This is a genomic window from Dyadobacter sp., assembly GCF_039919315.1.
Taxonomy (GTDB): domain Bacteria; phylum Bacteroidota; class Bacteroidia; order Cytophagales; family Spirosomataceae; genus Dyadobacter.
In genome coordinates, this window is record NZ_JBDSFX010000047.1 from 115,344 (window position 1) to 161,177 (window position 45,834).

The 45,834-nt window shown below is 46.8% G+C and carries 25 protein-coding genes (1 of these 25 cut by a window edge); 16 read left to right on the forward strand and 9 right to left on the reverse strand.

The window, feature by feature from the left end; translation table 11 throughout:
- Positions 1-509 carry the 5' portion of a DKNYY domain-containing protein gene (locus tag ABIO93_RS13025; protein ID WP_348068250.1) on the reverse strand. The gene continues 184 nt to the left of window position 1, outside the view, so only the first 509 of its 693 coding nucleotides appear in the window; it begins with the start codon at positions 507-509; the stop codon falls past the left edge of the window.
- A 320-nt stretch (positions 510-829) separates the two neighbouring features.
- Here ABIO93_RS13025 and ABIO93_RS13030 point away from each other — a divergent pair, with 320 nt between their 5' ends.
- The 3 genes from ABIO93_RS13030 to ABIO93_RS13040 are packed head-to-tail and all read left to right on the forward strand — an operon-like array spanning position 830 to position 5,638.
- Positions 830-4,417: a two-component regulator propeller domain-containing protein gene (locus ABIO93_RS13030; protein WP_348068252.1), complete on the forward strand. Its 3,588-nt coding sequence runs from the start codon at positions 830-832 to the stop codon at positions 4,415-4,417.
- 3 nt (positions 4,418-4,420) lie between these two features.
- Positions 4,421-5,170, forward strand: coding sequence for a LytTR family DNA-binding domain-containing protein (locus ABIO93_RS13035; protein WP_348068254.1), 750 nt, complete (start codon positions 4,421-4,423; stop codon positions 5,168-5,170).
- A 51-nt stretch (positions 5,171-5,221) separates the two neighbouring features.
- Positions 5,222-5,638, forward strand: coding sequence for a hypothetical protein (locus ABIO93_RS13040; protein ID WP_348068256.1), 417 nt, complete (start codon positions 5,222-5,224; stop codon positions 5,636-5,638).
- Here ABIO93_RS13040 and ABIO93_RS13045 read toward each other — a convergent pair.
- From ABIO93_RS13045 to ABIO93_RS13065, 5 genes are all read right to left on the reverse strand, one after another.
- Positions 5,607-6,581, reverse strand: a complete 975-nt coding sequence (locus tag ABIO93_RS13045; protein WP_348068258.1) for a ketopantoate reductase C-terminal domain-containing protein — start codon at positions 6,579-6,581, stop codon at positions 5,607-5,609. The genes ABIO93_RS13040 and ABIO93_RS13045 overlap by 32 nt on opposite strands.
- Before the next feature lie 134 nt (positions 6,582-6,715).
- A complete protein-coding gene (locus tag ABIO93_RS13050) occupies positions 6,716-7,534 on the reverse strand; it encodes an HAD hydrolase-like protein (protein ID WP_348068260.1) in 819 nt (272 codons plus the stop codon).
- A gap of 42 nt (positions 7,535-7,576) precedes the next feature.
- Positions 7,577-8,479 (reverse strand): hypothetical protein, encoded by a 903-nt coding sequence (locus ABIO93_RS13055; protein ID WP_348068262.1) that lies wholly within the window; start codon positions 8,477-8,479, stop codon positions 7,577-7,579.
- A gap of 215 nt (positions 8,480-8,694) precedes the next feature.
- Positions 8,695-9,747 carry a DKNYY domain-containing protein gene (locus ABIO93_RS13060; RefSeq protein ID WP_348068263.1) on the reverse strand — a complete coding sequence of 351 codons (1,053 nt, stop codon included), beginning with the start codon at positions 9,745-9,747 and terminating at the stop codon, positions 8,695-8,697.
- Positions 9,748-9,955: 208 nt separating this feature from the next.
- The gene (locus ABIO93_RS13065; protein ID WP_348068265.1) at positions 9,956-12,691 is read right to left on the reverse strand and encodes a sugar-binding domain-containing protein; all 2,736 of its coding nucleotides are present in this window, start codon (positions 12,689-12,691) and stop codon (positions 9,956-9,958) included.
- A gap of 209 nt (positions 12,692-12,900) precedes the next feature.
- Here ABIO93_RS13065 and ABIO93_RS13070 point away from each other — a divergent pair, with 209 nt between their 5' ends.
- Both ABIO93_RS13070 and ABIO93_RS13075 read left to right on the forward strand, forming a co-directional pair.
- A complete protein-coding gene (locus tag ABIO93_RS13070; protein WP_348068267.1) occupies positions 12,901-14,265 on the forward strand; it encodes a sugar porter family MFS transporter in 1,365 nt (454 codons plus the stop codon).
- Positions 14,266-14,281: 16 nt separating this feature from the next.
- Positions 14,282-17,602: a DUF5107 domain-containing protein gene (locus tag ABIO93_RS13075; RefSeq protein ID WP_348068269.1), complete on the forward strand. Its 3,321-nt coding sequence runs from the start codon at positions 14,282-14,284 to the stop codon at positions 17,600-17,602.
- Between the two features lie 13 nt (positions 17,603-17,615).
- Here ABIO93_RS13075 and ABIO93_RS13080 read toward each other — a convergent pair whose 3' ends face one another.
- Both ABIO93_RS13080 and ABIO93_RS13085 read right to left on the reverse strand, forming a co-directional pair.
- Entirely contained in the window at positions 17,616-20,063 is a 2,448-nt protein-coding gene (locus tag ABIO93_RS13080) for an alpha-L-rhamnosidase C-terminal domain-containing protein (protein ID WP_348068271.1), read from the reverse strand.
- A 43-nt stretch (positions 20,064-20,106) separates the two neighbouring features.
- Positions 20,107-21,768 carry a carboxylesterase family protein gene (locus ABIO93_RS13085; protein WP_348068273.1) on the reverse strand — a complete coding sequence of 554 codons (1,662 nt, stop codon included), beginning with the start codon at positions 21,766-21,768 and terminating at the stop codon, positions 20,107-20,109.
- A 151-nt stretch (positions 21,769-21,919) separates the two neighbouring features.
- Here ABIO93_RS13085 and ABIO93_RS13090 point away from each other — a divergent pair, with 151 nt between their 5' ends.
- Positions 21,920-22,828: a LysR family transcriptional regulator gene (locus ABIO93_RS13090; protein ID WP_348068275.1), complete on the forward strand. Its 909-nt coding sequence runs from the start codon at positions 21,920-21,922 to the stop codon at positions 22,826-22,828.
- 3 nt (positions 22,829-22,831) lie between these two features.
- Here ABIO93_RS13090 and ABIO93_RS13095 read toward each other — a convergent pair whose 3' ends face one another.
- Positions 22,832-25,114 (reverse strand): hypothetical protein, encoded by a 2,283-nt coding sequence (locus tag ABIO93_RS13095; protein WP_348068277.1) that lies wholly within the window; start codon positions 25,112-25,114, stop codon positions 22,832-22,834.
- Positions 25,115-25,264: 150 nt separating this feature from the next.
- Between ABIO93_RS13095 and ABIO93_RS13100 the strand changes: the two genes are divergently transcribed.
- The 10 genes from ABIO93_RS13100 to ABIO93_RS13145 all read left to right on the forward strand — a co-directional run bounded on the left by ABIO93_RS13100 (position 25,265) and on the right by ABIO93_RS13145 (position 45,671).
- The gene (locus ABIO93_RS13100; protein ID WP_348068279.1) at positions 25,265-27,457 is read left to right on the forward strand and encodes a hypothetical protein; all 2,193 of its coding nucleotides are present in this window, start codon (positions 25,265-25,267) and stop codon (positions 27,455-27,457) included.
- 49 nt (positions 27,458-27,506) lie between these two features.
- On the forward strand, positions 27,507-28,490 hold the full coding sequence (locus ABIO93_RS13105; protein WP_348068281.1) for a phytanoyl-CoA dioxygenase family protein: 984 nt from the start codon (positions 27,507-27,509) through the stop codon (positions 28,488-28,490).
- Positions 28,487-30,835: a GH92 family glycosyl hydrolase gene (locus ABIO93_RS13110; protein ID WP_348068283.1), complete on the forward strand. Its 2,349-nt coding sequence runs from the start codon at positions 28,487-28,489 to the stop codon at positions 30,833-30,835. The genes ABIO93_RS13105 and ABIO93_RS13110 overlap by 4 nt, the downstream gene beginning before the upstream one ends.
- A gap of 21 nt (positions 30,836-30,856) precedes the next feature.
- The gene (locus ABIO93_RS13115) at positions 30,857-33,178 is read left to right on the forward strand and encodes a PSD1 and planctomycete cytochrome C domain-containing protein (protein WP_348068285.1); all 2,322 of its coding nucleotides are present in this window, start codon (positions 30,857-30,859) and stop codon (positions 33,176-33,178) included.
- A gap of 160 nt (positions 33,179-33,338) precedes the next feature.
- The gene (locus ABIO93_RS13120; RefSeq protein ID WP_348068287.1) at positions 33,339-34,538 is read left to right on the forward strand and encodes a DUF4185 domain-containing protein; all 1,200 of its coding nucleotides are present in this window, start codon (positions 33,339-33,341) and stop codon (positions 34,536-34,538) included.
- Positions 34,539-34,544: 6 nt separating this feature from the next.
- The gene (locus ABIO93_RS13125; protein WP_348068289.1) at positions 34,545-36,296 is read left to right on the forward strand and encodes a class I mannose-6-phosphate isomerase; all 1,752 of its coding nucleotides are present in this window, start codon (positions 34,545-34,547) and stop codon (positions 36,294-36,296) included.
- Between the two features lie 29 nt (positions 36,297-36,325).
- Complete coding sequence (locus tag ABIO93_RS13130) at positions 36,326-38,989, forward strand: hypothetical protein (RefSeq protein ID WP_348068291.1); 2,664 nt, start codon at positions 36,326-36,328, stop codon at positions 38,987-38,989.
- 91 nt (positions 38,990-39,080) lie between these two features.
- Positions 39,081-39,812 carry a GntR family transcriptional regulator gene (locus tag ABIO93_RS13135; RefSeq protein ID WP_348068293.1) on the forward strand — a complete coding sequence of 244 codons (732 nt, stop codon included), beginning with the start codon at positions 39,081-39,083 and terminating at the stop codon, positions 39,810-39,812.
- Positions 39,813-40,633: 821 nt separating this feature from the next.
- Complete coding sequence (locus ABIO93_RS13140; RefSeq protein WP_348068295.1) at positions 40,634-43,792, forward strand: TonB-dependent receptor; 3,159 nt, start codon at positions 40,634-40,636, stop codon at positions 43,790-43,792.
- A 13-nt stretch (positions 43,793-43,805) separates the two neighbouring features.
- Positions 43,806-45,671, forward strand: a complete 1,866-nt coding sequence (locus ABIO93_RS13145; RefSeq protein ID WP_348068297.1) for a RagB/SusD family nutrient uptake outer membrane protein — start codon at positions 43,806-43,808, stop codon at positions 45,669-45,671.
- The last annotated feature ends 163 nt before the right edge of the window (positions 45,672-45,834 follow it).

Here is a 45,834-nt window from a genome sequence, read left to right on the forward strand (position 1 = left end):
TCTTGCAACTGGCAAATGAATTGAAAATGGGAGGCATCGCCAGAAATGATTTCCTCATTAAGAAATACGTTTTTACTGTCTTTGCTCAGGTACTCATCCAGGCATTTGAAATTTTTGACGTCTGTGGTAAGGATCTGGTATTTTTTGTAAACACTTTTTTTATCGCAGCCCAAATCATAGCCCAGGACTTTGAAACTGACAGGATCGGCACTTGGAACTGGTTTCCCTTTAAAATAGACCCTTTCGGAATCTCGTGCGTATAGTGAAGAGAGTTCCTGGTGCCCAAATCGTGCTGTCAGTACCTGAAAGGTTTTGGAACTGGCTTCACGGATCAGTTTTGGGGTTCCCAGATCGCCGCAGTAGTAAACCTCTTTGTGCCGGATAAAGTAGTTTTCATAGGAAATGGATGATATAGCGAGCTGGGATGGTGGGGCGAAAAGAAGGGGGAGAAAGCCAGAGACTAAAAAAAACAGCCCGACCAGGGGCAGTATGATCAGGACCGTTTTCATTGGAGATAAGTAATGTTTAGGATTACATTCAAGGGGTGACTTATTATTTTTCATGGCGTTCTACAAATCTTCAACCATAATGGCTTATCCGCCAAAAACATTGATGCAGTGGTAACTTTCAACTATTTAACGGCGTACAAGCAGAAGCAAAGGACGCCTGTTGCCAGTGGTGGAGAAAAATACGCTAGTGCCATACCGGTAAATCTCCATTCGCTACCGTTAAATAAGTGAGACGGCACAAGTGAAAATTTATTTGGTAATTGTTGATAAAAACCCTGCGATCCGTATAGCTGGTCAGTATCAGGTTTATTTCAATGTTTATGGCGTGCCGAAAAACGTATTTGTTGCTTTTTTTTGCCTGGCAGCTGGCCTGTCTTTCCAGGGTTGCCGACGCACAAACCGTCTTTCAGAATATAGGACGCCAGGATGGCCTGAGTGCCAAAAATGTGCGCTGTTTGTACAAAGATGCACAGGGAATGCTCTGGATTGGTACTGCCAATGGCTTGAACCGGTACGATGGCGCGGTGGTCAAACAATATCCGCAGGCCAGTAAGCAAAGAAGTAACGATGTAAACGCGATCCATGAATTTACCGGTCATGACACGCTGCTGCTTGGCCTGAGAGACGGAGTGCTACTCTTTGATAAAAGATCCGGGCATTTCTTGACCGATCCCAGATTTGCCCTGCTCTCCCGCAAAGCCGTGTTGAGTATCGAATCAGATAATCAAAACAGGATCTGGATCTTAACACAATCGAATATTTTCATTTTTGACAAAGGAAAGCTTTTGCCGGCATCGTCGGTTCTGCGGTTCCCTGCCGGTTTTGAAGCGAGCCAAAACGGTTTTTCGACGATGGTATGGGACACGACGCGCAACGGATTTTGGATTGCGGGAGATAGACCATCATTTGTGGACTGCAAAAAAGGGCAGGTGTATTTCAAAGGTTATAACCCATTGAAAATCCCGATTTTGGAAAGGGAATTGGTACAGGCTATTGCAGTGGACAAACGGGGCAATGTCTGGTACGGATGCGATTCTGATCCGTCGCTGAATTATTGGGACTTTCGTTCCGGGAAGACGGATACGTATCTCGAACTGGATGGTAAGGCCATCGGGGAAGGCTGCAATTACATTTTTGTAGACCATCAGGATCGTCTTTGGATCTCCACCTGGCTTTTTGCGGCATTTTTAAAAGAACCTGGAAAAGCTATAAAAAAATTGGAATATAGCCAGGACCAGGCCTATACTATTGCCTACGGACATTTTAGGGATGTCATCTCAGACCCGCAAGGCAATGTTTGGCTTGCTACTATCAACGGTGTCAGCAAAACCCTTTCACAGAGCCCCATTGAAGCAATTTATAAATTGCCAAGTTTTCCGTTTTTTCTGGAAACGGGCTTTTCGCACGCCAATTCGATCACAGTAGACGGCCAGGATATCGTCGCGTGCAAGGAAGATGGCATTGTCGTTTTTCATACTACCGACCGGTCGTTCCAGCGGTATATTACAACCAGCCGAAGCATGCGCGATAACCGGTTTGTGATGGCCGCAAAAGCGACAGACGGTTGGTGGTTCGCTGGCCACGACGGAATTTACACCCTTGCCGCGGGGGCATCTAAACTGAAAAGATTTGAACAAGCCAGAAGTGGCCTTGCCAACCGTTTGGCAAGTTTCGTTTTTACGGATCGCCAGGGAAATATCTGGTTCAAAATACTCGATGATGCGATTTACCGCTACGACATTACCAGGAAAATTTGTACCCGTTTCGACGGGAAAGACCCTGCTTATGGGTTGTTTGACTTTACCAACTCCTACGGTTTCCTGGCTCTGGAAAATAATGATGTAATGTTTGCCAACTCAACACAGGGGTTGTTGCGGTTCAGTGCATCTTCACAGCGATTTTCTGTTGTAGCCAGCCCTGCACTCAAAGGGCAGCAAGTTTACAAAATGATCGCTGACAAAGAAGGAGATATATGGGCTGCGGTGGGTACCGATGGCCTGGTGAAAATCGATCAGCAAGGCAAGCTGCTTGATAGCCTGAATTCCGGAATGGGTTTGCCCCATGACCAGGTATCTTCCATGGACATCGACGCCAAGGGTTTTGTATGGGCAGCAACGCGTGAGGGGCTGATCAGCTATGATCCGGTGGCTAAAAACCTTTCCAAGATCGATATTGACCTGGGTAAGACCCTGCAAGATTACTGGAACGACATTACCGTGGTAAAAGGTAAAGTCTATGCGGTGATGCTCGACCATGTCGTCGTGATCAATCCATTACGCTTTGCAGGTGTCCCGGTCACGAACCCACCGGCGATTACTTCGGTGAAGGTCTTTGGGCAGGAGAAGTTAAACCTCGCCCGGCAGGGCAGGCTCGAACTTAACCCTGACGAGGATTTTGTTACCATTCAATTTGGCTCACAGGGACATCGTGATATTCCCTCGCTCCAATACAGCTACCAGTTGGAAGGGATCGACGAGGATTGGGTGTATGTGGGAAGAAGTATTACTGCTACCTATACCAATTTGAAACCGGGGACTTACCGTTTCATGGTGCGTAGTACCGATGAAAATGACCGGTGGATGACTAAGGCCGCTGCATTAACCCTGCATGTACTGCCATTCTGGTGGCAGACCTGGTGGTTTATCGTCTGCTGCTGCTTATTGGTAGCCGGCGGGCTTTACTGGATCTGGCTGTTATACCTTAAAAGGAAGCAAAAAATGCTTCTGGACGAAACCCTCGATTATTTTGCCAATAGTGTTTATGGCGAAAATACGGTCAATGAGATCTGCTGGGACATTGCACGGAATTGTATTTCCAAACTTCATTTTGAAGACTGCGTGGTGTATTTGCTCGATAAAAAAACGGGTAAACTGCTACAAATGGCCGCATACGGCCCTAAAAGCCCCAAAGACTACGAAATTATCAATCCCATTGAATTACAGGTGGGAGAAGGCATCGTCGGGGCTGTGGCCGCCAGCGGGCTTCCATTACTGATCGGGGATACCCGCAAAGACTCCCGGTATATTGTCGACGACGAGCAGCGATCATCGGAGTTGGCAGTACCCATTATCCATGAAGGACAGGTAATCGGAGTGATTGACTCGGAGCACCCGGAAAAGCATTTTTATACGCCTGAGCACCTGAGGGTGGTCTCGATGATTGCGGCCATTAGCGCCAATAAAATTGCAGAAGCCATGGCGCGTGCGCAAAGCCAGCAGCAGGAAATTGTGCTGCTGCAAATCAATAAGATGTTAGCAGAGAGCCAGTTGATGGCATTGCGGGCGCAAATGAACCCGCATTTTGTCTTTAATTGCCTGAACAGTATCCAGGAATGTATCGTCCGGCAGAAATTTAATGAGGCAAGTACTTACCTCAATAAGTTCGCCAAACTCTTCCGCCTGGTGCTCAACAATTCCGGTAAGAGCCTGGTATCGGTAGAGGAAGAACACCAGGTGCTGGAACTTTACCTTCAACTGGAGCTGATGCGGTTTGAAGATAGTTTTTCCTACGAAATACAGATCGATCCTGCTCTATCGGACGACAATATTCTGCTCCCTTCCATGCTTTTGCAGCCCTATGTCGAGAATGCCATCTGGCACGGGCTGATGCATAAAAAAGGCCAGCGGCAGATGCGGGTGGGGTTTTCTAAGATCAGTGAGGAGGTTTTTGTCTGTGAAGTGGAAGATAATGGAATTGGAAGGGAGAGGTCCATGCAGTTCAAGGAGGAGTCCAGCAACACGAGTGGCCACGAATCCAAAGGCCTAAAGATTTGCCAGGACCGGATAGACCTTTTGGCCCGGCAGGGGAATCATGCAAGAATTGAAATCATTGATAATTATGGTCCGCAAGGGGAGCCTTCAGGCACATTGGTCAGGATCGAGCTTTCAACCTATTTAAATAATAACTAGACCATGATCAAGGCCCTTATTGTTGACGATGAGCCCAAGGCAAGGAGCGTTTTGGCTTTTTATCTTGAAAACAAAATTGAAGAAATTACACAAATCCGGGAGGCAGAATCCGTTGATCAGGCGTTGTTGATGCTGAAAACCTTTAAAGCAGACATTGTATTTTTGGACGTGCAGATGCCTGGGAAAAATGGTTTTGATCTGCTCCGTTCGCTGGACCGGCCCCAGTTTGAAGTTATTTTTACGACTGCTTATAACCAGTACGCCATTCAGGCAATCCGTTTCAGCGCATTGGACTACCTGCTCAAACCCGTGGATCCCGACGAGCTGCGGGCGTCCGTCAACAGGTATTTGAAAAAGCAGGGTAGCGAACAAAATGGGGTATTGTATAATAACCTGATCCAAAATATTGCCCACAAAAAAGCCAATGAATTCCGGCTGGCCATTCCCTACCAGGATGGAGTAGCATTTCTGTCGTTGAATGAGATCATCAGGTTGCAGGGAGAGGGCAATTACACCAATATATTCATCAAAGGCCAAAATGCTGTTTTATCGAGCAGGACCTTGAAATACTATGAAGAAATGCTCGATGAATTTGGTTTTATACGCACCCACAAGTCCCATTTGGTGAACCCTAAATTCGTCAGCAAATTAATGGCTGACCATGATGTGCTTGAATTGCTCGACGGGGCAAGGGTGGAAATATCCCGCCGCAAAAAAGAAGAAGTGATCCGTCAATTGCCTGTCAGAAATTAACCGGTTGGTAAACGAAATCAGCCGTAGGGTTATTTTCATGGTGAAGCCCCTATGAAAGCTTATGTTCTTTGTGTAAAAGAAAATGCTTTTATGAAGGTACTCGGCGTGGAGATAACGGATTTTGGCGAATGGCTGATTGTGGCCACCGTAGCTGCAGTGGTTGTAATATATATATTTAAAAAATGGCAATCGGGCAAATGCGCCGCTAGCCGTAGCGGTGCAAGGGAAGTTTTAGCAGAGGGGATCGTCATCAGTACAGGCCCCGCAGATGCTGCGTTGGAAGATGAAAGCCGGGTCAAGCTCTACATTCATGTTAAACCCAAGCAAGGAAGGAATTTTATCTCTGAACTGAACTTTGACGTGTCAACAACCCAGGATCCCCCCGTCACAGGTACCAAGGTATTGGTGAAATTCAATCCGGCCAACCGCAATCACCTTATTTTAATGTTAGATCATCAGGAACGTTAGCAGCTGTCAGGGAAAGTTCGGATTTGATTTTAGTCAGCTCGCCTAACAGCTTTGTGATTGGAACAGGCGTATTTTCTAAGAGGCTGGCCGCGTCTGCAATCGCAAAATTCAATGATCCTATTTCCGTTTGCCGTTTATTCAGAATGTCCTGATAGGTAGATATTCTCTGACCATTTGAAAATTTGCTAATCATCAGCACGTTTTGAATTACTTCTTCTTCCGTCAAATGGATACCATCATGCGCTGCGACGGCGAGACATTCACGAATCACTTTTTTCCCAATTTCCATCACGGAATCATCTCGCTGGAATATGCCGTTATCGGTTTCCAATAGGGGACATATCGAATTAAACACGCAGTTACTGATGACCTTTTTCCAAATGATCGGTTGTATATCCGGCTCAGCCCTGAAAGCGAAAATGGTGGTATTTATCTGTTGAACAACCCGTACCAGTATTTCCTGTGAGCCGTTGATAGACCCGATGGGCGAGACAGCAACGGGCTTAAATCTCACGCTATTTTTGCCAGTTGATTCGCTGGTTGTAAATAATACACAGCGGTAGAGGTTGTCAAAACCCAGATCAATAAAGCATTTTTCAATATGCAGGCCATTTTGAAGGAATACAATCGGAGCGGATTTAGCTTTCAGCTGTAATTTAAGAGCCAGCTGAGGGTTTCCAAATGATTTATTAGTCAGTAGAATGATGCCTTCCAGTTTCTCGTAGTTGCTCAAAGAGCTGATTGTGACATCGGCCTGCAATGTTTCGCCGCCTGTTTCTACCTGAATGTGTTCACGGGAAATGCCCGGTTCATCAACTGAGCCACGAATAATGGTCACATTCTTCCCATTTAAAGCCAGCGCAACCGCGAGCGCCTTCGCGATCACTCCATTACCGATAATGAATATATCGTTTTCAATGCCGACGTGCTTACTGGCTACCATTTTACAAGATTTAACAATGAAGATCAGATGCTATTCGCAAACATAGTGAGGCTTTCCTTTTGTATAAAGACACAGTTTCGAGCATTACGCTGGGTACAGTGTTCGGAAAGGTTTTTTTTGCTACAAGTGGCTGATTACTTAGCGCGTACCAGGGTGATAATTTCACCTGGATCTGAAATCAGGTAGTCAGGTGCTGCATCCATTACCGCTTCTTTTAAATCATAGCCCCAATCCACCCAGGCGATTTTGACCCCGGCTTTTTTGCATGCAACGATGTCCCGCACTTCGTCACCCACATATAAGATGTTGTCAGGCATTAGCTTGTATTTTCTAAGAAATCCCTTGATCAGTTTATGTTTTCCAAATAGGCTGGTACTGCAGTAAACCTTATCTAGTGAATGGATACCATTGTCCGTCAAAAATTCTGAAATATTGTTTTTGTCATTTGATGAAATAATCGCAGTTTCAAAACCTGAGGCGTCCAGGTCTGCTAATAACTCCTTCATTCCATCAAACAGCTTTACTTGCCGCAACTCTTTTTTATAAGTTGCTAAAAACTCCCCTGCAAGAAATGGAATGCGGTATATAGGTATCCGAAGATAACGGCACCGCTCATTGAAAGTCAGCATTCGCAGGTGTTGAAGCTTTTCTAGTTCAATGTGTCGGTAGTTGTATTTTTTGGCAATCTGATTGTAGACCGAAATAAAGACTGCTTGGGAGTCGGCTATGGTTCCATCGAAGTCGAAAATGACGCATTTGATCATAGTGGAAGGATTTGGAGCAAGAAACACAATATTGTGATCCAGCACGGAAAAAATCCGTCGGAATGTGACTATTTCATATTGAATCGACGAATAAGGCACTTGGGCAGAACCAAGCACATTGTTTTCAATGATAGCTTTGTTGAGTGATATAGCGCTACCCAGCCCCACGAAAACAGCAAAGGAGGACAATTTTTGGTTGCCCTCCTTTTTAGTGTGTGCCGCTATACTCGATTACATCCCAGTGAACAGGCCGGTGGTCACATAGTCGTAGTCGATGGTTTGCATTAATGCGCCTCCGGATATATTATACATTTGTCTGGAAACGGGATAGCCATCGGCATTAAGGGTGTAAGAGAAGTATCTACCACCCAGTGAGCCCTTTTCTGTAACGAGCTTTACCAGATATTTGGTAGGCTTTCCAAAAACCCGCAGGTAAGGATCAGGCATGTTGGCGAATTCGCAATTGATGGGATAATGGTCATCCAAAAGCGGTTGACCGGAAGATTGGGTGTAGATCAGGTTGGATTCCACTATCAACATCGGAGCCGAACCATTTCCTTTGCCCGAATCACCATACTGCGATACTTTGTTCAGTTTGCCGTCCGTATCGTAAAAGAAATCCGTGTAGTCATTTGCAGAATTTTTGTTTTTACGGGTCATCAACTGCCCTTTTGGCGAATATTGATAGATGTAACTGCTTTCTTTTGCAAGATTTGGAACGGGGCCGGATGTCACATATTCCTTATGCTGGGACTCGAAGCAATTTCCTGTGGCTGGTTGTAGCAAATAAGTTGTTTGTTCCTGCAACTTGTTATTTCCATATAATTTCGTCACCACTGTGTTGGCCGAATAAGTGTACGCGATATAGCTCGCGTAAGTACCGTGATAAGCAGGTCCGAAAGTGACTCTTTTCAATTTTCCATCGTCGTAATAGGATAAGGTAGAAGTCCCGCGTTTGGTCAGTTGGTAGAACTTAGGTTTTGTTGGCGACATTGCTTCCCGCATGTTCGGGGAGGAGACCATGGATGGTTCGTCCGGCGCTACCAGATTTTCCTGCTGGCATGATGTAAGTGCAATAGCGAAGAGCAGGATCCCACCGGCGCATTTGGCGAGGTATTTCATTGAATTTTTCATGGCAATAACTAAGCGATTTTTGTAAATAAAATGATGATTTGTTTCTGTCAAACCGGTGTCGTTGATACTGCTCCGATTGACGATACAAACGTAGGTGGGATTGAGACCTGCATCAATTTTTTCAGGTATACAAAAGATGGATCGCCTGCTGCCAGAAAGTGCACAAAATGTATACAAACTGGGTTTTTGGGCTAATTAGTGCCTTTATCGTGAATTTATGCGGACTGTTTGCTTGTTTTTACCTTTACACCTTCGTGAAACTGATGCCCGGCATCTTCGGAATCGGCGTTCCCGAAATCGTGGGGATAAACTTTAAAAGTGGCGGGATCGGCGCCTTTTACAATTTTGGTTTTGTAAAAGACATATTGACTATCGCTGCCGTAATTTTCTCCCAGCACTTTGAAAGTTGCTACATCCGCATCTTTCATTTTCTGGTCATCCATGAAAACCGCAGATTTGTCCCTGGCGTAGTTGAAATCATGTCCGTACATCCCATTTTCTTTGTAAACTACCCATGTCTCCGGATCAGCGGCCGCCACTTTCCTTTCCCGGAAAAAGACCGAGCTTTTATCTTTTGCATAGCCTTCGGGCAGTATTTCGAACGATTTACTGTCAGCGTCTTTCAATGTAAACCCGAGAAAGAACACGTGGTGATCATCTTTGGAGTAGCGATAATCGAGAATCTGGAACGAAGCTCTCTGGCAAGGCAGAATGCAGATATTGTGCTGCCTCTCACCGGTATACCCATAATAATAAATGTTGACAGCATCACGGGCAAAATTATCTTCCAAAAGCTCAAAAGTTTTCCCCTGACTGCCAGCAATCGGGAGCTGATTTAAATAGGCCGCTACATCATCTTTGCTAAAATGCGTATTGATACTCACCAATGACGACACCTGCTGTACCTGAAAAGCGATTCCCTGGAACCATGCCTGCGTGCTGTCTTTTGCATACCCGTTGCCCAGGCTGCTCAAAGTTGGAATATCCGCATTGTCGATCGTGAGGATCGTCTGTTTTTTGGTCAGATAGTAATTCTGGCCCTCCCGGTATTCATTACAGTAATAGGCCCTGTTTTTGTCCTTAGCGTAATGCTCGTCCAGTGCTTCAAATGTGGGCACATCGGCATAGCTGAACGCCCGGTCTTTGTAGTAGGCATGAGTTGCGTCTTTTGCAAATCTTCGGTTTAAAACCTGTAAGCTTTTATCAGTGACAACCTTACCATTGAATTTGATGTTCTTTTCTTCGCTATCCCAGCCAAATGCAGACATAATCAAAGACTTTACAATCCAAAAGAAGGTTTTAAGCAGCCATTTTATTATTTTGAATGTAGTAAGCATAATCGCGGAGGAATGTAAGTTCTCGTTTTCTAACGAATGCAAAGTTAGAAATGGAAGTGCTATGGATCCCAAAAAGCCACGTATACAAAAAGTACACCGTTCCCGCAGGCGCGGATATAAAAGCTGTCTAAGCGGTTATTTATTTGATCAAAGATGTTATCGCCGTGTTCGCAAGCTCTACGGATGGGTTGAAACTGGCCGAGCTCATATATTGGAGCAAGCTATGACGAAGTTGGCGGGCAACCGGGCGATTTCCTACATCATTGCTAATGTCGAAGCTGCACACGATAAGCTTACCCTGGCCTACATTTGCTTCAAAAATGCCTGCTAACTGGCGGTTGTTGGCGAAATTGTCTATGTATCTCACAATGGGTGATAAGCTGTTGTCCGGTAAAATCATCGCGGTGGATCTGGTGCAGAGGTCCCACCACTGCCAGTCGGAAAAAGAGTCGGTAGGAAAGTAACGCAGCGCCGGGTGTTTTGGATCGCAGAGGATTCCCATGGTGCCCGCCTGGCTGGGAAAGTGCACCGGGCTCCAGAACACGGGTACGAATTTGCCCTGGACACCTTTCAGTTGGTGATAGTCAGGATTGAAAAGGACTTTTTGACCCTGCGACAATGCTTTCAGTGCTTCGTCCACCGACTGCGTGATCATGACGTCAGCAGGTTCATTGGGTACATTGGCGGGATAAACCCATAAGTGCCAAGAATTTACAAATGCGGTGTTTTTCAAAGCTAATGTCAGCGTCAGGCGACTGGCGGACTTCACCGCATTTAACTTTACCTCAATCTTACCAAGATCCAATCCGTTACCAACGCCCACAGTCTGTGCAGGAAGTTTTCCTTTGGCGATTGGTTTGCCCTGCTCGTCGGCTAATGTCCATTCGGGCGTCACATTGGCCAATGGTCCTGCACTGAAATTGGCGATTTCAGCCGTAGCCCGAAAGGTTTCCAGGTTAGTAAATGTGGCCTTTTCAAAACGGAGCAGCGGGACCACAGGCGAGCAAAATTGTCTGAACTCGCTCGGGGACAATATTCCTTTACTTTCCCAAAAGGCATCAAGCAAACCAATGTCGGCGGTGCCCTGGCCGGGGAAATCGTGCAAGTCCAGCAGCTGGATCCCGCTGGCACCTTTCGTTCGCAAAATCCGCTCCATTTCCTCTTTATAGAGCAAAACAGCCAGTTTTCCGCTTGATTTCAGAAAGGAATCTGCCAGTGCCAGCATTCCCTTTTTGTCAAGATCATTTCGGATTGCAATCAGATTCAGAGGTGCTAGCACGCCGGTATACTTCTTAATTTCGGCGACATTTGGGTACATCGCGTACTGGCCTACCTCATGGGTAACGACGGGTACCGGCATGCCCGTCAGCGAACTGGTGTAGTCGCCTACAAAAGAAGGGGCTTGTTGATTAAAAATTCCCTGTCCCCGCACCCAGCCGAGTTTGGTTTGCTGCGTGACGAAAAAGTCGTCCGTAGGCTCTGGCCAAGCGCCGTGAGGCGGCTGGAAACTGTACGTGGTGGTGGTGTAAAGATGACGCGCGTCGGATTTTTTCAGCCCTGCCACCAGGTTATTCAAAAATTCAAAATTTCCTTCCAGCTCATTTCCCATTGACCAGAAACAAAAGGAAGGATGATTTCCATACTCACGACTAATCCGGTATGCTTCGTCGGTGATGAAACGGTTGGCTTTGGGATCTTCGCCGACCTGCAGGCTCCACATCGGAAGCTCTACCTGGAGATAAAAGCCCAGCGAATCTGCTACATCAAATGCGGCACCCGGCGGGCACCATGAATGAAAACGAATGTGGTTCAAACCGTAAAGTTTGGCAGTACTGAAAACTTTCAACCAACCAGCCTTATCGGTAGGCGGATGGCCGGTTAGTGGAAAAATAGCGCTTTCCAGGGTGCCACGAAGAAATATCCGGCGACCATTGATATGCAATTGACTGTTTTCTCCTGACAAAGCCCGAATTCCAAATGTGGTCTGGTATTTGCTGACATTGCCCTCGGCGGTGAGTGACGCATCCAATTGGTAAACTGCCGGCGAAAACTCGTCCCATTTCTGAAAGTTTTCTGAGAGGTCATACATGGTTTCAACAATTGCCCGACCGGTATCTATCCGCATGGTTTGATTTTTGGAGGGAATGCTCTTTCCATTGATCTGCGCTTTTAACAGAAAATTCCCATCCACAACGCGGCCGGATTTGTTACAAATCTCCATCCTAACCCTGACCGACCTCGTCGCCTGGTCCGGATCCGTGCGGACGTGGCGAATGCTGACGGGATCATAGGCAGTCAATTCTAATTTGCCAATCGCGCCATTCCATATCGTTTGCGTGCCATCCGTATAAGCGTGAGCCAAATTTTGATAGCTGATATCGTATTGTTTTTTATTATCAATGCGCACCAGAATGCTGTGATTGCCGGGAATCATCAACGCCTTGAGGTCGTAGCGGTGGGGTGCGGTTAAACTTTCCTGTTGCCCGTCCACTGCCTTTCCATCCACAAAAACACGGCTTTGCCATAGTACCCGTTCCAACATGAGCTCTATTTGCTTGCCTTGCCAGTTCTGCGGGATAGTAATGCTGCGCCGGTACCATGCCGTACCAATGAATTTATGACGTCTTGCCAGCTGATAAAGCGACTCGCGGGTGAGAGAAGGCGTGATCGCAAGTGAATCACCCAACCCTTGCTCGTCCGTAGTACCTGGCAAATGGATCTTATAAGGAAATGGACGACTGACCTGGCGATGTGAACCCGCATCATCGGCATCAAATGCCACTTCCCATTCGCCTGCCAGTGACAGGGTGGTTTGAGCGTAGGATAAAACTGGAAAAATAATTGCAAGTAATAGAAGAAGTAGGTTTCGCCTCATGGATTATTCAGTAATGGGCTGCAAAAATACCATTCACACGCGTACATTTACATAGCATATTTTATTGAAAAGCTGGATAAAATTCCTATTGTTAAGCAACCCTCTGAATTGGTGTGATCAGAAGATTATGCATTTTTTTAATGCTTTGATCCATTCTCCTGCGCATCTCTATTGTGCATTTTTGCAAACCCAAAAGTACTTTCCCGAATATGATAAAAATAGATGATGTGAGCCAGCAGACTGTTCGTTACAATGGCGGGTATATTGTAGGTATTTCTTTAATTTCCGCCTTGGGTGGCTATCTGTTTGGTTTCGACTTTGCAGTGATATCGGGTGCGCTGCCATTTTTAAGAAACGAGTTCCAGCTGGACGTTTGGTGGGAGGGTTTTCTGACAGGTTCACTGGCGCTTGGCTGCATGGCCGGTTGCCTGTTTGCCGGGAAGCTTGCCGACAGTTATGGCCGAAAGTATGGGCTGGTTGTAGCAGCATCCGTTTTTGCAGTTTCTTCTCTTGGTATGGCCTTCTCCAATAGTTTGCAGATTTTTGTTGCCATGCGGTTTGCGGCCGGTATAGGAGTGGGGATGGCATCCATGCTGAGCCCGATGTACATTGCAGAAATCTCTCCTGCGGAAATACGCGGGCGTAACGTGTCTATCAATCAGTTGACCATTGTGGTTGGTATCCTGGTCACTAATCTTGTCAACTATTTTCTGGCTGATGAAGGGCCTGAGGCGTGGCGGTGGATGTTTGGTCTTGGGACCGTACCGGCAGCGTTGTTTCTGATAGGCGTGATATGGCTTCCTGAAAGTCCCCGGTGGCTTATTACGGTAGGACAAACTGATAAAGCCCGCAAAATCCTGTCCAAGATCGGGAATGAGCATTTTGTAGCTGTTACACAGCATGCCATTGAGCATTCGTTGAAAAACGCACCCAAAGCGTCGTTTACTGACTTATTCCAAAAAGGGGTCAGGCCTGCGCTTATTGTGGGCATCACATTGGCCGTGTTTCAACAGCTTTGCGGGATCAATGTAGTCTTCAATTATACATCTACCATATTCGAATCCATTGGTGCAGATCTGGATCGCCAGCTTATGGAAACCGTCACGATAGGCATTGTGAACCTCATTTTTACCATTGTGGCCATGTGGCAGGTCGATAAGCTCGGCAGAAGGCCCCTTATGCTCATTGGCTCCCTGGGGCTTTCTGTGACTTACCTTGCCCTGGCCTTTGTACTTCAGAATGGCGCCGCTCCGTGGGTGGTATCGCTCCTGGTACTGGCCGCTATCGCTATGTATGCCACTTCGCTCGCCCCGGTGACGTGGGTACTGATCACCGAAATTTTTCCAAACAACATTCGGGGTATAGCTACTTCCGTGGCGACCGTCTCGCTGTGGGGCGCGTATTTTATCCTTGTTTTTACATTTCCGGTGCTTGCTAAGGTATTGGGCACCTATGGCCCATTCTATCTCTACGCAGCCATTTGCCTGTTAGGGTTTTTATTTATCAAAAAACGGGTTAGCGAGACGAAAGGGCGCACACTCGAAAATTTGGAAGAAAGTTACGTCAGACATTAATTAAAAGCATAATCGCATGGATCATGTTCAAATCTGGGAAGCAAAAGTGACTATCCCTACTTATGAAGTGGGCGAAAAGGAGCGGAATCCCATGTTTTTTGAAAAAAGGGTTTATCAGGGTAGTAGCGGCGTCGTTTATCCCAACCCCGTTATTGAAAAGATCTTTGATACCAGGATCGATAAAGAATATACCGGACTGTTTCTGGAAAATAAGTATTTGAAAATTATGATATTGCCTGAGATAGGAGGACGTGTGCAACTGGCATACGACAAACTCAGACAGCGGCATTTTGTGTATTACAATCAGGTGATCAAACCTGCATTGGTTGGTTTGACCGGTCCCTGGATCTCGGGCGGTATTGAGTTCAACTGGCCGCAGCATCACCGTCCTTCCACCTTCGAGCATGTCGATTACCGGATCGAGGAAAATGCGGATGGGAGTAAAACAGTTTGGGTAAACGAAATTGAAAAAATGTTCCATACCAAGGGAATGGCCGGTTTTACACTGTACCCGAACCGCGCCTATCTGGAAATTAAGGCACAGCTTTACAATCGTACCGCACTTCCTCAGACTTTCCTATGGTGGGCCAATCCTGCGGTAAAAGTCAATGATGATTATCAATCGGTGTTCCCTTCGGACGTTAATGCGGTTTTTGATCACGGTAAAAGAGATGTATCGACGTTCCCTATCGCGACCGGAACCTATTACAAAGTGGATTACTCGCCGGGTACGGATATAAGCCGCTACCGCAATATTCCCGTGCCTACCTCTTACATGGCCATTAATTCAGAATATGATTTTGTTGGTGGCTATGAGCATGATAGCAAAGGCGGGTTGCTCCATGTAGCCAATCACCACGTATCGCCCGGCAAGAAACAATGGACCTGGGGGCATGGTGATTTTGGTCAGGCGTGGGACCGTAACCTGACAGACGAGGATGGCCCGTACATTGAGCTCATGACCGGTATGTTCACTGATAATCAACCTGATTTTACCTGGCTGATGCCGAACGAAGAAAAATCTTTCACCCAATATTTTCTGCCCTACCACGCATTAGGAGTGGTCAAAAACGCGACCAAAGATGTGTTGCTCAATCTGGAAACGCTGGCTGGATCAGCGAAGATTCAGGTCCTGGTGACGTCCGTGCATCTTAACCTGACGATTGCTTTAAAACAGAAAGAAGCGCTTTTATTTGAAACAAATGTTGACATTGTACCCGAAAAAATCTTCGAACAACAAATTGTTTTGCCTGCGGACGCAAAAGCAGACGCACTGGCGCTGATCATTTGGGATAGTGCCGGCAAGGAAATAATCCGCTTCGATCCGTCATCCAACAGTGCCAATGACATTCCAACTCCTGCACTGGCACCTGCTGCCCCTGCGGATGTAGAGAACAATGAGCAGCTTTTTTTGATTGGTCAGCATTTGGAACAATACAGGCATGCCACATACAGCCCCGTTCCGTACTATGAAGAAGCATTGCACCGCGACCCGAAAGATATCCGTAACAACAATGCCCTGGGCACCTGGTACCTTCGCAGAGGGCAGTTTGACAAATCAGAAACGTATTTTCAAAAAGCAATTGAAACATCCACCGGGCGAAATCCCAATCCCTACGATGGAGAACCCTATTATAATTTGGGGCTAAGTCTGTTGTTTCAGGAAAAAACGGAAGATGCTTATCGGGCGTTTTATAAGGCTGCCTGGTCGTCGGCCTGGCAGGATGTGGCGTATTTAGCATTGGCACAAATTGATCTGAAACGTACAGATTACAATCTGGCCTTGGGGCATATCAACTACTCACTGGATCGCAATGCAAAAAGCAGCAAAGCTTATGTCATTAAATCATCGGTTTTAAGAGTGCTTGGCCGCTTTGAAGAAGCTGTCGCCGTGTGCAACGAAGCATTACGTCGGGACGGGTTTAATCTGGGAGCCTTTTATGAGCTGGCCAAAATCGAGCAGGCAAATAGTACCGGTGATGGTGACCTGTCTAAACTCCAAAAATTGGCACGGAGTGATGACCATAACTTCATCGAATATGCGCTGGATTACGTCTGGTGCGGCCTTTACGAGGAAGCATTGGATTTTTTAAAGCTCGCTGAACGGGCAGGCTCCGGCAACCCGATGGTATACTATCACATTGCCGATGTTTATCGACGCATGGGCAATGTGGCTGAAATGACAGCCTATCTGCATATAGCTGGCGGCCAAATAACCGACTACTGTTTTCCCAACAGACTGGAAGACATAGGAGCCTTGCGAACAGCGATAGCAAATAATCCATCCGACGGATTTGCATCATACTACCTGGGAAACCTGTTTTACGATAAGCGCCAGTATCAGGAAGCCATTCATTTGTGGGAACAGGCGATCAAGTTAAATCCTGATTTTCCAACTGCTTTGCGGAATTTGGGTATCGCTGTTTTTAACAAGTTACAGGATACGCAACGCGCCCTGGAATATTTCGAAAAAGCATACCAACTCAATCCTGATGATGCGCGTATATTGATGGAGGTTAATCAGCTTTACTTCCGGTTGAACAAGCCGGTGACAGAGCGATTGGCTTTTTTGCTAGAACACCAGGAAACCGCGGATAGGAGAGATGATCTGTTTCTTGAAATAGCTGCGCTTTGTAACCTGGTAGGACAGCATGGCCAAGCATTGGAATTAATCGAAAATCGAAAATTTCATCCCTGGGAAGGCGGGGAGGGGAAAGTCTCTGGACAATATGTACTGGCATTAATTGGTCTGTCGAGAGAAAACATTGCCAACGGTGACTTCCAGGAGGCCATTGAACAGCTTACGGCGGCTCAGGTATTTCCGCATAACCTGGGAGAAGGTAAACTGCCCGATGCACAGGAAAATGACATTTCTTACTGGCTTGGCTGCGCGTATGAAGGGTTGAATGTCATTGAAAAGGCAAATGAATGGTTTTTGAAGGCAACCAAAGGCAATAGCGAGCCCTCGGCAGCGATCTTTTATAATGATCAGCAGCCTGATAAAATTTTTTATCAGGGACTCGCCTGGAAAAAACTAAATGAGCACGAAAAGGCTGACCAGATCTTTCATAAGCTGGTCGCGTACGGGCAAATGCACATGAATGATGACGTGACACTGGATTATTTCGCAGTATCACTTCCCGATCTGCTGATCTTTGATTCGGACCTGAATATGCTCAACCGGATCCATTGCTTGTACGTGATAGCCCTCGGACTACTCGGATTGGAAGACTATCAAAAAGCAGAGGATTTTTTCAGGCAGCTATTGGCATTGGATTGTTCGCACGCAGGCACAAGACTTCACCTTGAAATTATCAAGAATCTGAGGATCGTGTGAGCAGTTAGCTAACTTACAATTTCAATGAATTTTTCCCGGCCCTTAATGCGAGTGATTTGTCTTTCCAGACGAAATTACCTGTTGTTTTGGCAGGTATTTCAATTTCAGCCTGCAACACGCCTTGGTTTACTTTATAGCTAACCGTGATCTTGCCATTGGGGTGGGGCATTTCACCGCTGATTTTATTAATGGTACCCAAATGTGGCGTGATCAGGATTTTGGAAAAACCTGCTGCTCCGCTGTTAATACCGAGAATAGTGCGGAAGAACTCAATATTTGGGCTTGATCCCCATGCGTGGCAATCCGAGCGTGAGGTGTTTACATCCGAGGTTTCTGCCCAGGTAGTGAGTCCTAATGCCATATTTTCACGCCATTTGTCGAGCCAGCTCAGATAATTATCTCCTAATCCCGCCTTGGTATAAGCCTGATGCAGGTAGAATTTAAAGTAAATGGAAGCGGGTGCCAATGTAGTATCGCTCATCATTTTATTGGCCAAGGGCTTTGCATTGGCTGGTGCTACAATTCCTGAAAGAATAGCCAGCGAATTGGCGTGCTGGGAATAAGTATTCTTTTCCTTCGTGTCAGCAAAAAGACCCCTGCCAGCGTCCCAGTATTTGCTCTGAATTGTTTTTTTGAGCTGTTCAGCGCGGGCTTTGTAGCGGCCTGCCAATTCTTTGAGTCCTAAATCATTTTCCAATTCAGCCGCAAGCTGGTAGGTCCAAAGCAGCTGCATATCCAGCACCGCTGATTCTCCATCCTGACCGATCGGTGCCATTCCGAAGTCCCAGCCTTTGCCCTGGCTCCAATCTGTGAAAACCCAGTACGGAACATTTTTCAATGAGCCGTCGGCCTGCTGATAGCGTTCAAAAAAAGAGATCACCTGCCTTGTACCGGGCAGCTTATTTTTGATAAAAATACGATCAGGGCGGTACATATAATAATCATGCAGCATGGCCACCCACCATAGCGAAAATGTCGGTATCTGCTGGTGCAGGTCGGTGGGGTAGCGGCTTAATGTAATGCCTTCGGCAATCCTTGAATGGTCCATTAAGGTGAGTGCATTGCGGACAAGCCGGTCGTCGCCAGCATTGTACATCGAAACCAGTGCTTGTATCCGGGCGTCGCCAATGTATTGCAATTGCTCGTAGTAGGGGCAGTCCATATAGGTTTCAAAGGCACAGAGCCGGGCTGTACGCCAACCGATGTCCAGCATTTTGGCCAATTCAGGATTTTGAGTTTGCAGCTTTGCCTTTTGGGTAAAAGGATAGCCCGTAAATGTGCCGTAAAGGTCATTAATGACCAGTGGATCTGCTTTTGTTTCAATAACGAGCTGAATGTAACGGTAGGTGCGCCAGCTCAGCGGGGTGTACTGCTGGTTAGCGGCGCCACTGGAACGCAGGCTGTCGGTACGGCCGATAAAGAGCTTGTCATCTATTTCATTACGATTGCCTTTGGCTAGCATTGGCAGCCTGGGGCTTTTTAATATTTCTTTTTTACCAACATACAGTCCTTCTGAGTAGCCCATTGATATGCCAGCCTCCTTCCCGCCGCTGAATTCCAGGGTAGGGTAGGCGTTCGTTAAAAAGCCCTGATCAACCAGGATCGTCGCCATTGAATTGGCAGGGATCGTCACATTGGTTTTGGTAGCGGGAAATGTATTGGGTACCTGCAAGCCTTCTGCCTTTCTCGTTGCCGAAAGTCGCTGCACATTCATTTCCATTTGCGGGATTTCAGATTGTACCAGCATCCATCCCGATGAATTTACAGCCGCGTCTTTGGTCAGTCCCGGCCCGATCAGGCGCGCCTTTACCCATTTGCTATCGTCATAATCTGCTTTTTCCCAGCCGCTCACGTGGGTATTCATATTCACGAGCTCAGCAGGTCCAGCCACATAGTAGCCCAGAGCGCGTACCGATTTGGGCTGATAGCTTTCATCCTTAATGGTTTTCCACGAATCATTGGTATTCAGGACTTCTTCCGCTGCCGTATTTCCCTGAAGAATAAAGCCAGTCAGATAGGAGATCTGTGATTCGGGTTTTACTCTGCCTTCATTCCAGACTAACGCCGAAATCAGATTGCTACCGGCCTGCAAATAAGGAGCAATGTCCACGGTTTCAAAATTCCAGAAATACAGGTCTCCCCGCGCCGGGCCCTGGGAAACGTGCTTGCCATTAACAAAGAGTTTGTAACGGTTGTCGCCGGAAACGTGGATGATAAATGAGGTCGGTTTTGCGGTCAGTTCGATCGACTTTCTGAATTTGAATACACCATAATCTTTCAAGGAAAGATCGGACGATGCCGTGAACCGGTTGATCGGAATGCCAGGGCCTGTGATCCATTGTGCTTTCCACGGTTTCTGCAAAAGCTCAGTGTTGAGCTGCTGTCCACCGGCCGTTTGTGGGAACAGGCAGATAGCTGTCAACAGGAAAGCCAGGGCAATGGCGTATATCTTCGATCGCATGGGAAGTTCAGGAAAATGATTTTTATAAAAAGCAGAATGCCGGCTACAATTTACCGATCGACCGCCACATGGCGAGCTCCCCGGAGAGCCTATCGTTGATGACCTCACATTTTTCAGCGATCCGCATCATTGGCCGGTCTTTCAGGTTGTAGGCTGGCCACGCAGGCACATCTTTGGCCGCAGGCTTGCCCGTACGGGCGAATGTGGTCCAAAGCTCAGCAAAATGATGAGAGGCCACGAAGCGCTCCGGCCGGTTGCCGCCGAAGAAACTTTCCTTTGGTGCAGAGCCGTCTCGCGGCGGAATTTCATTGTTGAATTTGAAAGAGATATCCATAGCATGCGGCGTGCCCATGGCATACTCCGTTCCCGGGATCTTTTTCTCCGACTTATACCCAAAATTGTACAGATAAACCGGCGCTCCATGCTGCTTTGCCTTCTTTTCAGCAATGTCAATCGACCCCAGACCCATCATGGTAATAGAAGAAACGGCTACGAAAATATCAGGTGCAGTAGCATTCGGACTGGCTTTTCGATAGGCTTCGATCACTTTTTGGGTATCCTCACCATATTGTGGTTGCAATTTCTTTTCCAAACCATCAAAATCTATTTTGAACGATTCAGTGTCTTTTCGCTCCCATGCAAAGAAGGTGTACTCATCCTCATTCCAGCCCACTAAGAGCGGCTTGTCCTTCGATATTTCGGGAGCGGTCGGGTCAAAAGGGTGATGTGGGAGCACAATCCCGTCCACTACCGGCCCGAAACCACCCAAACGGCCCTGCATGGTGGCGCGTTTGCTGTTTCTTTCCTGAAATGGTGGTACGAAGGGTAGTTTGCCTTGCATGACCAGCAGGTCGGAAGCTGGTACATCCAGTAACTTTTGCCAGTTATTTGGCGAAATATTCAGTTCTTTTAAAAGCATCGCCGTCGTTTCCGCGGCAGTTTCCTTAGAAAGCATTCGTACGCCGGGCCCACTTTCTATGGAAGCTTTATTGAAATACGGTGCGGCCTCTGGCATAGCATACAAGCAGGAAGTTTTCGCCCCACCACCAGACTCGCCAAAGATCATAACATTGCCAGGATCTCCGCCGAATTGCGCAATGTTCTCATGCACCCATTTCAAGCCTGCCGCAATGTCCAGCACACCCATATTTCCTGATCCGGCATACTCCTTACCCGCAATTTCATCCAGGTAGAGAAATCCCAGCAAGCCCAGCCTGTGATTGGTCTGGACGACTACCACATCGAAATTCCGGGCCAGGTTGCCACCATCTTGCCCGGCCGCTGCTCCCGAACCGCCCACGAAACCGCCTCCATGGCTATAAAACATGACCGGCCGCTTCTTGTTATCGTTCGCAGGTGTCCATACATTCAAGAACAGACAGTCCTCCGAAGGCGCAGGCTCACCGCGGCGAGGCGATTGTATGGCAGGTGCGCCGAATTCCAATGCGTCGCGAACACCAGTCCATTTTGCCAACGCTGCCGGACGACGGAATCTTCTGTCCCCGGAAATTCGGCCACCATAAGGAATGCCCTTGAAAATATTGACACCATCCCTGCGCGCGCCTTTTATTTTTCCGTGGGTGATTTCAGTTTCGACAAACTCGTCGGCCCTGCCAGGCTGTAAAAAACTGAATTGGGGAAGCGAAATGGCTGCTGTGGCCAGTGATAGTTTGGATAAAAAATCTCTACGGTGAATGGGTTCCATATGCAGATGAACAGGGCTGGGTTAGTTTCTATTTGCAGATCAATTCGTGCAACAATACAAAACAATGTGGGTAAAGTCTAATCGTAAATTCTTACCTGCTGATAAGTATTTCTTATCACCTGCCGCTCTTTTGTTCCAATAATAAAACATAATGGAACTTCGACAGCTAAAATACTTTGTGGGGGTAGCAGAGCATTTGCATTTTGGCCGGGCAGCAAAAACGTTATTTGTTTCCCAGCCTGCATTAAGCCAGCAGATCAAGCAGTTGGAGGACGAACTTGGCACCGAGTTGTTTATACGTTCGAAGCGTATTCAGTTGCATCAGGTAGTGCTGACGGAAGCGGGGAAGTCGTTCTTAGCCGACGCCAGACACATTTTACAATTGAGCGAAAATGCCATCTTTAATGTCAGACAAATCAGTGCAAAGCAGCAGGTTGTTACCTTGGGAGTTTTCAAACTCATCCTGCCAGAGCGTGTGATGGGCATGTTAGAACTTTTCTCTACCCATTTTCCCGCAGTAGAAGTCAATTTGGTAGAGCTTCCCAATCCGGTTCAGGTGCAGAAGCATGTTGCCGGGGACCAACTTGACCTGGGTATGACCGTATTTCCATTGACTTTTAAAGGATTGTCAGCTACTCAGTACGCCGAAGCCGACTATACCATTCTGATGAACCGCGACCACCCGCTTGCCGGGCAGGAAGCTGTGCGATTGGAACAGTTAAAACTTGACAAATGGATTGATCACGGACGTGAAACCGGACTTTATTTCGAACAGCTCGGGGAAGCCTGCCAGCAGGCCAACTTCAACCGGGAAAATAATATCATTCATTTTGTGCCTTCTTTTGATCTTCTCAAAAGTATGGTACGACTGGGAAAAGGCATTGCATTCATTCCTGCAACGCTCGATTTGTCGCAGGAACCTCATTTGATTTCCAAACCGATCATGAACCTCGATGGAAGTCCCTTTAAGCAGGTTGTGATCCAACACATGCTTATTCACAAATCCCGGCAGCCCATCGTAGAAGCAATGGCCAGAATGGTCAGGCTTGGTGACATTTGAAGCTTACCCATTCTGTCTTTTCAAAACACAGAATAGCCTTGCATTTTTACCGTCGGGATCTGTTTTGTAGAGCTGCCAGGTGTCCTTATTCAGTTCGTCTAAATGAAACTGGTTGACGGGGTCGGCGAGTTGCTTTTTCACCCACCTTGGGAATGCATTGGCAGCACGGGCATTTTCCCAGGTTCTGATCGCCTTGAAAATGTCGTATTTCTGTGGGCAGCTTTCAACGTCCTTTTGGTTCAGTTGGAGGCTGTAAGTTGTACCTATACCCACCGAAATGGCCTGTACATGCTCATATTGTGCGACGGTGGAGGTGGCTTTGATGGGGAAGTTTCCGCCCATTCCCGAAGGAAAGAAATTGGCATAGGTAACATTCCTCAAATCTTTTCCCTGGCTGGTAGTACTGCCCCATTCGCGTGTTTCAGCGTCGTACAGGTTCTTGCCACCACCCACATTCCACACGCTCTGGTAATGCCACGAACCTTCCGATAATGTCGAACCGGTGAACCGAATGTAGGGCACACCCAGTTCTTTGCCTTTTTCAAACATCTTGCGAAAAAAGCGCTTCACGGAATAGTAGCCATGACCATTGTTGAACAAAAACTCCTGGCCGTCGAAGTCATAGTAGGCCAGACCATTGATCTTACACACGGCCGCATAGTATTCGGCGATCTGGTCCTGCAGTTGCACGTTGGGGATCAGGCCATCGTAGCCGTAGTTGATCGTTACTTGTAATTTGTAAATCGTATCACGGGCGTTGTGGGCCGCTGTACGGGTGTTCCAATAGCCGCGTTTGACATTCAGGAGCCGGTAGGGTGCTTTGTCCGAAACTCCCAGATAATGAATGAGTTCCTTACCTATTTTAATCATATTAAGGTTAGCACAATGACCTTCCCAGCTGGCTATTTCGTCAAGGTATTTGGGGTCGTTGACGATGATGATCGTGTCCATAGGGCCGATACTCTTGACTAGCAGGCGTTTTTGCTGATAGCACAGACTGTCGCTCGGAAAGGGGCTTGCATCTTTGGTACCTGGTGCCAGTGCAGTCGTGATGGGCGTGCGGCCGATCATGATCCCGGACCCCGCCGCGATTTCGGAAAACTCCCGGTGCGATTTGTTTCCCGAGGCCATTTTCAAGGGTTTGTTTTCAAACTTCCTGCCATCTATGTATCCTTCATTTCCCCGGTCGGGCCTGATAAATCCCTGATCGTAGAGGCTGATCGCCTTGAAACCCAACTGATGGGTGTATGGCACAATGCTGTCGTACACGTTTCCACTGGTAATAGCATCCGGAACGAAAGCGGACGGGTCTTTGATCCATTTTCCGTTGATGGTCGGGTAGGGAAGGCCTTCTGATTTTACAATGTTCTGAACTACGTCCAACAGCGCAGTACTATCGGGACCTCCCCATAACGCAACCGAGGAGCCGCGATAGTCCACTCCCGGCAATGGCTGAATTTCCAGGTGGTTGGGCACATTGGCCGTCATGTTGGGTATCAGTGAAAAGAATGCCTTACGTTTGGGGCCCCTGTCCCTTGAATTGTAAGCAATGGATATCCTGCCCTGACCATCGATCAGGGCTGCATTACCGTACAAAATCCTGTAATAAGGCTCTTTATGTGCATAAAATGCGACATCACTAATGCCATCGCCTCCAATCGGGAACACCTGGCCTTCGTGCAGATGTGCAGGAAGCGGGAAGCGATTTTTATCAGGACTATGGATAATGTATTGAAACGGGGCAGCATCGGCAATCGTTTCCGATGTGCCACCCAGCGTATTGTCGTTGAGCGCGAGCATGCCGATGGCATAGTTAACCGCCTCGCTGGTATCGCGGGCCACACCGATGATTTCGCCAAAAAGGTTCGTGATATTGGTATGATATGCCCCCCATTGGACATTGTCGATATCTTTTCGCGGATTCAGCGATTGCAAGGTTAGTTTAAAGTACTTCTTCCGGGTTTCTAGCGATACGATGGCGACAGAGCCATTGGGGTAATGTAATGTGAAAGTATGTTTAGTCTTATCAAAAATGGCTTTCGTCGGCTGGTGGTATTGTTGTTTTTTACTGTCAAATAGAGATAGCAGCGGCGAGGGCTTGTCTGCGGGACTGAATTCGCGTTGCTGGCCCGTTTTAGTAATGTTCTTCATACTCGTGATCCAGCCCTTTTTGTCGATATGGATCTTGAAGTAATCGGTACTGAAATCATGCTGGGAAAAAGCACAATGGACAAAGAAAAGGGTAAAAATGTGAAGGGTAAGGATTTGGAATAGCCGATATCGCATTTCAGGAATTGGATTATTGATGCTTGCAAATATACTTATATGTTCATATGTTTGTACATATTAAATATAAATGAACTTTATTGAGTTTGTGTGATATGACCAATACCCATTAAACAAACCATTGACTATACTGAGATTTTACAAGGATTCATGAAACAAACCCATTTAGTTCTTCTTCTACTCCTGAGTTCTTTTGGAGGCTTTGGCCAAAGTTCAAAGGTAGCTGCGCCAGCGGTGTCCTCTTATCATAATATTTGGATGAAAGAACTGGTTTCCACGCCAAGTAATAACAAAGTAGATGCTCCCCTGATGGGTAATGGCGACGTAACCATGTGTGTCGGCTACAAAGGGGATGTTCTGCGATACTACCTCTCTAAAAATGATTTCTGGCAGCTGATTTCACCGGAAAGTGTGTTCCGCAAGGATGATGTATCAGGCCCCAGGCCGGTGGGTTCTGTCGACATTCAAATTGAAGGTTTCGGTCATGCCAGCTTAGCGGCTGACCAACAGCTTTTCGATGGCACTACAATAGCTTCTCTCACATCCAATGGTCGAAAAGTGGAAGTGAAATCATGGGTAGCAGCTACTGACAACCTTATTTTTCTTGAAGTACAAGCAATTGATAAAGCAGCTAAGGTAACGGTAAGCCTTGCAGCACCGGATAACAGGCAGGCGAAATTAACAAAGGGTTCGGAAGGGAATGCTCAGTGGCTTACCCGCGCATTTGCCGACAGCGTTGACATTGCCACCGAGGTAGCCGTTGCCATGCTCACAATTGACCATAACAGTAACACATTTACAGTAGAGGCGGGCAAAAAAGTTGTCGTCGCTATCACCGTCGCGAGCAGATTTAAACAGCCGGAGCCATTGAAATATGTATTGGCCCAAATTAAAAAGGTAAATAAAACGACTGCCGACAAGCAGCTGACAAAACATGAAGCGTGGTGGCAGGCTTATTGGGGGAAATCATCGGTTAGCATTGCGGACACAGTTTTAATGAAGGCGTACTACCAGGGGCTGTACACGATGGCAGCATGCAGCCGGGACCCCAAATTCCCTCCCGGGATTTTTGGGTGGGTCACCAATGACGATCCGAACTGGGCCGGAGATTATCATTTGAACTATAACTTTCAGGCACCGTTTTATTCGCTTTATTCTGCCAACCGTTTGGAGCAGGGTATGCCTCATGACGCACCATTGATCGATTTTATTCCAAGAGGCGAGTGGTATGCTAAAAATGTGACCCACACCAGGGGAATTCTGTATCCGGTGGGTATCGGGCCTTTGGGAGTTGAAGTAACCAGAAATCACCCGAGGTTTCATAACACAACCAACCAGCAGCAGGGCGGTTTGTTCTTCGGGCAGCGCTCCAATGCAGCGTATGGCTTGCTGAATATAGCGCAATACTGGCGCAGTACTTATGACGAGGCTTATGGCAAAAAGATCTACCCATATGCATTGGCGGTAGCTAGTTTTTGGGAAGACTTTTTGAAATATGAAGATGGCCGGTATGTCATTTACGATGATGCAGTGCACGAAGGATCCGGTGCGGACAAGAATTCCATTCTTTCATTGGGGCTGATCCGCAACGCTTTTAGTCTGATGCTTGACCTAAGTTCCACTTTGAAAGTAGATCAGGACAGGCAGGCAAAATGGAGGGATATTTTGGATAAGCTAAGTCAGTTCCCGGTTCAGGTGCGGAAGGGGAAAAAGGTATTCCGTTATACGGAGAAAGGGGTGGACTGGTGGGTCAATAATGGTTTGGGCATCCAGCACATTTACCCTGCGAATGGAATCACGCTGGACAGTGGCGAGGAGTTATTGGCATTGTCACGGAATACCATCGCAGATATGAATAGGTTTCAGGACTACAATACCGGTAACAGTTTTTTTATGGCTGCGATCAGGGTAGGTTATGATCCTCAGATTGTCTTTAACGAACTGCGTAAGTATGCTTTACATACCTATCCGAATGGTTTTCAGCTGGATAATCCGCACGGGATAGAGAATAGCTGCACAGTGGCTAATGCTTTGGACGAAATGCTTTGTATGAGTGCGGGCAATGTAATCCGCCTGTTTGCCGGAATGCCTGAGGGGCAGGACGCAGAATTTAAAAACCTAAGAACCTGGGGTGCCTTCCTGGTTTCAGCGCGACAGGTCGGCGGACGCATTTCTGATGTCCGGATCAAAAGTGAAAAGGGGAAGGTATGCACCATTGTCAACCCCTGGCCTGAAAAAACTGTGCGTGTAATACGAAATGGAAAGAGCGCGGAGTCGGTTTCCGGTGCGCGATTTAGCCTTAACACTAATGCGGGTGAACTCATTGAATTTCAGGTGAAATAGTAGTTTTTGAAGCAAGAAAATAACTCACTTTAACCAGTAAGCAATACTTATGCTAGTTCAAAATGACGGATTATCGATGGATCTCGCAAATTATAGCCACCCGCTCACGAATCTTTTCGAGCAGCCCAAAACTGCGAAAGACTGGGAACAGTACATGCTGTCCGAACAGCAGATCGCTGATTTTGAAAGGGACGGCTTCGTTAGCGGTATCAAAGTAATGTCTGACGAGCAGGTGGATGTGCTGAACGAGGAGCTTGTAAGGCTGCAATCCCTGTCCGACGAGGAGCGGAAATTGTTTTACCATTATGAAAGCAATGAATCCGAAGACGTGAACCGGGTGCTCTTTCACGCGATCGGTGCGTGGCGTATCACGCCCGGTTTTCACGATCTGTTCTGGTCGCCAGCTTACCGGATGGCTGCCTATCAGTTGCTGGGGCAGTCTTTCAGGCTTTTCCATGATCAGTTATTTTGCAAACCGGCCAGGCATGGAGGCGTGGTAGCATGGCATCAGGATTATTCCTATTGGACATTTACCAAGCCAATGCATCATCTTACCTGCTGGATCGGTCTCGACGACGCAAACAAAGAAAACGGTTGTCTGTACTTTGTACCGGGTAGCCATAAATGGGGCTTGCTTCCTATTACCGGGCTGACGGGCGGGATGGAGGCAGTGCGGGGAATATTAAACGAAGAGCAAAACAGGAGCTTCGATAACCGCGTCGCCAATGAATTGAAGAGAGGATATGCCAGCTTGCACCACCCGCTGACCATGCATGGCTCGTATGAAAATGTGTCCGATCGTTCCAGAAGAGCAGTAGTGCTCAATGTAATGAGTGCTCAGACTGTCGGGAACACAGCGGGCTATGAACGGCTCGACGCTTTGAAAGACTTTCCTGCCATGGATCAGGACAAGGTTCTTGATAGCAATTTCTTTCCGTTGTTGTTTGATGGTGACAAGGAGTTGAAGGAACTGGGCAAAAGAATTCCAATGGTGAATCAGACCGAATTATACGATCAGCACATTGGTATATGAAATTTAGAGAAATAACTACCTTTTTATTTGCCGCGCTCGTCTCGTTTCATGTGAAGGCGCAGGATGTTTTAAAATACGTGGATCCCAATATCGGTACCGCCCATAGCAGATGGTTTTACTTCACACCCGCGGCAGTACCTGGCGGTATGGCTAAGCTTGCCCCGTCAACCAATGGTCATTATGGCAATGCGAGTGGCTGGGAAGCAGTAGGTTACGATGTAAGACAAAATTCAATTGAAGGATTTGTACACTTTCACGAATGGCAGGTGGGAGGCGTCAGCTTTATGCCTACAACCGGTTCGTTGAAATTGAATCCCGGGGAGCTGGATAAGCCGGGAAGTGGTTATCGGTCGGCATTTTCGCGTCAAAACGAAGTTGCGCAGCCGGGTTATTATAAGGTACTGCTGAATGATTATCAGATCACGGCGGAGCTTACGGCAACTAAAAGGGTCGGATTCCATCGGTACACATTTCCAAAAACAGACCAAGCCCACATTATCCTCGACATAGGACAAACGCAGGGCGAAAGCGGTAAGGTTGTCGATAGTGGAATTCACATGGTTGATGATACCCACTTTGAGGGTTACGTGATTACTTATCCCAAATATGTGGCCCAGTACGACCCGGAAGGTAAAGTTGCGATGTTCGTGTACGGACAGCTCAGCAGGAAACCGGAGACCATTACGGCATTCAATGCTGGCGGCATTCAGGCAGGTAGCATTAATGTAAGTGGTAAAGGCGCTGGGTTTGCTTTGAATTACAATACTTCGGCCGACGATATTTTGGAGATCAAAGTGGGGTTAAGCTATACTTCCACGGCGAACGCCAAAGCTAATCTTCTGGCAGAGGCAGCAGAACTTACATTTGACGAGGCTAAGTCATTGGCGAGCAAAACCTGGCAACAAGAACTGGGTAAGATCTACGTAGAAAGCCTGAATGTAAATGACAAGATCAAATTCTATACGGGACTGTTTCACGCCTTGCTGGGAAGAGGTACCGCGAGTGATGTCAATGGTGCCTATCCCAAACACGGCGGTTTGTCGGGTCAGCTTTCCGAACAGGAAAACAAGTATGGTTTTATGAACACAGATGCCATTTGGGGTGCTTTCTGGAATGTAACCCAACTATGGTCACTCTCTTATCCTGACTGGTACCAAAGATTTGTCAATACACATTTACGCATTTATAAGGACCGGGGATGGTTTGGGGATGGGATTGCCAACAGTCAGTTCGTTTCGGGGGTCGGTACTAATTTTATTGGTCTTACCATAGCAGCAGCCTATCAGCTGGGCCTGCGCGACTATGATGTAAAATTAGCCTACGAAGCTATCCGAAAAAACGAACTGGGCTGGCAAAATCGCCCGAAAGGATCCGGGAAAATGGATACGAGGGCATTTCTGAAATTCAATTACGTGCCACAGGTGGGAGATGGAAAAAATTTCATCTCTGATTCAACCGGATCCAGCTTTTCTGCCTCGCATACGCTCGAATATAGTTTTAGCGCTTTCGCTGCCGCTCAAATGGCCAAATCCCTGGGGAATGACGCAGATTATAAAATGTTCATGGGCTATTCCAACGGGTGGCGAAAATTGTTTAATCCAGCTAACAAACTGATCCAGCCAAAGACGGCAACCGGCGAGTTCATCAAGGATTTCGATCCCTACGAGGCGTGGCGGGGTTTTCAGGAAGGTAATGCCAAGCAATACACCTACTATGTTCCGCACAATCCGGCTGCGCTAATTGGTGAGGTAGGCAATGGGCAGTTTAATGAAACGCTCGACGGCATTTTTAAAGATGCGGAGAAAAAAGGCTTTGGCGGTGGAAAGACGATCGACGCATTTGCCGGGATCAATGCAGTGTATAACCACGGAAACCAGCCCAGCCTGCACATTAGCTGGTTGTTTAATTTTTCGCGACAACCCTGGCTGACACAAAAATGGACACGGATGATCTGCGATCAGTTTTACGGAACTGAACCTATTCACGGTTATGGATATGGCCAGGATGAGGATCAGGGTCAATTAGGTTCCTGGTATGTGCTGACGAGTCTGGGGCTATTTGATGTCAAAGGCTTTACCGACCTTCGCCCGATCATTGAATTTGGTAGTCCTGCATTTGACAAAGCAAGCATAACGCTTGGCAACAAAAAGATACTGGTTATTGAGACAAAAAATAATTCAAAGGAGCATGTATATGTTCAGAACCTGACATTCAATGGGCGGAACATTCAAAACTGCTGGCTGTACCGTGATGAGTTGATGAAAGGAGGCAAGCTTGTCTTTACAATGGGAAGTGAACCGAACAAAAATTGGGGGACATCCGCGCCTCCTCCATCTGCGCAATGATCAATTTAGTGTGACTTACAAATGAAAAAGCATATTTTACTTCTCGTCGCATTGTCTGGGGCGGTAGCGTTTCTGGTGGCCTCCTGTTTTCAAAAGAACGGGACATTGCAAACCAAATCGGGCAATGATCCTGTGAGCTATAATTTTGACATCCGTCCAATCTTGTCCGACAAATGCTATGCATGCCACGGGCCCGACGCGAAGAAGCGGGAGGCAGGGCTCAGGCTCGACGTTGCAGAAAGTGCCTATGCGAAATTGAAGGATGGCAAAGGGTTCGCTATTTTTCCCGGCAAGCCCGAGCAGTCGGAAGTATATAAAAGGATTACGTCCGTAGACCCGGAATATCAGATGCCGACTCCTGAGTCGCATTTGGGACTTTTAAATGAAAATGAAATCGGCCTGGTAAAAAAATGGATCGAACAGGGCGCTAAGTACGAAAAGCATTGGGCGTTTACTGCGCCGGTGTTGCCCATAGTCCCTGAGGTGTCCGACAAAAATTGGCCCAAAAACGAAATTGACCATTTTGTGTTACAGAAAATGGAAGGCACCGGATTGGCACCTAACGAGGAGGCCGGTAAAAGCCATTTGCTAAAAAGGGTTTCGCTGGATCTGACTGGTCTGCCACCGACGCTGGAAATGCAAAAGAAATTTGAGACCGATGGAGGTGATAAGGCATACGAAAAGATGGTGGATGAGTTGCTTAACCAGAAAGCATATGGCGAGAAAATGGCGGTTCATTGGCTGGACGTAGCGAGGTATGCTGATTCCTATGGTTACCAGGACGATGAGTACCGTACACAATGGCCGTGGCGCGACTGGTTAGTGAGCGTCTTTAACAGAAATATGCGTTATGACCAGTTTCTGTCCTGGCAGATAGCGGGGGATTTGCTGCCGAATGCGAGCAAGGAACAGATTTTGGCCACCGCATTTTTTCGGAACCATAAGTATACAGAGGAAGCAGGCGTGATATTGGAGGAATACCGGGTTGAATACAATATTGATAAGACCAAAACTTTCAGTACAGGGGTTTTGGGGTTGACCGTAGAATGTGCGCAATGTCACGATCACAAGTATGACCCTATTTCGCAGGAAGATTATTACCGCCTGTATGCATTCTTTAACAACTCGAAAGAGGTTGGTTATGAGGGGTATAGCGAGATGACGAAGCCTGCAAAACAGCCGGTTATGAGAATTTCGGATACGGAAGCGAAGACATTGCTGTCGTTTATCAACAAGCCGGATACCAGTGGATTAATGGTTTCTGTGCTGGGCGATCGCGACACGCTCAGGTCCACGTATATATTGAACCGTGGCGTGTATGATGCGCCGGGACGCATGGTGACTGCCGTGGCATTGCCCGCGGTGATGAAATTTGATACCATTAAACTTCCGCAAAACAGGCTCGGCCTTGCCAAATGGACGACCAGTAAAAGCAATCCATTGACGGCACGGGTATTTGTGAACCAAATCTGGCAGGAATTTTTCGGGCGGGGTATTGTAAAGAGCAGTGGCGATTTCGGAATGCAGGGTGAGCTACCGACGAACCCGGCACTACTCGACTGGCTGGCAGTGGATTTTATGAACCATGGCTGGGATATAAAAAGATTGGTAAAACAAATCGTGACGTCGGCTACTTACCAACAATCGGCCAAGGTTACGGATGAAAAGCTCAAAGCCGATCCTGACAATATTTACCTATCCCACGGCCCGCGTTACCGGTTGCCTGCGGAATTGGTTAGGGATATGGTATTATCGACAAGCGGACTGCTGAACCTGAAAATAGGCGGCCCCAGTGTAAAACCCTACCAGCCCAAAGGACTCTGGGAAGCAGCAACTTCCGGCCGTGGCTCATTGCGGAGTTATCAGCAGGATAGGGGTGAAGCAGTGTACCGCCGGGGCATGTACACATTTATCAAACTGACAGTACCACCGCCTTCGATGATCATTTTTGATGCCAGTAACCGTGATCATTGCGAGATCAAACGCTCTAAAACCAACACGCCTTTGCAAGCATTGGTCATGCTCAATGACCCGACGGTACTGGAAGCGTCACGTGTGCTCGCCGAACGGCTGGTAATAAAATCCACCGACGTGGAAACTAACATTAAAACCTCGTTTCAACGGATTGTTTGCAGGCAGCCGACCGACAAGGAGATGAAATTGCTCACCGACTACTATAACAGCGAGCTATCGATGTTTTCGAAAGATAGAAAGCACGCGCTCAAAGTGTTGAATGTGGGTGAGTATCCGCACGAAACGAAAACGAACGAGGTACAGGCAGCTGCGCTGATGCGGGTGATCAATGCGCTGTACAACATGGAAGAAACGATTACAAAAAGCTAAAAATACGGACGTTATAATCGCAAAAGGTGTGCGCTGGCTGAATGTCATTATCTTGTCAATGCGTAGATTTTCATTGATAGAGAAATTTGCATGAAACAATTGTTTAATGTTCATACATATATACATATTTAAGTATATTTATAAAAAATTAGACCTTGCGATGAATCATAGCATTCTGTTTTTGGGGATCACCATTTTTTCATGCAACACGCAATGGCATGATAATAAGCAGGCTGTGGCGATGCCGGAGGTCAATGAAAGGGAATTTACGGCAACTCCGACACCGGAATGGTCGAATTTGTTTCTGAGAAAGTCGGGCTGGCTTGGTGGTGACGGCATATTTGCCATTCCGTTTTCAGGTAAAGATTCTGAAAAAAGTGACAGTATACTTTTTCTGTTCAGTGATACAATGGTCGGGGAAATTGAAGGTGGCAAACTCAAACCGGGCTTAAAGCTGGTAAACAATTCGGTGGCGTTAATGAAAGGTAAAGCACCTGATTCTGTGGGTATTGCATTCAGGATCGCCGATGAAAATGGTACTCCCCGCGCTATTTTTACGCCCAAATCAGATAAGCCCGACAAGGACACATATTTTTGGCTCGGTGATGGATTTGCCAATCCCGATGCAGACAAGGACCTTTTTATTTTTGCGTACAAAATCACCAATACCCACGATGGTTCGGCTTTTCCATTCAAAGAGACGGGCAATTCACTGATCCGTGTTCCGGCAGGAAGCCATTTTCCATACGCTAACCAACAGGAACTAGCATTACCATTCAATAATTACAAAACCGGCGAGGAAACGATTTCCTTTGGATCAGCCGTGTTCAACAATAGTAAATCAGCAGGAGAAGCAGAGCCAGACGGCTTTGTGTATGTGTATGGAACAAAAGGCGTTACCAAAAAACTTGTTTCAGCGCGGGTGAAACCTACCCAGGTCACAGCTTTTGATCAATGGGAGTTCTGGAATGGTAAGGGCTGGTCAAAAGACGTGAAGTCGGTGGCTGCCCTAAGTGATTCTGTTTCCAATGAACTGAGTGTGAGCTTGCTGTCGCCAGGAAAATATGCGCTGGTTTACCAGCTAGGCAGCCTTTTTCCTGAGATTTGCATGCAGGTAGGGCCTACTCCTGTGGGGCCTTTTGGTCCGAGGATTGTACTGTACAAAACATCGAACGACATCACTGACCCTGACTTGTTTACATATAATGCAAAAGCCCATCCCGCATTGTCGGAGCCGGGTGAACTCCTGATTTCCTATAATGTCAACACATTTAAGTTTTTCGAAGTCCTGGAAAAACAACCCAATCTGTACCGTCCGCGATTTGTGCGGATCAAATTTAGTCACAGCCCTAAAAAATAACTGATAATGCGCTCCAGTTACGATAAGTATCCGTATATAGAAGTAAGCAAATCCTCAGACGTATGCTTTGTTGGCTGGGAAAGTATTTTCTCGGAAATAAAGCATTTCGTCCATACCAAAAACCAAACAAAAACGGTAATCTGCATTGATCTCTACCATGGCGTTCATGCAAGCGAAGTACTTGATGCGATAAAGGAAAATCTGGAAACCGTTGCCGTGATCCAGACGAACGATTTTCTAAAAAGTGCCGGTGAGATCAGCGAAATGGTATATCCGTTCGTGACGGACGATCAGGTGTTCGGGAAGATGAACAGTTTGGAAATATCCGACTTCTTTGAAATACAAGCACTTGATAAAGAGCGAGAAGCAATCCGCAGCATTGAATCCGGGACCGTGGTTGTTTGCGGTGAAGGAGCTGCCCTTTTTGCTGATGCTGATGTCCTGATTTACATGGATCTGGCGCGTTGGGAAATTCAGAAAAGGATGAAGCGGAACGAGGTAGGCAACTTTGGGATGGACAACCTCGACGAGAGTTTTTCATTGAAATACAAGCAAGGTTATTTTCTCGACTGGCGCCTGTTAGACCGGCATAAGCTAAGGTTTTTTGACCAGATCGATTATTTTATTGATGCCAATAACGTTGGCGAACCCAAAATGATTGGTGCCGAAATGTACTGTAAAGGGCTGGACGAGGCAGTACGCCGGCCATTCAGAGTCGTTCCCTTTTTTGATCCGGGACCATGGGGCGGTCAATGGCTGAAAGAAGTCGTTGATCTCGACCGTGAGCAGGTTAACTACGCCTGGGGTTTCGATTGTGTTCCTGAGGAAAACAGCCTGCTTTTCAAGTTTGGCGAAAATATTTTTGAGCTGCCTTCTATTAATCTCGTACTGACCAGACCAAAGCAATTATTGGGACAGTCGGTTTATGGCAAATTCGGAGCGGAATTCCCGATCCGTTTTGATTTTCTGGACACGATGGACGGTGGCAATCTGAGTTTGCAGGTGCACCCCACACGTGCTTACATTCGGGAGGAGTTCGGTATGGATTACACCCAGGACGAAAGCTATTACTTCCTGGAAGCAGAGGAGGATGCCTGCGTATACCTCGGTACGCACAAAAATGTGAATGCAGGCGATATGATTGCAGACCTGGAAAGGGCGCAAAGTGGCCTGGCTGATTTCGACGCGGAAAAATATGTAAATAAAATGCCCGTCAAAAAGCACGACCATATCCTGATCCCGGCCGGAACGATCCATTGTTCGGGCAAGAATGCCGTTGTGCTGGAGATTTCAGCGACCCCATACATTTTCACTTTCAAATTGTGGGATTGGGGGAGGTTGGGACTGGATGGCAGGCCCCGGCCAATCAATATTGAACATGGTAAAAAAGTGATCGACTGGACCCGGGATGAGGATTGGGTAAAAAAGAACCTCTTTAATAATATCACCGAAATCTCGGTCAATGGTCATTCGAAGGAAGAATCCACAGGCCTGTACGCAACCCAGTTTATTGAAACCAGAAGACATTGGTTTGATGGAAAAGTAACGCATTATACCGGCGGAAACCTGCATGTAGTCAATCTGGTGGAAGGTGATGAAGTAATCGTGGAAAGCCCTGATGGTCTTTTCGAGCCTTATGTGATTCACTATGCCGAAACATTTATTGTTCCTGCACATGTACCTTCTTATATGATTACCCCGTTCGGGATGTCCGTCGGGAAAAAATGCGCAACCCTGAAAGCCTACGTGCGGATATAGGCCCATTTGAAGTAAACTGATTGATATTTATGAAGATAATAAAGCTATCTTTTTTGATGCTTCTTGCTTTAACGGCAACTGCGCAAAAGCAGGTGACGACCGATCAGCCGAAAGTCACGGACGTTTGGCTGGTTTTCAAAACCCATTTCGACCTCGGTTTTACCGACCTGCCTGAAAATGTTTTTGCCAGATATCGGGGTGAAATGATGGATAATGCATTAAAGATCATCGACGAGAATGCGAAACTTCCAGCGGAAAAACATTTTTCATGGACTGTGCCCGGCTGGCCGCTCAGCGCGCAGATCCTGGGGCCATTACAAACGCCCGAGCGAAAATTAAGAATCGAAAAAGCGATCAGGGAAGGAGCGATTGCCCCACATGCATTTCCATTGACGACTCACACGGAGTCTCTGGACTATGAGGATCTTGTTCGTGGATTGGGTTTTTCTTCAAGCATTGCCCGTAAATACGGGATACCGATGCCTATCAGCGCAAAAATGACCGATGTTCCAAGTCATTCGTGGGTGTTGCCGACCTTGCTAAACCATGCGGGTATCAAGTTTCTTCAACTAGGCTGCAACCCGGCGAGCCAATATCCCCGCGTTCCACCATTGTTTTGGTGGGAAGGCGCCGACGGTTCGAAGATACTTTGCCAATATACTTCCTTATATGGTTCTGAAATAAAGCCCCCGGCAAACTGGCCGAGCCGGAATTATCTGGGTATGATCATGACCAATGATAATGAGGGGCCGCCTACTCAAAAGCACCTCAATGAATTGCTGGCAAAGACGGCCACAGACCTACCCGGAGTGAGGGTACATTTAGGAACATTGGATGATTTTGCAAAAGCAGTACTCGCGGAAAATCCGCAATTGCCTGTTGTGAAGGGAGATATGCCTGATACCTGGATTCAGGGTATACTTGCAAATCCAAGGGAAACTAAGGTTGCAAGGCAAGTTCGGCCTTTGGAATCCGCCCTGGAAGAATTGAATATGCAGATGAAAATCTGGCAATTACCGGTCAAATCTATTTCGGCACAATTGGCAAAAGCTTATGAGCAAAGTCTTTTGTATGCAGAGCATACCTGGGGAATGAATGCAGAATACGGCCCTCGTTACAGCTACGGCGATGACTGGAAAAAATGGATGGCCTCTGCGGAATCTGAGCCTCTTCCTGCGAATGGCGATTACACCAAACTGCCGAACAGTTCAGCCAAACATACGGAGGTGGGAAGCAAACGGAAATGGCTGAAGTCTTATGACGAGAAGCGCCAGTACATTCTTAATACTGAGAAGATTGTCGTGCCTGAACTGACAAATCACCTTAACCTGCTTGCAAAATCGGTTAATATCGATGGCAAAAGGGTGGTCGTATATAACCCGCTGCCATGGGCCCGCTCGGGAATGGTTGAAGTGCCTTGGGAAAAAGGCAGATACTTTTACGTGAAGGACGTGCCCGCTTCGGGTTTTGCTTCTTTTTCAGAAAAGGAAATTGGCAATCCGAAGTCATCCACGGATTCACTGCCATCATTTGACACGCCTAATTTTAAAGTAGTTTTTGACTTGAAAAAAGGAGGTATTTCTTCGCTTGTTGAAAAAAATAATGGTAAAGAGCTGATTGACAAAGCATCTGGTTATGTGGCCGGGCAGTTTTTGCATGAACGGTTCAGTAGCAATGAAGTGGATATCTGGTTCAACAAGTACAGTCGCATTAAAGAAGGCTGGGGCCTGAATGATCTAGGGAAACCCGGTATGGCTCCTGCCACGCAGGTGCCTTATCAGGCATTTACACCGGATGACTGGCAGATGAATGTCGAGCATACCGAAGCCGCCGACATTGCCACATTGACCTCAAAAAATACAAATGGTCTGGCAAAACAATATACCATTGTCTATACATTCCCCCGTCAGGCCGCATATGTTGACATCGAATGGTTCGTAGACTCGAAAACAGCTGGCAAACACCCGGAAGGCGGCTGGCTCTGTTTCCCGTTTGCAGTAAAAGACCCGACTTTCACAGTTGGGAGGCTTGGAGGCGCGATTGATCCCGCAAAAGATATCATTTCAGGGACTAATCGGTATTTAATGGCCGTCAATTCAGGCGTTTCTGTCACGGCAGCGGATAAATCAGGTGTGGCATTGTCGCCGGTGGACTCTCCGCTGATCAGTTTGGGGGAACCGGGTTTGTGGAAGTTTGACATGGAGCACACCCCTAAAAAAGCAACCGTATTCGTCAATATTTATAACAATATGTGGAATACGAATTTCCCGTTGTGGCAGGACGGCTCATGGAGTGAAAAAGTCAGGATCTGGGGAGTTGGGGAAAATGCTGAAACGAACAAAAACCTTGTCGGGAATGCCTGGGAGGCGCGTTTGCCATTGCTAACAGGGGTTGCTGATGGTACGGCCGGACAACTTTCCAGGAGAAAAACCGGGTTGTCGACTTCGAGAGGTGGCGCATTGGTGACGGCATTTGGTGAAAATCCGGATGGTGCAGGAATAATTTTCCGGTTATGGGAACAAGCAGGCGTATCAGGGAACATGACCGTTTCTCTGCCGGAAAAGTCAAAATTTACCAAGGCAACACCTGTAAATCTTCGGGGAGAATTGACTGGAACCGTGATCGCAGTTTCAAACGACAAGTTCAGCTTTTTTCTGGGGGCCAACATGCCAGCAAGTTTTGTGCTGGAATGACTGACGCATTTGTTCGCCTGGCTTGTGTATAAAGTTTCGGAACGTAGCCAAATTTGCTATTTTTGTTTTTGTCCACCTGGTTTTCGTAGTTATGAAATTTAGTATAGATCATAAAAGTCCGGTTCCCTTGCACATTCAGGCAGAAAATCTGCTGCGCACTATGATCAGCGATCCGGAACATTTGAATGGTAAATTTTTACCCAATGAAGTAGAGTTAGCAAAGCAGTTGGCCATATCCAGATCAACCCTGCGGCAGGCATTGAATAAGCTGGTTTATGAAGGGCTGCTCATCCGTAAAAAGGGGATCGGTACAAAAGTGGCTGAGTCGGTAATTAGCTCTAAATCAAAGAACTGGTTAAGTTTTACTCAGGAAATGAATGCGAGAGGGATCATTGTCAAAAATTTTGAATTACACGTAACCTGGGTGTCACCGGAAGAGAAGATTGCTAATTTTTTTGATATCACCCCCGACAAAAAGATCTTGAAATTGGAGCGGCTCAGAGGCAAAGGAGAGGGGCCATTTGTGTATTTTATCTCTTATTTTCATCCGAGGGTGGGTTTAACCGGGGAAGAAGACTTCAAGCGACCGCTGTATGATATTCTTGAAAAGGACCATATGGTAGTGGCCACTCTTTCCAAGGAAGAAGTTAGCGCAATCGCTGCCGATAAGTTCACTGCGGCTAAATTGGAAGTGGAACCCGGGAGCCCGTTGCTTTTCAGGAAGCGGTTTGTATTCGACCAGGGGGAAAGGCCAATCGAGTACAACCTTGGTTATTACCGGGCCGACAGCTTTGTATACACCGTTGAAAGTGTAAGGGAATAGTACCAGCGTTTCTTGACAGTCGTCCATCATTTTGGCTAGCCGCCCGTTTGTAATGGGCGGTTTTATTTTGGTCAATTTTAGAAATAGTTTAACTCATATCATCCATATTTTTTACACTGAGCATTTTATCAAGCTAAGCAATATAGTACCATAAATTATCAATATAGCATAGATTTGTAGGACTAATTGTTAATAAATTTGTATAATTTCTTTGATAGGTCAATTTGAATGAGGAATACTGGTATTCCTTTTTTTGTTCATGCTTTCATTTTGGAGTCAAATTGCACCTGGAAAACCGCGTTTTGTGTTACCTGAGGTTTACTAGCAATAGTCATATTATATCCGCGAATTATTATTTTGAATATTACTTGCTACTTCGGTAATATGTTTATATGTTTGTACATAATAAAAGATTTTAATATCTAAGCATTTGGTGAGTAAAAGAGCTTATGCCTTGGCGTAGCTCGCCGGTTTGCTTGCTTTACCCATCAGTCGTTGGTAGAAGCATGCAATTTTAATGTAACAAGCATAATCACGGTGCATTCAAGCGGGCAGTTAAAATGCGACAGCCTGTTTTAAAAAATTAACGTATATTATTTACCGGTATGTATGTATCCCGGTAGAGGAATGCCTTTGCGATCCATTAGCTGATCTGGTGCCAAACACCAGACGGTGATTGATTTATCATAATAATACAGCAGGGATGCATCTTCAATGAATGTGGCCCCCTTCATCAGCAGTTTCGAGCGTCTTTGTAGTGAATAACCTGTGATACCCGCGGATAAACCCGGGATGAATTTTAAAAACTAATAATTGCTTTTATGAGACCAAAACTACTTACAGACAATGGACGCAGGTCGTCGTCCACCTTTTTGGGGATTGCGCTGGTGGGTCTTCTGACTCCAACATTGTGGGCGAACGGTGATCCGCTGAACCGAGCACCGGGAGTCATTGTCCATGCCGAACACAGAACGGTAACTTTGGCCGATAGGGCCGTTAGCGGGACTGTTGGAGATGAAAGCGGTTCCGGGATACCAGGTGTGAATGTGCTAGAGAAAGGGACTAATAATGGTGTTGCTTCGGACAAGGACGGTAAATATTCAATTAATGTAAGGGATGAGAACAGTGTCCTTGTTTTTTCTTTTATTGGTTATGTAACGAAAGAAGTCAAGGTGGGCGCAGGCTCGACGGTTGATGTTAAAATGGAAGTGTCGTCCCAGGAACTGAACGATGTGGTCGTGGTAGGGTATGGTACCCAGAAACGTTCAGAACTGACCAATGCGGTTGTGCAGACGACGGGTGCAGAGATCAAAAAATCCAGTGCGGCATCTCTGTCCAATTCGCTCGCGGGTCGGATGGCGGGGGTATACGTCACACAAAGGAGTGCTGCTCCGGGCTTTGATGATGCGCAGATCCTGGTGAGGGGTGCAAGTACTTATCGTAATACCTCAGCCCTGATTGTAATTGACGGGGTTGCCAACGCAGACCCGGATGGGTTGAACCGTTTGGATCCTAACGACATTGAATCTATTTCAGTTTTGAAAGATGCTTCCGCAGCCATTTATGGCGCGCAGTCGGCAGGAGGGGTAATCCTGGTTACCACCAAGAGAGGTGTAACTGGCAAACCTGCGTTTGATTTTTCTACGACGCAATCGTGGCAGTCTCCAACTATGAAAGTGAAGTCAGCCGACGCATTTCAATATATGAAGGTATTGAATGACCGGAGAGCACTCGAGGGAACACCTCCCGACTTTCCTGATGCATTGGTAGAGTCATTTAAAAACGGAACAAGAAGGCCTGAAAACTGGTGGAATGCATTGATTGGGCCACCGGTGAAGCAGACGAGATACTCTTTGACAATGCGCGGCGGTACTGACCGGGTAAGATATTTTGTCTCTCTGGGGACTGCTACACAAGGGGGTATTCTTCGTGGCGACAACAAATCGAAGCTGAGGCAGTATAATGTAAGAAGTAATATTGACGTGACGGTAACGAAAGACCTGGAAGTAGGCCTCGACTTATCGATCCGGGAGAAAGCGACACAGACTCCTCAGGGCGGACCTGGCGGGGAAGTAGGCTCGCTGGCGAGTACGAGCCCTTTGCAGGAAGCATATATCGGTGGCGACTACCGTTATCCGGGTGAGGGATGGTCACATTTAAATCCTGCGGCGCGCGTTCTTAGTCCTGGTTACCGCAAGTATAAAGCAGATGTTGCCAGTGGAACGCTCCGGTTCAAGTACAACATGTCTTTTGTACCGGGGTTAGCGTTGGATGGCTATTTGTCTCTGGTCAAAACCATCGGATATGACAAACAATTTAACTATGTATGGCCATACTATGAGAAAGCTCCGGATGGCTCGATCGTAAAGAAACAATCCAGGTCTGTAGAAGATATTGGTTTGCGGGAAGACTTCAGACAAAGTTTGCGCAACACAGGAAACGTGAAACTCTCGTATAACAGGACGATTGCTCGGGATCATAAAGTTTCTGCATTCGTAGCTTACGAGCAGATGAGCTATGACGACAACACTTTCTGGGCTCAGCGTCTTGGTTACGACTCTCCATTGATCGATCAGCTTTTTGCCGGAAATACAAACCGCTTGAACTGGAACAACAGTGGTACCGCTACGGAATCGGCCCGTCAGAATTTCTTCGGACGTTTGAGCTATGATTTCAAACAAAAATACCTTTTTGGTTTCAGTGCCCGGTATGACGGTTCGCCGATCTTTCCGAAAGACAAGCGTTTTGGATTTTTCCCACAGGTTTCTGCGGGATGGGTAATCAGTAACGAGGCGTTTATTCCGAAAAATGTAGTCAGTAATTTGAAACTGAGGGCTTCCTGGGGACGTTTGGGGAATGATCGTGTTAACCCTTTCCAATACATTGCCGCCTACGGATATGATGCGGGCTGGGTAGTGAATGGAGTGGATGCGCGTGGTATCGCGGTGAAATCGACCCCTAACCCTAATATTACATGGGAAGTGAGCGAAAAGACCGATCTTGGTTTGGAAGCGGCGTTTTTAAATAACCGCTTAACCTTCGAATTAGATCTTTTCCAGAACAAAACCTCGAACATCCTGGGCAGAAGACAGGCATCGATCCCTAGCTATACCGGGTTGCTGCTACCGGATGAAAACATAGGTAAAATGAACAGCCAAGGCATTGAGCTTCAGGCAGGATACAGACATAATTTTTCAGACCTGACCCTGCGGATCAACGGAAATGTTTCTTATAACAAAAACAAGATCATTTATTTCGACGAAACACCACAGGCAGAAGAGTATCAGAAACTGGAGGGCCAGCCATTCGGATCCAGACTGGTATACAAATCCATCGGCATTTACCGAACTCAGGCCGATCTCGACAATAGTGTTAAATATCCGGGAGCATCACTGGGAGGCTTGATTTTCGCCGATTTGAACGGAGACAAGATTATCGATAGTAACGATCGTTACATGTTCAATACCACCAATAATACCGATGATGCAGGTATCACTACTATTTTCCCAAGTACGCAGTACGGATTGAGTATCGGGATGAACTACAAGAATTTTGACCTGGCCATGTTGCTGCAAGGACAGAGTGGTGCGAAGATGCGTCTGAGCACTGGATTCAATTCTGGTGCTGGTGGTAATGGATTGGAATATGTAGCCCTCAATAGCTATTCAAAAGAGAATGTGAACTCGGAACTTCCAATGATCGCCCCAACCGGCGTAGCGAATTCGGAAAGTGATTTCTATTTCCATACAGCCACCTGGATGCGTATGAAAAACGTCCAGTTGGGTTATACGCTTCCCAAAGCCCTGCTTTCAAAAGCAAAGATTGCTGCATTGCGAGTTTATGTTTCCGGCGACAATACATTTATGCTATTCAATTCACTTAAAAAGTATGGCAACGGTGACCCGGAATTCCTGAGCGGAAACGGCGGGGCTTATCCTAACATGAAAACGCTGAGCTTCGGTGTCAATCTTACTTTCTAATCAGAGACAACCTATGAAATATTTAATCAAAAATAGATTAGTAAAACGGGCGCTGACGATATCATTTTTTGGTATTATGGTTACTGCGACCTCGTGTAATGTTTTGGATAAAAAGCCACTGGATGCCATATCCGATGAGGCGGTATTTAATGATCCGGTTTTTTTACAGAACTACGTTTATAATGTTTATAATGGTATCAAACCACCTTGGGCACCAGGAACCGGTGGGTACGATGCGCTGACCGACATTGCGGTGAACCAGCCTGAGACCCATGAGCGGTCAGCTGGGATCCGCAATTACCTCGAAGGCAACCTCACGGCCGACAACGTGTCGGATCTGGTGGCTATTGTGAACGGACTGCCTGCGGCTACACCGCTTTGGGATTACGAATATGGCTTTATCAGGAAAGCCAATGTATTCTTCGAAAACATCGAAAGCTCAACCATAGCTACCGACAAGCTTGATCCGATGAAGGGCGAAGTGCATTTCCTTCGGGCGTGGATGTATTTTGAGCTGATGCGTTCATATGGAGGAGTGCCTATCATCAAAAATAGCTTCCAGTTAAATTCCGAAAGCTTTGATGTTCCCCGGAATACATTTGATGAATGCGCGCAGTTTGTATTGAGCGAAGCAGATCTGGCCGCCGGTTTTTTAACTGGTGTACCAGTCAACACGGGTAAAATCAGCAAAGCGGCGGCATTAGCATTCAAAGCGCGGGTGCTGTTGTACCTGGCCAGCCCGCTGAATAATCCGAGCAACGATATGGCGAAATGGAAAGCTGCTGAAACGGCGACCAAAGCAGTATTTGACTTAGGATTTACTTTGCACCCGGAGTATGCTGAACTTTTCAAAAAGCCTTTGAAGACAAACGAAACGATCTTTGGTAAATCGTTCACGCCTGCAACAAGGATACCAGGCTGGGGTTATAACTACGACTTCTGGCCAAGTGGGTTCGATGCCCAGCAGCGACTTGTTCCTACACAAACTTTTGTGAACATGTTCCAATTGACAAATGGCGAGTATCCGTATGCCGCGGATGGCGTTACTGTCAATGCCGCGTCGGGTTATGATCCTCAGAAACCGGAGAAAAACAGAGATCCAAGGTTTTATGATTCGGTGATTTATCCGGGTGCAGGCCCGTTGAACATCATCGACGGTTCGAAAAGTACCCAGCGACTTTACGAGTATTGGGAGGATGCCAACCCGAATCCGGACAATGCGGCGCCTTATATCAATCCTAATAAGGTTGACCCAAAAAATGGCCAGAACCTTTTTGATTTCGGCCGTGATTCCAAAACCTACTGGGTTAAAGGATTGACCCCATTCCACTGGAGAGTGCAAACTGGCTACACATTTAAAAAAGGCGATGACTTCGCCGGACCTCGTGCTAGTTTTGATAATGACTATAACCAGGTAGTTGTATTCATGAGATTGACAGAGTTTTACCTGAATTATGCTGAGATCCAGATGGCACTCGGCAACGAGGTAGTGGCCAGGGAATACATCAACAAGGTGAGAAAGCGGTCGTCAGTGAATATGCCTGATATCAAAAGTACCGGTGCAGCGCTGGTGAGGGATTACAGAAACGAAAGAGCAATCGAACTGCATTTGGAAGATTCACGATTCTTCGACCTGATGCGCTGGAAAGCTGCACCGGGCAATGTAGATATAGCTGTCAGGGGGCTTACCAAAGTTACTATGGATTGGTCAGTCGCCAAGCCGGGAGATGCCCTGGGCAAGCTGACGTATACGTACGGCGTGATCCCTGAGGCTGAGGTGAGAAAACCGTGGAAAGGCGATCATTACTATCTGTTCCCGATACCAAATACGGAGATCAGAAAAAGTAACGGTGCCCTGAAACAGAACCCGGGTTACTGACAACCCATTGTTTAAAGATTAAGTTAGGTTAGGTAAATTAACGTGAGTTCGGGATAAGAAATTTAATCATTTTTTATAAAAACAGGGAAAATATTGGTATATTTAAGTATCTGACATTCAAATATTTAACCAATAAATTCCCGTGTTTTCAAAGGATAAAGTT

What these genes read in the sequence shown, in the direction of transcription:
- ABIO93_RS13030 (WP_348068252.1), top strand. Translation starts at nt 830, where the DNA reads ATGGCGTGCCGAAAAACGTATTTGTTGCTTTTTTTTGCCTGGCAGCTG.
- ABIO93_RS13035 (WP_348068254.1), top strand. Translation starts at nt 4,421, where the DNA reads ATGATCAAGGCCCTTATTGTTGACGATGAGCCCAAGGCAAGGAGCGTT.
- ABIO93_RS13040 (WP_348068256.1), top strand. Translation starts at nt 5,222, where the DNA reads ATGAAAGCTTATGTTCTTTGTGTAAAAGAAAATGCTTTTATGAAGGTA.
- ABIO93_RS13045 (WP_348068258.1), bottom strand. Translation starts at nt 6,581, where the DNA reads ATGGTAGCCAGTAAGCACGTCGGCATTGAAAACGATATATTCATTATC.
- ABIO93_RS13055 (WP_348068262.1), bottom strand. Translation starts at nt 8,479, where the DNA reads ATGAAAAATTCAATGAAATACCTCGCCAAATGCGCCGGTGGGATCCTG.
- ABIO93_RS13060 (WP_348068263.1), bottom strand. Translation starts at nt 9,747, where the DNA reads ATGTCTGCATTTGGCTGGGATAGCGAAGAAAAGAACATCAAATTCAAT.
- ABIO93_RS13065 (WP_348068265.1), bottom strand. Translation starts at nt 12,691, where the DNA reads ATGAGGCGAAACCTACTTCTTCTATTACTTGCAATTATTTTTCCAGTT.
- ABIO93_RS13070 (WP_348068267.1), top strand. Translation starts at nt 12,901, where the DNA reads ATGATAAAAATAGATGATGTGAGCCAGCAGACTGTTCGTTACAATGGC.
- ABIO93_RS13075 (WP_348068269.1), top strand. Translation starts at nt 14,282, where the DNA reads ATGGATCATGTTCAAATCTGGGAAGCAAAAGTGACTATCCCTACTTAT.
- ABIO93_RS13080 (WP_348068271.1), bottom strand. Translation starts at nt 20,063, where the DNA reads ATGCGATCGAAGATATACGCCATTGCCCTGGCTTTCCTGTTGACAGCT.
- ABIO93_RS13085 (WP_348068273.1), bottom strand. Translation starts at nt 21,768, where the DNA reads ATGGAACCCATTCACCGTAGAGATTTTTTATCCAAACTATCACTGGCC.
- ABIO93_RS13090 (WP_348068275.1), top strand. Translation starts at nt 21,920, where the DNA reads ATGGAACTTCGACAGCTAAAATACTTTGTGGGGGTAGCAGAGCATTTG.
- ABIO93_RS13095 (WP_348068277.1), bottom strand. Translation starts at nt 25,114, where the DNA reads ATGCGATATCGGCTATTCCAAATCCTTACCCTTCACATTTTTACCCTT.
- ABIO93_RS13100 (WP_348068279.1), top strand. Translation starts at nt 25,265, where the DNA reads ATGAAACAAACCCATTTAGTTCTTCTTCTACTCCTGAGTTCTTTTGGA.
- ABIO93_RS13105 (WP_348068281.1), top strand. Translation starts at nt 27,507, where the DNA reads ATGCTAGTTCAAAATGACGGATTATCGATGGATCTCGCAAATTATAGC.
- ABIO93_RS13110 (WP_348068283.1), top strand. Translation starts at nt 28,487, where the DNA reads ATGAAATTTAGAGAAATAACTACCTTTTTATTTGCCGCGCTCGTCTCG.
- ABIO93_RS13115 (WP_348068285.1), top strand. Translation starts at nt 30,857, where the DNA reads ATGAAAAAGCATATTTTACTTCTCGTCGCATTGTCTGGGGCGGTAGCG.
- ABIO93_RS13120 (WP_348068287.1), top strand. Translation starts at nt 33,339, where the DNA reads ATGAATCATAGCATTCTGTTTTTGGGGATCACCATTTTTTCATGCAAC.
- ABIO93_RS13125 (WP_348068289.1), top strand. Translation starts at nt 34,545, where the DNA reads ATGCGCTCCAGTTACGATAAGTATCCGTATATAGAAGTAAGCAAATCC.
- ABIO93_RS13130 (WP_348068291.1), top strand. Translation starts at nt 36,326, where the DNA reads ATGAAGATAATAAAGCTATCTTTTTTGATGCTTCTTGCTTTAACGGCA.
- ABIO93_RS13135 (WP_348068293.1), top strand. Translation starts at nt 39,081, where the DNA reads ATGAAATTTAGTATAGATCATAAAAGTCCGGTTCCCTTGCACATTCAG.
- ABIO93_RS13140 (WP_348068295.1), top strand. Translation starts at nt 40,634, where the DNA reads ATGAGACCAAAACTACTTACAGACAATGGACGCAGGTCGTCGTCCACC.
- ABIO93_RS13145 (WP_348068297.1), top strand. Translation starts at nt 43,806, where the DNA reads ATGAAATATTTAATCAAAAATAGATTAGTAAAACGGGCGCTGACGATA.